General features: G+C 57.8%; 50 protein-coding genes and 1 riboswitch (1 of these 51 running past the window's edge). Of the genes, 21 read left to right on the top strand and 29 right to left on the bottom strand.

Translation table 11 applies throughout. The features are described 5' to 3' along the window. From lpxC to mraZ, 16 genes are all read right to left on the bottom strand, one after another. On the bottom strand, positions 1 to 29 hold the 5' end (the start) of the coding sequence (lpxC, locus tag Q7O77_RS00250; RefSeq protein ID WP_074728283.1) for a UDP-3-O-acyl-N-acetylglucosamine deacetylase. The gene continues 889 nt to the left of window position 1, outside the view; 29 of the gene's 918 nt are visible here — the first part of the coding sequence; its start codon is at positions 27 to 29; the stop codon falls past the left edge of the window. A 100-nt stretch (positions 30 to 129) separates the two neighbouring features. After that, positions 130 to 1,284: a cell division protein FtsZ gene (gene ftsZ / locus Q7O77_RS00245; protein ID WP_085652374.1), complete on the bottom strand. Its 1,155-nt coding sequence runs from the start codon at positions 1,282 to 1,284 to the stop codon at positions 130 to 132. Positions 1,285 to 1,356: 72 nt separating this feature from the next. Further along, complete coding sequence (ftsA, locus tag Q7O77_RS00240; RefSeq protein ID WP_085652373.1) at positions 1,357 to 2,613, bottom strand: cell division protein FtsA; 1,257 nt, start codon at positions 2,611 to 2,613, stop codon at positions 1,357 to 1,359. Next, a complete protein-coding gene (gene ftsQ, locus Q7O77_RS00235) occupies positions 2,610 to 3,467 on the bottom strand; it encodes a cell division protein FtsQ (RefSeq protein WP_304162117.1) in 858 nt (285 codons plus the stop codon). Before ftsQ ends, ftsA begins: the two co-directional genes overlap by 4 nt. A gap of 1 nt (position 3,468) precedes the next feature. Continuing rightward, on the bottom strand, positions 3,469 to 4,389 hold the full coding sequence (locus tag Q7O77_RS00230) for a D-alanine--D-alanine ligase (RefSeq protein ID WP_304162115.1): 921 nt from the start codon (positions 4,387 to 4,389) through the stop codon (positions 3,469 to 3,471). Between the two features lie 6 nt (positions 4,390 to 4,395). Further along, entirely contained in the window at positions 4,396 to 5,856 is a 1,461-nt protein-coding gene (murC, locus tag Q7O77_RS00225) for a UDP-N-acetylmuramate--L-alanine ligase (protein ID WP_304162113.1), read from the bottom strand. 52 nt (positions 5,857 to 5,908) lie between these two features. After that, on the bottom strand, positions 5,909 to 7,000 hold the full coding sequence (gene murG / locus Q7O77_RS00220; RefSeq protein ID WP_304162111.1) for an undecaprenyldiphospho-muramoylpentapeptide beta-N-acetylglucosaminyltransferase: 1,092 nt from the start codon (positions 6,998 to 7,000) through the stop codon (positions 5,909 to 5,911). Then, positions 6,997 to 8,196: a cell division protein FtsW gene (gene ftsW, locus Q7O77_RS00215; protein ID WP_304162109.1), complete on the bottom strand. Its 1,200-nt coding sequence runs from the start codon at positions 8,194 to 8,196 to the stop codon at positions 6,997 to 6,999. Before ftsW ends, murG begins: the two co-directional genes overlap by 4 nt. Next, positions 8,196 to 9,509, bottom strand: a complete 1,314-nt coding sequence (murD, locus tag Q7O77_RS00210; RefSeq protein WP_304162106.1) for a UDP-N-acetylmuramoyl-L-alanine--D-glutamate ligase — start codon at positions 9,507 to 9,509, stop codon at positions 8,196 to 8,198. The genes ftsW and murD overlap by 1 nt, the downstream gene beginning before the upstream one ends. A gap of 4 nt (positions 9,510 to 9,513) precedes the next feature. Continuing rightward, positions 9,514 to 10,596 (bottom strand): phospho-N-acetylmuramoyl-pentapeptide-transferase, encoded by a 1,083-nt coding sequence (gene mraY / locus Q7O77_RS00205; RefSeq protein WP_304162103.1) that lies wholly within the window; start codon positions 10,594 to 10,596, stop codon positions 9,514 to 9,516. After that, positions 10,590 to 11,951 carry a UDP-N-acetylmuramoyl-tripeptide--D-alanyl-D-alanine ligase gene (gene murF / locus Q7O77_RS00200; RefSeq protein ID WP_304162100.1) on the bottom strand — a complete coding sequence of 454 codons (1,362 nt, stop codon included), beginning with the start codon at positions 11,949 to 11,951 and terminating at the stop codon, positions 10,590 to 10,592. The genes mraY and murF overlap by 7 nt, the downstream gene beginning before the upstream one ends. Then, the gene (gene murE, locus Q7O77_RS00195) at positions 11,948 to 13,432 is read right to left on the bottom strand and encodes a UDP-N-acetylmuramoyl-L-alanyl-D-glutamate--2,6-diaminopimelate ligase (RefSeq protein ID WP_304162098.1); all 1,485 of its coding nucleotides are present in this window, start codon (positions 13,430 to 13,432) and stop codon (positions 11,948 to 11,950) included. Before murE ends, murF begins: the two co-directional genes overlap by 4 nt. Beyond that, on the bottom strand, positions 13,419 to 15,182 hold the full coding sequence (locus tag Q7O77_RS00190) for a peptidoglycan glycosyltransferase FtsI (RefSeq protein WP_304162095.1): 1,764 nt from the start codon (positions 15,180 to 15,182) through the stop codon (positions 13,419 to 13,421). The genes murE and Q7O77_RS00190 overlap by 14 nt, the downstream gene beginning before the upstream one ends. Positions 15,183 to 15,205: 23 nt before the next feature. Further along, positions 15,206 to 15,526, bottom strand: a complete 321-nt coding sequence (gene ftsL / locus Q7O77_RS00185; RefSeq protein ID WP_026739107.1) for a cell division protein FtsL — start codon at positions 15,524 to 15,526, stop codon at positions 15,206 to 15,208. Beyond that, positions 15,523 to 16,464, bottom strand: a complete 942-nt coding sequence (gene rsmH / locus Q7O77_RS00180) for a 16S rRNA (cytosine(1402)-N(4))-methyltransferase RsmH (RefSeq protein ID WP_085652362.1) — start codon at positions 16,462 to 16,464, stop codon at positions 15,523 to 15,525. Before rsmH ends, ftsL begins: the two co-directional genes overlap by 4 nt. A gap of 2 nt (positions 16,465 to 16,466) precedes the next feature. Then, the gene (gene mraZ, locus Q7O77_RS00175; protein ID WP_304162082.1) at positions 16,467 to 16,925 is read right to left on the bottom strand and encodes a division/cell wall cluster transcriptional repressor MraZ; all 459 of its coding nucleotides are present in this window, start codon (positions 16,923 to 16,925) and stop codon (positions 16,467 to 16,469) included. 873 nt (positions 16,926 to 17,798) lie between these two features. Here mraZ and Q7O77_RS00170 point away from each other — a divergent pair. After that, complete coding sequence (locus Q7O77_RS00170) at positions 17,799 to 18,260, top strand: L-alanine exporter AlaE (protein WP_304162079.1); 462 nt, start codon at positions 17,799 to 17,801, stop codon at positions 18,258 to 18,260. Between the two features lie 199 nt (positions 18,261 to 18,459). Here the strand turns inward: Q7O77_RS00170 and cra are convergent, their stop codons facing one another. Continuing rightward, positions 18,460 to 19,464, bottom strand: a complete 1,005-nt coding sequence (gene cra, locus Q7O77_RS00165; protein WP_304162076.1) for a catabolite repressor/activator — start codon at positions 19,462 to 19,464, stop codon at positions 18,460 to 18,462. 1,033 nt (positions 19,465 to 20,497) lie between these two features. On the opposite strand from cra, the gene leuA reads away from it, so the two are divergent. From leuA to leuD, 4 genes are read left to right on the top strand one after another with little or no spacing between them, the layout of a single operon-like run. Further along, positions 20,498 to 22,075, top strand: coding sequence for a 2-isopropylmalate synthase (gene leuA / locus Q7O77_RS00160; RefSeq protein ID WP_304162074.1), 1,578 nt, complete (start codon positions 20,498 to 20,500; stop codon positions 22,073 to 22,075). Beyond that, the gene (gene leuB / locus Q7O77_RS00155; RefSeq protein ID WP_304162070.1) at positions 22,075 to 23,166 is read left to right on the top strand and encodes a 3-isopropylmalate dehydrogenase; all 1,092 of its coding nucleotides are present in this window, start codon (positions 22,075 to 22,077) and stop codon (positions 23,164 to 23,166) included. Before leuA ends, leuB begins: the two co-directional genes overlap by 1 nt. Positions 23,167 to 23,168: 2 nt before the next feature. Further along, positions 23,169 to 24,569, top strand: a complete 1,401-nt coding sequence (leuC, locus tag Q7O77_RS00150; RefSeq protein WP_304162067.1) for a 3-isopropylmalate dehydratase large subunit — start codon at positions 23,169 to 23,171, stop codon at positions 24,567 to 24,569. 12 nt (positions 24,570 to 24,581) lie between these two features. After that, on the top strand, positions 24,582 to 25,184 hold the full coding sequence (leuD, locus tag Q7O77_RS00145) for a 3-isopropylmalate dehydratase small subunit (RefSeq protein WP_304162064.1): 603 nt from the start codon (positions 24,582 to 24,584) through the stop codon (positions 25,182 to 25,184). A 49-nt stretch (positions 25,185 to 25,233) separates the two neighbouring features. Here the strand turns inward: leuD and Q7O77_RS00140 are convergent, their stop codons facing one another. The 4 genes from Q7O77_RS00140 to sgrT all read right to left on the bottom strand — a co-directional run bounded on the left by Q7O77_RS00140 (position 25,234) and on the right by sgrT (position 28,954). Beyond that, a complete protein-coding gene (locus tag Q7O77_RS00140) occupies positions 25,234 to 26,139 on the bottom strand; it encodes a siderophore-interacting protein (RefSeq protein WP_304162062.1) in 906 nt (301 codons plus the stop codon). A gap of 219 nt (positions 26,140 to 26,358) precedes the next feature. Beyond that, positions 26,359 to 26,700, bottom strand: coding sequence for a ribonuclease G (locus tag Q7O77_RS00135; protein WP_085652354.1), 342 nt, complete (start codon positions 26,698 to 26,700; stop codon positions 26,359 to 26,361). Between the two features lie 292 nt (positions 26,701 to 26,992). Next, positions 26,993 to 28,498 carry a glycine betaine/L-proline transporter ProP gene (gene proP / locus Q7O77_RS00130; protein WP_304162055.1) on the bottom strand — a complete coding sequence of 502 codons (1,506 nt, stop codon included), beginning with the start codon at positions 28,496 to 28,498 and terminating at the stop codon, positions 26,993 to 26,995. A gap of 291 nt (positions 28,499 to 28,789) precedes the next feature. Continuing rightward, complete coding sequence (sgrT, locus tag Q7O77_RS00125) at positions 28,790 to 28,954, bottom strand: glucose uptake inhibitor SgrT (protein WP_304162052.1); 165 nt, start codon at positions 28,952 to 28,954, stop codon at positions 28,790 to 28,792. 106 nt (positions 28,955 to 29,060) lie between these two features. Here sgrT and sgrR point away from each other — a divergent pair, with 106 nt between their 5' ends. The 7 genes from sgrR (at position 29,061) to ilvN (ending at position 36,480) form a co-directional block, all read left to right on the top strand. Further along, on the top strand, positions 29,061 to 30,719 hold the full coding sequence (gene sgrR, locus Q7O77_RS00120) for an HTH-type transcriptional regulator SgrR (protein WP_304162049.1): 1,659 nt from the start codon (positions 29,061 to 29,063) through the stop codon (positions 30,717 to 30,719). 40 nt (positions 30,720 to 30,759) lie between these two features. After that, a riboswitch (TPP riboswitch) is annotated at positions 30,760 to 30,879 on the top strand. A 43-nt stretch (positions 30,880 to 30,922) separates the two neighbouring features. Continuing rightward, positions 30,923 to 31,906, top strand: coding sequence for a thiamine ABC transporter substrate binding subunit (gene thiB, locus Q7O77_RS00115; protein ID WP_304162046.1), 984 nt, complete (start codon positions 30,923 to 30,925; stop codon positions 31,904 to 31,906). Continuing rightward, positions 31,882 to 33,492, top strand: a complete 1,611-nt coding sequence (thiP, locus tag Q7O77_RS00110) for a thiamine/thiamine pyrophosphate ABC transporter permease ThiP (protein WP_304162044.1) — start codon at positions 31,882 to 31,884, stop codon at positions 33,490 to 33,492. The genes thiB and thiP overlap by 25 nt, the downstream gene beginning before the upstream one ends. Beyond that, a complete protein-coding gene (thiQ, locus tag Q7O77_RS00105) occupies positions 33,476 to 34,192 on the top strand; it encodes a thiamine ABC transporter ATP-binding protein ThiQ (protein WP_304162041.1) in 717 nt (238 codons plus the stop codon). The genes thiP and thiQ overlap by 17 nt, the downstream gene beginning before the upstream one ends. 97 nt (positions 34,193 to 34,289) lie before the next feature. After that, on the top strand, positions 34,290 to 34,409 hold the full coding sequence (locus tag Q7O77_RS00100) for an ilvB operon leader peptide IvbL (RefSeq protein ID WP_118894615.1): 120 nt from the start codon (positions 34,290 to 34,292) through the stop codon (positions 34,407 to 34,409). Positions 34,410 to 34,520: 111 nt separating this feature from the next. Beyond that, positions 34,521 to 36,182: an acetolactate synthase large subunit gene (gene ilvB / locus Q7O77_RS00095; RefSeq protein ID WP_304162036.1), complete on the top strand. Its 1,662-nt coding sequence runs from the start codon at positions 34,521 to 34,523 to the stop codon at positions 36,180 to 36,182. A gap of 4 nt (positions 36,183 to 36,186) precedes the next feature. After that, entirely contained in the window at positions 36,187 to 36,480 is a 294-nt protein-coding gene (gene ilvN, locus Q7O77_RS00090) for an acetolactate synthase small subunit (protein WP_304162033.1), read from the top strand. Here the strand turns inward: ilvN and Q7O77_RS00085 are convergent, their stop codons facing one another. The 6 genes from Q7O77_RS00085 to Q7O77_RS00060 form a co-directional block, all read right to left on the bottom strand. Further along, the gene (locus Q7O77_RS00085) at positions 36,481 to 37,239 is read right to left on the bottom strand and encodes a DedA family protein (RefSeq protein WP_304162030.1); all 759 of its coding nucleotides are present in this window, start codon (positions 37,237 to 37,239) and stop codon (positions 36,481 to 36,483) included. Positions 37,240 to 37,413: 174 nt separating this feature from the next. Further along, positions 37,414 to 38,109, bottom strand: a complete 696-nt coding sequence (locus tag Q7O77_RS00080; RefSeq protein ID WP_304162027.1) for an ABC transporter ATP-binding protein — start codon at positions 38,107 to 38,109, stop codon at positions 37,414 to 37,416. Beyond that, complete coding sequence (locus Q7O77_RS00075) at positions 38,102 to 38,881, bottom strand: ABC transporter ATP-binding protein (protein WP_094118097.1); 780 nt, start codon at positions 38,879 to 38,881, stop codon at positions 38,102 to 38,104. The genes Q7O77_RS00080 and Q7O77_RS00075 overlap by 8 nt, the downstream gene beginning before the upstream one ends. Continuing rightward, positions 38,871 to 39,914, bottom strand: coding sequence for a branched-chain amino acid ABC transporter permease (locus tag Q7O77_RS00070; protein ID WP_094118096.1), 1,044 nt, complete (start codon positions 39,912 to 39,914; stop codon positions 38,871 to 38,873). Before Q7O77_RS00070 ends, Q7O77_RS00075 begins: the two co-directional genes overlap by 11 nt. Next, positions 39,914 to 40,813, bottom strand: a complete 900-nt coding sequence (locus tag Q7O77_RS00065) for a branched-chain amino acid ABC transporter permease (protein WP_085651815.1) — start codon at positions 40,811 to 40,813, stop codon at positions 39,914 to 39,916. Before Q7O77_RS00065 ends, Q7O77_RS00070 begins: the two co-directional genes overlap by 1 nt. Positions 40,814 to 40,840: 27 nt before the next feature. Further along, positions 40,841 to 41,977 carry an ABC transporter substrate-binding protein gene (locus Q7O77_RS00060; protein WP_085651814.1) on the bottom strand — a complete coding sequence of 379 codons (1,137 nt, stop codon included), beginning with the start codon at positions 41,975 to 41,977 and terminating at the stop codon, positions 40,841 to 40,843. Positions 41,978 to 42,399: 422 nt separating this feature from the next. On the opposite strand from Q7O77_RS00060, the gene Q7O77_RS00055 reads away from it, so the two are divergent. The 3 genes from Q7O77_RS00055 (at position 42,400) to rluA (ending at position 48,825) form a co-directional block, all read left to right on the top strand. Continuing rightward, positions 42,400 to 44,775: a DNA polymerase II gene (locus Q7O77_RS00055; RefSeq protein WP_304162016.1), complete on the top strand. Its 2,376-nt coding sequence runs from the start codon at positions 42,400 to 42,402 to the stop codon at positions 44,773 to 44,775. A 421-nt stretch (positions 44,776 to 45,196) separates the two neighbouring features. Next, a complete protein-coding gene (gene rapA, locus Q7O77_RS00050; protein WP_304162013.1) occupies positions 45,197 to 48,103 on the top strand; it encodes an RNA polymerase-associated protein RapA in 2,907 nt (968 codons plus the stop codon). 68 nt (positions 48,104 to 48,171) lie between these two features. After that, a complete protein-coding gene (rluA, locus tag Q7O77_RS00045; RefSeq protein ID WP_304162010.1) occupies positions 48,172 to 48,825 on the top strand; it encodes a bifunctional tRNA pseudouridine(32) synthase/23S rRNA pseudouridine(746) synthase RluA in 654 nt (217 codons plus the stop codon). A 62-nt stretch (positions 48,826 to 48,887) separates the two neighbouring features. Here the strand turns inward: rluA and djlA are convergent, their stop codons facing one another. Continuing rightward, positions 48,888 to 49,775 (bottom strand): co-chaperone DjlA, encoded by an 888-nt coding sequence (gene djlA / locus Q7O77_RS00040; RefSeq protein ID WP_304162007.1) that lies wholly within the window; start codon positions 49,773 to 49,775, stop codon positions 48,888 to 48,890. Between the two features lie 150 nt (positions 49,776 to 49,925). Here djlA and lptD point away from each other — a divergent pair, with 150 nt between their 5' ends. The 6 genes from lptD (at position 49,926) to apaH (ending at position 56,768) form a co-directional block, all read left to right on the top strand. Beyond that, positions 49,926 to 52,319 carry an LPS assembly protein LptD gene (gene lptD / locus Q7O77_RS00035; protein ID WP_304162004.1) on the top strand — a complete coding sequence of 798 codons (2,394 nt, stop codon included), beginning with the start codon at positions 49,926 to 49,928 and terminating at the stop codon, positions 52,317 to 52,319. A 100-nt stretch (positions 52,320 to 52,419) separates the two neighbouring features. Further along, on the top strand, positions 52,420 to 53,715 hold the full coding sequence (gene surA, locus Q7O77_RS00030; RefSeq protein WP_304162001.1) for a peptidylprolyl isomerase SurA: 1,296 nt from the start codon (positions 52,420 to 52,422) through the stop codon (positions 53,713 to 53,715). Continuing rightward, positions 53,715 to 54,716, top strand: a complete 1,002-nt coding sequence (gene pdxA / locus Q7O77_RS00025; RefSeq protein WP_304161998.1) for a 4-hydroxythreonine-4-phosphate dehydrogenase PdxA — start codon at positions 53,715 to 53,717, stop codon at positions 54,714 to 54,716. Before surA ends, pdxA begins: the two co-directional genes overlap by 1 nt. Then, positions 54,709 to 55,527 (top strand): 16S rRNA (adenine(1518)-N(6)/adenine(1519)-N(6))-dimethyltransferase RsmA, encoded by an 819-nt coding sequence (rsmA, locus tag Q7O77_RS00020; protein WP_085651806.1) that lies wholly within the window; start codon positions 54,709 to 54,711, stop codon positions 55,525 to 55,527. The genes pdxA and rsmA overlap by 8 nt, the downstream gene beginning before the upstream one ends. 15 nt (positions 55,528 to 55,542) lie before the next feature. Further along, complete coding sequence (gene apaG, locus Q7O77_RS00015; RefSeq protein ID WP_304161986.1) at positions 55,543 to 55,920, top strand: Co2+/Mg2+ efflux protein ApaG; 378 nt, start codon at positions 55,543 to 55,545, stop codon at positions 55,918 to 55,920. A 2-nt stretch (positions 55,921 to 55,922) separates the two neighbouring features. Further along, positions 55,923 to 56,768 carry a bis(5'-nucleosyl)-tetraphosphatase (symmetrical) ApaH gene (apaH, locus tag Q7O77_RS00010; RefSeq protein ID WP_304161984.1) on the top strand — a complete coding sequence of 282 codons (846 nt, stop codon included), beginning with the start codon at positions 55,923 to 55,925 and terminating at the stop codon, positions 56,766 to 56,768. A 169-nt stretch (positions 56,769 to 56,937) separates the two neighbouring features. On the opposite strand, the gene Q7O77_RS00005 is transcribed toward apaH, so the two are convergent. Beyond that, positions 56,938 to 57,671 (bottom strand): PhoX family phosphatase (locus Q7O77_RS00005; RefSeq protein WP_304161981.1); only part of this gene is annotated, 734 nt, incomplete at its 5' end.

Genomic DNA, 57,671 nt, shown 5'->3' with positions numbered 1-57,671 from the left:
ATACGTTTTAATGTACGTTGTTTGATCATCGTATTATCTCGCATTTAATCCGAACCAACGGCCTTAGTCTATACCAAGGCCGGCGGCACAGTTTAGCACAAAGAGCGGAGATTCCAACCAAGCGGCCGGTTAATCGGCCTGCTTGCGCAGGAACGCCGGGATATCCAGGTAATCCGGCTCTTTATTAGGCTGCGTGTTCTGGTCGTTGACGACCTTGGCGGCAGCCGGTTTTTCCTGCGGCAGAGGCGACATGCCATGCTGCTGGTAACGGTGGTCCATTACCGGCTGACTGCTCTGCTTGTTGGTCACCAGCGTAATTTCCGGACGTTTGTCCATGCCGATGCCTGTCGCCACCACGGTAACGCGCAGTTCGTCGTTCATTTCCGGGTCCAGAGACGTACCGATAACCACGGTAGCGTTGTCGGACGCGAAAGCACGAATCGTGTTACCGACCGTTTCGAACTCATCCAGACGCAGGTCAAAGCCCGCCGTGATGTTGACCAGAACGCCGCGAGCGCCGGACAGGTCGATATCTTCCAGCAGCGGGCTGGAGATCGCCATTTCGGCCGCTTCTTCCGCACGGTCTTCGCCACGCGCTACGCCGGAACCCATCATGGCATAGCCCATTTCGGACATCACGGTGCGAACATCCGCGAAGTCGACGTTCATCAACCCCGGGCGGGTAATCAGTTCAGCGATACCCTGAACCGCACCTTTCAGCACGTCGTTGGCAGCGCCGAACGCATCCAGCAGGGAGATACCGCGTCCCAGAACTTTCAGCAATTTGTCGTTCGGGATGGTGATCAGGGAATCCACGTGCTTAGACAGCTCCGCGATACCTTGTTCCGCAAACGCCATGCGTTTTTTGCCTTCGAAGTTAAACGGCTTGGTCACGACGGCAACGGTCAGAATGCCCAGGTCTTTAGCCACTTCGGCTACAACCGGCGCAGCGCCCGTCCCCGTACCACCGCCCATACCCGCAGCGATAAACACCATATCGGCGCCTTCAAGAGACGCGCGCAATGCCTCGCGGTCTTCTTCAGCAGAGTTACGGCCGACTTCCGGGTTAGCCCCGGCGCCCAGACCTTTGGTGATACCGCTACCGATCTGGATAGTCTGCCCAACCGCCGTTTTGCGCAGTGCCTGAGCGTCAGTGTTGACCGCAAAGAACTCAACGCCTTCAATGCGTTCACGCACCATATGCTCGACCGCGTTACCGCCGCCGCCACCGACGCCGATGACTTTAATCACCGCGTCGTTGGTTAATTCCATAGGTTCAAACATAGTTTCTCTCCGTCTTGTGCCTGTGTTACTTCGAGATCAAAAAAGCTGTGCCAGGATCTCTTTTGATAACCGTTAAAATTCTTTTCTCAGCCAGCTGTTCAGGCGTTTAAACCAGTGGCTCACTGAGGCGCGTTTTTCCACTTCATGCTCACCGTTCAGGTGAGATTCTTTACCGTAGTGCAGCAACCCTACCGCCGTAGAGTAGTAAGGCTCCTGCGCATAATCCGTCAGGCCTGTGATGTTCAGCGGTTGCCCGATACGAACCTGCGTATGGAACACTCGCTGGGCGCATGCGGCCAGGCCATCAATCTGTGCGGCTCCACCCGTCAGCACGATACCGGCCGCCAGGTGATGCTTGACGCCCTGCTGACGCAACTGCTCCTGTAACTGCAATAGCTCGTCGTTCACCAGATTCAGCAGCTCGGTGTAACGCGGCTCGATAACCTCGGCCAATGTCTGACGCTGCAGACTGCGCGGCGGACGACCGCCCACGCTGGGAACTTCAACCGCTTCGTCTTTGCTCACGATAGAGCCCAGCGCGCAGCCGTAGCGAACTTTGATCGCCTCGGCGTCCGTAGGCGGAGTGCCGAAAGCGTAAGCGATATCGCTGGTGACCACGTTGCCTGCGTACGGGATCACCTTGGTGTGGCGCAGCGCGCCGCCGGTGTAAACCGCCATATCCATGGTGCCGCCGCCGATATCCACCACGCAAACGCCCAGCTCGCGTTCGTCTTCAGTCAGCACCGCATAGCTGGATGCCAGTCCGGCGAAAATCAGCTGATCGACTTTCAGACCGCAGCGTTCAACCGCTTTGACGATGTTCTTCGCCATATCGTTATGGCAGGTGATCAGATGCACCTTCGCCTGCATACGTACGCCGGACAGCCCTACCGGATTCTTGATGCCTTCCTGGTAGTCGATCGCGTACTCCTGCGGGATGACGTGCAGGATGCGATGCTCATCGCGTACGCGTACGGATTTCGCCGTGTGGACGACGCTTTCCACGTCGTCCAGCGTCACTTCTTCTTCAGAGATCGGCACCATGCCAATCTCGTTCTGGCAGCTGATATGTTTGCCGGACAGCGCCAGATAAACTGATGAAATCTGGCAGTCCGCCATCAGTTCAGCCTGGTCAATGGCGCGCTGTACGCACTTCACCACCGACTCCAGGTCGTTCACGCCGCCTTTATCCATACCCCGTGACGGGCAACTACCCACACCGATAATATTGACCATGCCATCGGGCAGAACTTCCCCTACCAGCGCAGCCACTTTTGCTGTACCGATTTCCAGCCCAACTACCAGTTTTCTGTCCGTCGACTTGATCATTGCTGTTTAGCCTGTGCCTGATTCTGTTGCTGATTACCGTTTTGGTGACGATCAATGTCTTGTTGCTGATCGATAAACGCCGGACCCCAACCTACCGCTGCGCCTGAGTCGTAACGCAGATCCACATAGTTAATCCGCTTGTTCCCGTCCTTCGCCTGCTGTTGAAGAAGCGGATACAACTCAATAAATCGCGCCAGACGGCGAGCCTGATCGTCGCGTCCCAACTGCAGGCGGATATCGTCTTCCAGACCCACCTGCCAGGAATGGCGCGCGGTCATCGCAACCATTTTCAGCTGAAACTTGCCGGCGCTTAGTATCTGGTTCATGTTCCGATACCCTTCCAGCACGTCGGCCTCGCTGCCTTCCGGCCCGTACAACATCGGCATCTTCTTATTACCGATGCGTTCCGCCGGTACGCTGAACGCGTTTCCATCGCTGTCCACCATCAGCTGGTCATTCCAACGTGCAAAGGGCACGTATTCAACCAGATGAATCTTTAATTCGTCAGGCCACTGCTTACGCACGCTGGCCTGTTTAATCCACGGCAGTCGTTCAATCTGCTGCTGGATGATATTGACGTCCTGCGTCATAAACGTTCCCGGCGCCCCGAGCGACAGTATCGCCTGACGAATATCGTCGTTGGTGGTGTAGGTTCTTTCTCCCGTCACCACCAGCCGAGACAGCGGCAGCCGGCTGGCGTCTTGCATCCATCCCACCACCATCCAACTGCCCCAGGCGATGGTGCCCACCACCATCAGCAGGAAAATCATGCCCGCCAGTTGGCCGCCGTTGCTGCGACGCGCGCCGTTCGATTCGGGCTCGCGTCCGCGTGTGTTAAGCGCCGCTTGCGACATATCAGCTCGCCAGATCCAAAATACGTGTCACCAATTGTGGAAACGTCAGGCCATGTTCTTTGGCAGCCATCGGCACCAGGCTGTGCTCGGTCATCCCCGGAGAGGTATTCACCTCTAACAGGTAAAATTTGCCGTCGTCGTCCATCATCACATCAACCCGTCCCCAGCCGCTGCAGTCCAGCGCGCGGTAGGCCGCCAGCGACAGAGAAGCCAGTTCGCTTTCCTGCTCCGCAGTCAGACCGCTGGGGCAAAAGTAACGGGTGTCTTCCGACTCGTACTTCGCCTGATAGTCGTAAAACGTGCCTGTCGCCTGAATGCGAATCGACGGCAAGGTTTCGTTACCGAGAATAGCCACCGTAAACTCCGGACCGCTCAACCACTTCTCCACCATCACGTTTTCGTCATGATGGAAAGCCGCTTCCAACGCCGCAGGTAAGGCTTCAGCCTGTTCGACTTTGCTCATTCCGACGCTGGAACCTTCCCGACTCGGCTTGACAATCAATGGCATACCAAGAGGTTCTACTAACTTTAGCAAACCAGATGGATTACTGCGCTGAAACTGATGCCGATTCAGCACGATATAAGGCGCTACCGGTAAATTTGACGCCTGCCAAATCTGCTTGGTGCGACACTTATCCATCGTCAGCGCCGACGCCATCACGCCGCTGCCGGTATATGGCAGCCCCAGCTGCTCCAGCGCGCCCTGCATGGAGCCGTCTTCGCCACCGCGCCCGTGCAGCGTGATGAATACCCGGGTAAAGCCTTGTTCTTTAAGGTAACTGACCGGGAAGTCACTGGGGTCTATCGCGCGCGCATCCACTCCCGCTTCACGCAGCCCGGCCAATACGGCCTGCCCCGAGAGCAAAGAGATTTCGCGTTCTGCGGATGAACCACCCAGCAATACAGCCACTTTCTCAGTCATTTACTTTTACCCTTTGACCTGCGGCTGTAAGCGAGAATCCGCCAGCCTGCGGGCCAGTTTGCCGATATTACCTGCGCCCTGAACCATGACGAGGTCACCATCTTGCAGTGCCGGTGCTAACAATTCAGGTAAAGTCTCTATATCCGGCACCAAAATCGGATCAATCCTACCTCTTCCGCGAATCGTACGGCATAAAGAGCGGCTATCGGCCCCAGGAATAGGTGTTTCTCCTGCTGAATAAACATCCAACATCAGCAAAACATCCACCTGAGACAGCACGTGCGCGAAGTCGTCATACAGATCGCGCGTACGCGTATAGCGGTGAGGCTGGAAAACCATTACCAGCCTTTTTTCGGGCCAGCCCGCTCGCGCCGCTTTAATCGTGGCGTCCACTTCGGTGGGATGATGGCCGTAATCATCGACCAGCATGACCGCGCCGCTTTTGCCGTTTACCGACTCCAGCGGATATTCGCCCAGGAAGTCGAAACGACGGCCGGTGCCTTCGAAACGTTCGAGCGCCCGCAGGATCGCGTCGTCTTCAATCCCTTCTTCTGAGGCGACCGCAACCGCCGCCGCCGCATTCAATGCATTGTGGCGGCCAGGCGCATTCAGGGTCACGTGCAGCAGAGGTTTCCCCTGACGCGCCAGCGTAAAGTGGCCCTGCGCACCGACCTGGCGATAACTGGCGATGCGCACATCCGCATCGTCGCAGAATCCGTATGTCGTCACATGACGCCCTACACGCGGCAGCAGCTCGCGGACCACCTGATCGTCCAGACACATCACCGCGTGTCCATAAAACGGCAGATTGTGCAGAAAGTTGATGAACGTCTGCTTCAGATTCTCGAAATCGCCCTGATATGTGTCCATATGGTCGGCTTCGATATTGGTCACGATCGCCGCCATCGGCTGCAAATGCAGGAAAGACGCGTCGCTTTCGTCCGCTTCTGCAATCAGGTAGCGACTGGATCCCAGTCGCGCGTGCGTACCTGCCGCTTTCACCAGCCCGCCGTTGACGAAGGTGGGGTCCAGACCGGCTTCCGCGTAAATACTGGTCACCATCGCCGTCGTCGTCGTTTTGCCGTGTGTTCCCGCCACAGCAATGCCGTGACGAAAGCGCATCAGTTCCGCCAGCATTTCCGCCCGGCGAATCACGGGGATACGCGCTTCCTTCGCGGCAATGATTTCCGGGTTGTCGCCGGAAATGGCGCTGGAAACGACCACCACGCTCGCGCCGTTCACATTTTCCGGACGGTGGTGGAAATAGATCTGCGCGCCTAAATCACTCAGCTGCTGCGTAACGGCATTCGGTGCCAAATCGGAACCGCTAATCTCATAGCCTTCATTAACCAGAACTTCGGCGATACCGCCCATGCCAGCACCACCGATGCCAACAAAGTGGATGTGCCGGACGCGATGCATCTCGGGCACGATTGAACGCAGTTTCGCCAGTTGTTGTGTATTCACTTTACCTATCGCTACCTTATTGATCGCCGTCCTGTGTCCGGCGATGTCATGATTAATGTTGAACCGCTGCCACGTCTTGTGTACGCGCCGCTGCGACGACTTCTGCCGCAACGCGCTCGGTCGCATCAGGAATGGCGACCGATTGGGCCTTCTCGGCCATGTCGCGCAGCGTAGCGCGGTCCCAGCTGGCCAATACATCGCTGACGGCGTCAACGCTGATCTGGGCCTGCTCGATAATTTTGGCCGCGCCCGCCTGTTCCAGCGGCAACGCGTTCCAGTACTGCTGCCGATCCTTATGCTGGAACGGCACGAAAAGCGCTGGCAAACCGGCGGCGGCGATCTCACTGACCGTCAGCGCCCCGGAACGACAGACAACGACATCGGCCCAGGCATAAGCCGCGGCCATATCATCAATAAATTCGACCACGTTATGCTGCGGCTGTCCGGCTTCCGCGTACGCCGCCTGAACATCAGCCTGCGCGCCTTTACCGGTTTGATGCCAAAGGGTGATTCTGTCGCCCAGCGTGGCGGCCACGCCCGGCAACGTCTGGTTCAGCACCCGGGCGCCCTGACTGCCGCCGATAACCAATACGCGGATAGGTCCGCTACGGTCCGCCAGGCGTTCCGCCGGTGACGGCAGCGCCAACACGTCAGTGCGCACAGGGTTTCCGACCACGGGCGCTTTAGGAAATGCGCCCGGAAACGCCTGCAGCACCGTTTTCGCAATACGCGACAGCCAGCGGTTGGTCAGCCCGGCGATGCCGTTCTGTTCATGCAATACGACCGGAATACCGCATAGCCACGCAGCTAAGCCGCCGGGACCGGACACATAGCCGCCCATGCCCAGCACGACGTCCGGCTGGTAATCGCGCATGATCGCCTGCGCCTGACGCACCGCGCGGAAAATACGCACCGGCGCGCTGATCAACGCTTTAAGCCCTTTGCCGCGCAGACCGGAAATGCGGATAAAATCAATCTCAATCCCGTGCTTCGGCACTAAATCGGCTTCCATACGGTCAGCGGTGCCCAACCAGCGCACCTGCCATCCCTGCGCCATCAGATGATGTGCCACGGCCAATCCGGGGAACACATGGCCCCCGGTTCCGCCTGCCATCACCATCAAACGCTTGCCTTCGCCACTCATCGGGCACTCCTCGTAAACGCCTGCGCTTTCGTCAGACGCGTCTCATAATCTATGCGTAACAGCAGTACGATGGCGGTCGACATAATCAACAGACTGGACCCCCCGTAACTGACCAGCGGCAGGGTCAACCCTTTGGTCGGCAACATGCCCGCCGCGGCTCCCACATTGACCAATGTTTGGAAACTGAACCAAATGCCGATGGAACACGCCAGGAACCCTGAAAAGCGCTGATCGATCTGCAGCGCGCGGCGTCCAATCGACATCGCCCGAAAGGCGACGAAGAATATCATTAACAACGCTAAAACCACACCGATATAGCCCAGTTCTTCGCCTAAAATGGAGAAAATAAAGTCAGTGTGCGCTTCCGGCAGATATTCCAGTTTCTGAATCGAATTACCCAGTCCCTGACCCCACACTTCGCCGCGTCCGAACGCCATCAGCGACTGCGTCAACTGATAGCCGCTGCCGAACGGATCATCCCAAGGGTTCCAGAACGATGTCACGCGGCGGATACGGTACGGTTCCGCAATAATCAGCAGACAGACCGCGAAGATGCCGCTGCCGATAATCGCCAGAAACTGCCAGAGTTTGGCACCCGCCAGAAACAGCATGGCCAGCGTCGTAATAAACAACACCACTACGGTGCCAAGGTCAGGCTGCGCCAGCAGCAGCACCGCCAGCACCACCATCACGCCCATCGGTTTGCAGAAGCCCCAGAAGTTGTTTCGCACCTCTTCCACTTTGCGCACCATGTAACTGGAGAGGTAGCAGAACAGCGCCAGCTTCGACAGCTCGGCAGGCTGTATGCGCAGCGGCCCCAATGAAATCCAGCGGGAGGCGCCGTTGACCGAGCTCCCGACGACCAAGACCACCAGCAGCAGAACGATGGCGACCAGCAGCAAAACCGGGCTGTAACGCTGCCAGACGGCCATCGGCACCCGCATGGTGATCAGCGACAAGCCGAACGCCAGCGCCAGATAGAGTCCGTCGCGCTTGGCGAACAAGAACGGGTCGCCAGCGAGGCGTTGCCCTACCGGCATGGAGGCGGAAGTCACCATCACGAAGCCAATCACCGCCAGTCCGAGCGTCAGCCACAGCAGCGTACGATCGTACAGCACGGCGCTGAGGTTATCGCTTTCGCGCGTCCCCATGACCCAGCGTCTCAATCGTTCCACGATCGCCCCTGCCATCTGCATCAGCCCAGTTCCTCCGCCAAACGTGCAAATTCATCGCCGCGATGCTCAAAGCTGCGGAACTGATCCAGACTCGCACAGGCCGGGGACAGCAACACTACGTCGCCCGGGCTGACCTGCTGAGCAATGAGCGTCATCGCCTGCGCCAGGGTCTCGGTACTCTGCGCGATATCGGGACGCAGCGCCGCCAGCAGATCGCCATCGCGACCAAAACAGTACAGCCGCACGTTATCGCCCTGAAGATAGGGCTTCAGCGGCGAGAAGTCGGCGGACTTGCCGTCTCCGCCCAGCAGCAGATGCAGCGTGCCGTCGATGTGCAAACCGCTCAGCGCCGCCTCGGTGCTGCCGACGTTGGTCGCTTTCGAGTCGTTGATCCAGCGCACCTCGTTGCGATCCAGCACCAGCTGGAAACGATGCGCCAGACCGGTAAAGCCGGTGAGCGCCGCCAGCGCGGATGCGCGGGGAATGCCCACCGTATCGGCCAGCGCCAACGCGGCAAGCGCGTTGGTATAGTTATGCTGTCCGACCAATTTGATTTCACGCGTATTGATCACGCGCTCCCCGTTCACCCGCAGCCAGGTTTCGCCCTGCTGCCGATTCAGGTGATAGTTGCCTACGTCCACGCCGAAGCTCAGACAGCGGTCGTCAGCGCCACGCACCGGCATGGTCAGCGCATCATCGGCGTTCACCACGCAGACCGCGGCGTTTTCGTAGATGCGCAGCTTCGCGGCGCGGTACTGCTGCAGACCTAACGGATAACGGTTGGAGTGATCTTCCGTCACGTTCAGGATGGTGGCCGCCGCGGCATGCAGGCTACAGGTTGTTTCCAGCTGGAAGCTGGACAGTTCCAGCACATACAGCTGGCACTCCTGCTTGAGCAGTTCCAACGCGGGCACGCCAATGTTGCCGCCAACCCCTACCGACCAACCGGCCGCACGCGCCATGTCTCCCACCAGCGTGGTGACGGTGCTTTTCCCGTTCGATCCCGTGATCGCGACGATTGGCGCCTGCGCCTCGCGGCAAAACAGCTCGATATCGCCGACGATCTCAATGCCTGCCTCCGCAGCGTCGCATAACGCGGGCGTGGCCAGAGCGATACCGGGGCTGGCGACGATCAAGTCGGCGTCCATTAGCCAGTCTTCCTGTAATCCGCCCACGTAGCGTTCGACCTGCTCGGGCAGTTTATCCAGACCAGGCGGACTGACACGGGTATCCACCACGCGGGGCGTCACCCCGCGCGTAAGGAAGAAATCAACACAGGAGAGCCCGGTCAGGCCCAACCCGATAATGACGACTTTTTTACCCTGATAGTCCATGTCGTTACCGTACCTTCAGTGTGACCAGTCCAATGAGCACCAGCATCAGAGAAATAATCCAGAACCGCACAATCACGCGCGGTTCCGGCCAACCTTTAAGCTCATAGTGGTGATGTATCGGCGCCATGCGGAAAATCCGCTGGCCGCGCAGCTTAAAGGAGCCAACCTGCAGGATCACCGACAGCGTTTCGACCACGAACACGCCCCCCATGATCACCAGTAAAAATTCCTGACGCAGCAGCACGGCGATCGTCCCGAGCGCGCCGCCCAGCGCCAGCGAACCGACGTCGCCCATAAAGACCTGCGCCGGATAGGTGTTGAACCATAGAAACCCGAGTCCCGCGCCGACGATTGCCGTACACACCACCACCAGTTCGCTGGCATGGCGGATGTACGGAATATGCAGGTAGTTGGCGAAGTTCATGTTCCCCGTCGCCCACGCCACCAGCCCGAAGCCCGCGGCGACAAACACCGTCGGCATAATCGCCAGACCGTCCAGACCGTCGGTCAGATTGACGGCGTTGCTGGTGCCGACAATCACGAAATAAGCCAGCACCACATACATCAATCCCAACTGCGGCATGATGTCTTTAAAGAACGGCACGACCAGCTGCGTCGCTGGCGTATCTTTGCCGATGGCATACATGGAAAAGGCGACGACGAGCGCCAACAGCGACTGCCAGAAATACTTCCAGCGCGCGATCAGCCCTTTAGTGTCTTTGCGTACAACCTTGCGGTAGTCGTCCACGAACCCGACGATGCCGTAACCCAGCAACACCAGCAGCACGCACCAGACGTAAGGGTTAGACAGGTTGACCCACAGCAGAACGGAGATCGTGATCGAAGCCAGTATCATCACGCCGCCCATCGTCGGCGTACCGCGCTTGCTGAAGTGCGACTCCGGCCCTTCGCTACGAACAACCTGACCAATCTGTAAACGCTGCAGCCAGGCAATCAAATGCGGCCCCATCCAGAGCGAGATCACCAACGCAGTCAGCAGGCTGACGATGGCTCGAAACGTCAGGTAGGAAAAGACGTTGAAGCCGGAATAAAATTTGACCAATTGTTCGGCCAGCCACACTAACATGTTGCCTTCTCCTGTAATGCGCGTACTACCTGCTCCATCGCAGCGCTGCGTGAGCCTTTTATTAAAATGGTAATCACTGTGTGTTCCGCCAACAGCGCCCGAAGACGGTCGACCACGGCGGCTTTATCCTGAAAATGTTCACCCTGCCCGCTGGCCTGGCTAATCCATTCGCTCAACGTACCGACGCTCAGCACCCGGTCGATACCGGCGATCCGGGCCGCCTCGCCAACCTGACGGTGACAAGCTTCTGCTTCCTGCCCTAACTCCGCCATGTCGCCGACGACCAGTACCCGATAGCCCGGCATGTCCGCCAGCACCTGCACCGCCGCCGTCAGAGAACCGACGTTGGCGTTGTAGCTGTCGTCGAGCACTCGTTGCTCACCGCCCAAAGAGAGCGGGAACAAACGTCCCGGCACCGCCTGAAGCTGCGCCAGCCCTGACTTCACAGCCTCCGTTGACGCCCCGACGGACATCGCCAACGCCGTGGCGGCTAGCGCGTTGGCGATATTGTGTTTACCCGGCAACGGTAACGTGACCCCAACCTCGCCGAACGGGCTGTGCAGGGTGAACGTCGTCCCCTGCGCTTGCACCACGACATCGCTGGCAAAGAAGTCCACATCCTCTGCGGCTTCCGGCGAAAAACGCCAGACGGTTTTCTGCGTCAGCGTCGTTTGCCAGTGCGGCCAGTCATTGCTGTCGGCGTTAAGAATCGCCACGCCGTCAGCGGGCAGACCGTTGAAGATCTCGCCCTTGGCCTGCGCAACACCGGCCAGCGACCCGAACCCTTCCAGATGCGCCGCCGCAATATTGTTGACCAGCGCCGTTTCCGGCCTCGTGAGATCGGCGGTGTAGGCAATCTCGCCGATGTGGTTCGCGCCCAGCTCAATGACGGCGAAATCGTGTTCTGGCGTCAGTCGCAGCAGCGTCAACGGTACGCCGATGTCGTTATTCAGATTCCCGGCGGTATACAGCACGTTGCCGCACTGCCGCAGAATCGCGGCGGTCATCTCTTTGACCGACGTTTTGCCGGACGAACCGGTCAGGGCGACAACGCGGGCCGACGATTGCTGCCGAACCCAGGCAGCCAGCGCGCCGAGCGCCAGCCGCGTATCTTTAACAATCAGCTGCGGCGCCGAAACAGGTAAGCGCTTACTCACCACCAGTGCTGCCGCGCCCTCGCTAATCGCATTCGCGGCGTAGTCGTGAGCATCGAATTTCTCGCCCTGTAGCGCGACAAACAGGCAGCCTTCCGTCAAATGACGGGTGTCCGTCGAGACGGCGTCGATCGCCAGATCGTCTCCTTCCAGACGGGCGTCTAATACGTTCGCCAATTGGCTCAGCGTTACGCGAATCATGCCACCACTCCCAACAGGCGTGCGACCGTCAGTCGGTCGGAGTAGTCCAACCGCTGATTGCCCACGATCTGATAATCTTCGTGACCTTTCCCGGCCACCAGCACCACATCATCCGGCCCGGCATGCATCACCGCGCTGCTGACCGCCGCCGCTCGGCCTTCAATCGTCTGCACTCGACCGGCGTCCATCAGGCCGCTCAGGATATCTTTGACGATAGCCTGCGGCGCTTCGCTGCGCGGATTGTCGTCCGTCACGATGACCCGGTCGGCCAGCTGTTCCGCTACTGCTCCCATAAGTGGGCGCTTACCTCTATCGCGATCGCCCCCGCAGCCAAACACGCACCAGAGCTGCCCCTGACAGTGCAGTCTTGCCGCCTCCAGCGCTTTTTCCAGCGCGTCGGGCGTGTGTGCGTAATCAACAACCACGGTGGGTTTGCCTTCGGCATGGAAGACTTCCATCCGGCCGCAGACCGGTTGTATTGCCGTCGCCGATTCAGCCAACTGCTCCAGCGGATAGCCCAGCGCCAGCAGCGTCGCCAGCGCCAGCATCATGTTGCTGACGTTGAACTCGCCCATCAGGCGGCTATGAATCACGGCCTGACCCCAGCTGGAGTCCACCTGCGCGGTGAAACCGCTGTCGTGATACTCAACGCGGGTCGCCTGCAGCCAGCGGCTCCGGCCCTCTGGCCGCTGTGAGCCCAGCGTCACCGCTACCGCATCAGGAAGCCGACTTAGCCAACGTCGACCCACGTCGTCGTCCGCGTTGATAATGGCTTCACCGACCTGATGTTCCGCGAAGAGCGCCCATTTGGCCCCTTCGTAATGCGCCATGTCGCCGTGATAGTCGAGATGGTCGCGGCTCAGGTTGGTAAATACCGCGGCGGCGAAAGGTAGCGCGGCAACGCGATGCTGCACCAGCCCGTGGGAAGAGACTTCCATCGCGGCAAATGTGGCACCCGCGTCAGCCAATTGGCTGAGCGTCTGCTGTACGCCGATGGCCGAACCCGTGGTGTTTTCCGCCGGGGTTTCTCGTCCCAGCAAACCGTTGCCGATGGTACCCATGACCGCGCTGGTTTCGCCCAGCGCCTGGCTCCACTGCGCCAGCAGCTGGCTGGTGGTCGTTTTACCGTTGGTGCCGGTTACGCCGACCAGACGGAGTCTCTCTGCGGGCTGGTGGTAGAAACGTCCCGCTAGCGCCGAAAGCCGCTGATTAAGCTCATCCAGATAAATCACCGGTACGCCGTGCTTTTCACACACGGTGCCTTCCGGATTTTCCTCATCCGCTTGGGCGATCACCGCAGCCACGCCTTGAGCAATGGCCTGCGCAATATAGCGTCGCCCGTCGGTTTGATGTCCGACAATAGCGACGAAAACGTCTCCCGCCGCAGCCATACGGCTGTCCAGCGTCATGTCCCGCAGCGCGCGCTCGGGAACGTTGGCAACCCACGGCGCCAGCAAATCGTGCAAATTACGATCTGTCACCTGAGCCCTCTTTTCGGTTAATAACGAATTCATTTTTCTCCCCCGTCGCCAGGGCATCCGGCTCGATGTTCATGGTGCGAAGCACGCCGCCCATGATGGCGCCGAAGACCGGCGCAGAGACCGCACCGCCGTAGTATTTCCCGGCCTGCGGGTCATTGATGACCACGACCAGCGCGAAGCGAGGATTACTGGCCGGGGCAACACCGGCGGTGTAAGCAATATATTTGTTGATGTACTTGCCGTCCGGCCCGACTTTCTTGGCCGTACCGGTCTTGATGGCGATGCGATAGCCTTTGATGGCGGCTTTCGAGCCACCGCCGCCCGGCAACGCGACGCTTTCCATCATATGCACCACGGTGCGTACGATGTTTTCAGGGAAAATACGTTCTCCCGGCACCGGCGGATCGACCTTGGTGATGGAAAGAGGCCGATAGACGCCGAAGCTGCCGATAGTGGCGTACATCCTGGCCAGCTGCAGCGGCGTAACCATCAGACCGTAGCCGAAGGAGAAGGTCGCGCGTTCGATATCAGCCCAGCGCTGACGGTGAGGAAACAGCCCTGAGCTTTCGCCGACCAGCCCGAGGTTGGTGGGTTTACCCAGACCAAAGCGAGAGTAAGTATCCACTAACACCGAAGAAGGCATCGCCAGCGACAGTCGAGATACGCCGACGTTACTCGATTTCTGCAGTACGCCCGTCAGCGTCAATTCGTTGTAGCGCGCTACGTCTTTGATTTCATGCCCGTTGATGTAATACGGCAGCGTATTCAGCACGCTGTTCTCTTTCACCACGTTGCGCTGTAACGCAGACATCACCACCATTGGCTTCACGGTGGAACCCGGCTCGAAGATATCGGTGATGGCGCGGTTACGGATGACGTCGTTGGTAGTGCCGGACAGGTTATTCGGGTTGTAAGACGGGCTATTGGCCATCGCCAGCACTTCGCCGGTGTTGACGTCGACCAGCACAGCGGTGCCGGACTCCGCTTTGTTGAAGGCGACGGCGTTATTCAGCTCACGGTAAACGAGCGCCTGCAGGCGTTCGTCGATGCTCAGCATCAGGTTGTGCGCGGCCTGACTGTCGACGGAGGAGATATCTTCAATCACGCGCCCAAATCGGTCTTTACGTACGGTACGTTCGCCCGGCTGGCCGGTCAGCCAGCGGTCGAAACTCTTCTCGACCCCTTCGATGCCCTGCCCGTCGATGTTGGTAAAGCCGATAAGATGAGAGGTCACCGGACCTGACGGGTAATAGCGACGGGACTCCTGACGCAGATTGATGCCCGGCAGCTTCAGTTTGTGGATGTATTCGCCGATGGCGGGGTTGATCTGACGCGCCAGATAAACGAAACGGCCGTTGGGGTTGGCGTTGACCTTGGTGGATATTTGGTCGAGCGGCATTTCCAGCGCGTCGGCCAGCGCTTTCCAGCGCGTATCGAGCGTGATGCCGCCGTGGTCGTTCACTTCCTTGGGATCGGCCCAAATGGCGTTGACCGGGACGCTCACCGCCAGCGGACGACCCGCACGATCGCTAATCATTCCGCGCGCGGTGGGCACTTCCTGCACGCGCAGAGAACGCATGTCGCCTTCGCGCACCAGCTTATCCGGCGCGATGACCTGGAGATAGGCGGTACGCAGCATCAGGCCGACCAGACAGATCAGAATCCCCCCGCAAAGCAACGCAAAACGCCAGCTGACGAAGCTGGCATGCTCTTCCTGACGTTTCAACCTTCCGGGGCGTGCGGGTTTCATTTATTGAGTAATAACCTGTCAGTTCATTGTTTAACCACAATATTTTCCTGCGAAGGATCGACGTGCCCCATGTAGAGTTTTTCTATCGCGTTCTGCTCGACACGGCTATGGTCGCCCAGCGCATTCTCTTCCAGAATCAGGTTGCGCCATTCAATATCCAGCGCATCCCGTTCCAGCAGCAGGCGCTCGCGTTCTGCGGTTAGCAGACGAGTACGATGCGCCGTCGTCACTACGAGTACGGCCGAGATCAGAACAGCGACCAGCAGCAGCAAGGGCAATTTGCCGTGCCGCAGCAAATCTTCTGCAATGACGCCAGCCAGCGAGTGACGTTCGTGCCCGATCATGAGGACAATCTCTCCGCGAAGCGCAGTACGGAACTGCGGGCGCGCGGGTTCTCCGCGACTTCAGCGTCGGACGGCTTCATTTTTCCTGCGATCTTCAGGGTTCTTCCCCCCTGTTCGCGGAGCTGTTCTTCCGTCAACGGCAGACCCGCAGGGACCTGCGGCCCACGGCTGTTGTGACGGATAAAGCGCTTCACAATGCGGTCTTCCAGCGAGTGGAAACTGATCACCGACAGTCGACCTTCGGGAGCGAGGACATCCAACGCGCCGTTGAGCGCGCGTTCAATCTCTTCGAGTTCACTGTTGATATAGATACGGATGGCCTGGAAAGAGCGCGTTGCCGGATGTTTATGCTTTTCACGAATCGGACTGGCGGCGGCAATCAGCTCAGCCAGCTCTTTCGTGCGCGTCATCGGTTCAGTCTGATTACGCTCAACGATGGCGCGAGCAATACGGCGAGCGAAACGTTCTTCGCCAAAGGTCTTAAGAACCCAGGCGATATCTTCCGCTTCCGCTTTCATCAACCATTCGGCGGCAGAAACGCCGCGAGTAGGATCCATACGCATGTCGAGCGGGCCGTCACGCATAAAGGAGAAACCGCGCTCCGGATCGTCGAGCTGAGGCGATGAAACGCCAAGATCCAGCAGTACGCCGTTGATTTTCCCCGTCAGTCCGCGTTCTTCAACGTATTCAGCGATTGATGAGAAAGGCCCGTGGATGATAGAAAAGCGTGCATCGTCAATATCGCTGGCAGCGGCGATAGCTTGAGGATCGCGATCGATTGCCAGCAGGCGACCCTCCGGCCCCAAATGGGACAGAATCAGACGGGAGTGACCGCCGCGGCCAAACGTACCGTCAATGTAAATACCGTCGCCGCGAATGTTCAGGCCGTTGACGGCCTCATCCAACAGCACGGTCGTGTGTTTAAAAGTTTCTGTCATGACTATAGAGATAAGTCCTGCAATCGATCAGATAGCGGTTCCTGAGTCGATTGTTCAGCTTCGATGTCTTCCTTGACTTGTCGATACCAGGTCTGTTCATCCCACAGTTCAAACTTGTTGAACTGCCCGACCAGCATCACTTCTTTTGTAAGCTTTGCATGTTGCCGCAGCGTGGACGCGATTAATAAACGCCCGGCACCATCCATTTGGCACTCACTGGCGTGTCCCAGCAGCAAACGCTGAACGCGACGTTCGGCGGGATTCATGCTCGACAGGCGAGAGAGCTTCTGTTCGATGATTTCCCACTCAGGCAAGAGATAAAGCAGCAGACATGGCTGGTGGAGGTCAATGGTGCAAACCATTTGCCCCTGCGCTTCCTCGTTCAGTACGTCCCGGTATCGGGTCGGAACGGCGAGCCGTCCTTTACTGTCGAGATTGACCAGACTTGCCCCACGAAACATGGTTGTATTTAGCCCTTCATGCCATTTTCTACCACTTTGTCCCACAAATTCCCACGATCCAGAGTTTACGGAGGGGAGGAAAACCTTGTCAAGCAAGTACGGAGGCGGGCAGGCATTATTTACGGTGACTTTTGGCGGGGGAAAAACAGTTAAAAAAACACCAGTAAAAAATAATGAGTATTAAGGCTGTGATTATTTAAGAGAAATTAACCGGGCCTCAACTAACGCGTGAAAGATATACGCTTTAACAGCCAATGCAATATTATTTTCACAGCCACATATCGTTACGTATTTTTTATTTTCGACAAAACCCGAGTTTCTCGTCAAACCCTGATTTGTCAGTATTTTTCGACAATCCATTTTGCCAAAAGAGAAGGGTCTTAAATCTTCGATGCGGTTTTGAATTGTAAAAATAAATTTTTTGATGAGAAAAACAGAATGTTTTCTATCAAGAATGATTTATCAACGAAGACGTCTACGCTCCAGCGTGGTTTATCAGATGCAGAAAGACTGTTTATATTTACAGTATAAATCTATCATGCCTGTCTAATAATAATCAGCCGCGTCTGAAGCAAAGCCGATCTATATAAAAGAGAGGTAGACGACCGTGCTCACATCACCCTCTTCACCCATAATCACAATCCATTGTTTTAAATAACTATTTCTATCGTTAGCACAATAATAAAATGCCAATGGTTTTTTACGCCGACAAAGTAGCACCAACCGCTAATAACAACGAAAAAATAAAAATTTATAGCTACTCTAAAAATTACATCCAGTGATGTAGACTGCGAAAAAGCAAAAAACCAAAACAAAACACCACTTAAATACCGTGTTTTTGTTTTTATCCTCGACGCACTGGAGCCTACCGGCATGTTCACCCCCTCCTTACGCTTGCGCAGCGCGCTGGCCGACACCGTTGCCATGGTGATTTACTGTTTCGTTACGGGCATGGCGATTGAGATACTGATTTCAGGCATGTCGTTCCAGCAGTCGCTCTCTTCACGCCTGCTTTCCATTCCGGTCAATATGGTGATTGCGTGGCCTTATGGCGTCTACCGCGATCGCATCGTGGGTTTCGCCCACAATTTGGCGCCCCGATCCTGCCGAAGCAAAAACGTCGCTGACCTTATTGCCTACGTAAGTTTTCAGTCACCGGTCTATATGGCTATTTTGCTAAGCATTGGCGCCAACGCCTCGCAAATTGCAACGGCCGTCGGGAGTAATGCCGTGATATCGATGGTCATGGGCGTGGTCTACGGTTATTTCCTGGAATATTGCCGTCAGCTGTTCCGCGTATCCAGCAAAAGCCAGGAACGGCTTGTGACGCATTAAATGACCCGCATGAGATGGCGTAAAGCGGTAAAAAGTTTTTTATAAAACGGGACTTTTCTTAGGCGAAAACTCAGAAATAACGCGCTCTGAGTAAAAATTCGGAGAGAGATATCCAGATGACGTGTAATAAATGACGATGATAACGGCGGGAATAATAGGAACTGCCGGAAAGATGTCGACCCGGCAATTCCCTTTCGGCTTAGCGGCGGCTTAACGAACCTCGCCGATAAAGGCTACGACGAATACGATACAGCCCCGCCTTCGGCCTGCGCGGTTCATCCAGGCTCGCCAGCACCAGCTCCAGTACCCGTTCGGCCACTTCCCGATGACGCTGGGCGACGGACAACACCTGGCATTCCAGAAAATCCAGCAGCTCATTGTCACCGAAGGTGGCGATAGCGAGATTGTTAGGCAAACGCCCGCTTTGCTTTAACGTCACGTCCATTACGCCCTGCAACAGAGGGAAAGAGGTCGTGAACAACGCCTCCGGCATCGGATTGTGCTGCAAATAGTCCGTGAATATCGCCGCCGCCGCGCTACGTTCGTAGCTGTTCGCATAGAGATAATTCACCTGACGGGGGTCGCTCTCCCAGGCCTGCCGAAAACCTTGTTCACGCAAGAAGCTGACCGATAGCTCTGGCAACGCCCCCAGATACAGCACCCGTTCAGCCGGAATGTTGCGCAGCTCTTGCGCCAGCATTTCCGCATCTTCCATGTCCGCTCCCACCACGCTGGTGAAGTGCTCGCGATCTAAGGCACGATCCAACGCGATAATAGGCAAAGGATCTTTCACCCAACGCTGATAAAAAGGATGCTCCGGGGGCAGTGACGTGGACACGATAATGGCATCGACCTGACGCTGCAGAAGATGTTCAATGCAGCGCATTTCGTTATCGGGCTGATCTTCCGAACAGGCAATCAGTAACTGATAGCCGCGCTGACGCGCCTGACGTTCCAGATAGTTGGCGATACGGGTATAGCTGGTATTTTCCAGATCGGGGATAACCAAGCCGATTGAGCGCGTTCGCCCAGCACGCAACCCGGCGGCCACGGCGTTTGGATGATAATTGTGTTCCCGGACCACAGCCATGACCTTTTCAACGGTCTTATCGCTCACGCGATACTGTTTCGCCTTTCCGTTGATGACATAACTGGCCGTCGTACGCGAAACCCCCGCAAGACGCGCAATTTCATCCAGTTTCACTGGTAACCCCTTAATAAGTCAGATAATGAAGAATTAATGGAATGATAGCCATAAACTAACCAGGGATATCTGCTCGATCTAACCGCATAACCTTCCGGTCAGCAACCGCTTTTATCACAGTATGATGACACGCATAGACTGTTTAGCATTGCACTAGCCCCGACGGGGCTGCACCGGGTTATAACGGTGACCCTACTCACGCTTTCGGGTGGACGCGTTAATCCTTGCTGACGTCTTGTTCGCGATATCCGTGGAAACAATCCATCCTGTGCATAGGTAAAAACAGCGTCGCCAGCCTGAAAAATCCGCCGAACGCATTTTTCTGACAAAATCCCCCTGCCGGTCGATTTTTTTATCCGCGTCAAAAGACGTTTTAAACGCGGATTTTTGAGGGATAACGTCCGGGCATTTTGGCCCCCCGCAATCGAGGACGCATTAACATAATGTCAGTTTGTGCGGCAGGCAAATCACGCCGACTTCACACGTTTGCGCGCGTTCGGGGAATTCTCTGCCAAAAGCACTTTTACTACGTTAAAACTCCAAAAGAATTGGCCTTGGTCTGAAAATATCCCACGACCTTTGAGTAGGTCAGCAAAAAATATTATCGGCACTTATCCCTTTTCCTGCTCGTAAATGCCCTATTTTTATCTTTATACGGCGATACCGCCTGCTCAGGCATTCGACATCTCAACCAATGGAGTCGTCTGTTTTAAGGACAATTCAGACCAATTTTATCGCCGAAATCAGGCCGAGAAATCCCACGTTGCCGCAAAAATCAAACGTTGACATACCCACAGTATTCAAGTACCAATAATAGAGAAGCAATTTACTAACAAACATTGGAAGACAATCAGCATGTCCCACTTCGCTAAACTACTAGGCCTACTACTAATCGCATCCAATATGCGCGGTATGCCGGTGGGCGAAATTCACAGCTGATTTTCACGCCACACCTTCAAAGAACCCGCGCCGTTGCGCGGGTTTTTTTTTACTCGCCGGGCGTCAGAATTAACAAGACAAAGGAACCAGAGCGATGAGCCAAGAAGTGATTATTTTCGATACCACATTGCGTGATGGTGAGCAGGCGCTGCAGGCCAGTCTGAGCGTTAAGGAAAAGATTCAGATCGCCATGGCGCTGGAACGCATGGGTGTCGATGTGATGGAAGTCGGCTTCCCGGTCTCTTCGCCTGGTGACTTTGATTCCGTTCAGTCCATCGCCCGGCAGATCAAAAACAGCCGCGTCTGCGCGCTGGCCCGATGTGTAGAGAAGGATATCGACGTCGCGGCGGAAGCCCTGAAAGTGGCTGACGCATTCCGTATTCATACTTTCATCGCGACCTCGCCGATGCATATCGCCACCAAGCTGCGCAGCACGCTGGACGACGTGATTGAGCGCGCGACCTATATGATCAAACGCGCGCGCAACTACACCGACGACGTCGAGTTCTCCTGCGAAGATGCCGGACGAACGCCGATTGACGATCTGAGCCGAGTGGTGGAAGCCGCGATCAACGCCGGCGCCCGCACCATCAACATTCCAGATACCGTCGGCTACACCCTGCCCCACGAATTCGGTAACATCATCGCTTCTCTGTACCAACGCGTTCCCAACATCGACAAAGCCATCATCTCCGTGCATACCCATGACGATCTGGGTCTGGCGGTCGGCAATGCCATGGCGGCGGTCAACGCGGGCGCCCGTCAGGTCGAAGGGACACTGAACGGCATCGGCGAACGCGCCGGTAACTGTGCGCTGGAAGAAGTCATCATGGCGATCAAAGTGCGTCAGAAGCTGATGAATCTGCACACCAACATCAACCATCAGGAAATTTACCGCACCAGCCAGATGGTCAGTAAGATCTGCAACATGCCGATCCCGGCTAACAAAGCCGTCGTGGGCGCTAACGCCTTCGCCCACTCTTCCGGTATCCATCAGGACGGCGTTCTGAAGAATCGTGAAAACTACGAAATCATGACCCCGGAATCCATCGGTCTGAAGGAAGTGCAGCTGAACCTGACGTCGCGCTCAGGCCGCGCCGCGGTGAAACATCGCATGGAAGAGATGGGCTATAAGGAATGCGATTACAACCTGGACGATCTGTACGCCGCCTTCCTGAAACTGGCGGACAAGAAAGGCCAGGTGTTTGACTACGATCTGGAAGCGCTGGCGTTCATCAACAACAAGCAAGAAGACGCCGCCCTCTACCGTCTGGATTATTTCAGCGTACAATCAGGCTCCAGCGTCATGGCCACCGCCTCGGTCAAACTGGCCTGCGGCGAAGAAATCAAATCAGAAGCCGCCACCGGCAACGGCCCGGTCGATGCCGTCTACAAAGCCATCAACCGTATCACCGGTTTCGATATCAATCTGGTTCAGTACCAGCTGTCCGCCAAAGGTCACGGTAAAGAAGCGCTGGGCCAGGTGGACATCGTCGTCGAATATCAGAACCGCCGCTTCCACGGCGTGGGTCTGGCGACGGATATCGTCGAATCCTCCGCGAACGCCATGGTGAACGTGTTGAACAATATTCAGCGTGCGCAGATGGTTGAAAAGGAATTACTGCGTTTGCAGCAGCAGAACAACAAACAAAATAGTCAGGAAACAGTGTGATGAACAAAAGCTACCATATCGCCGTACTGCCTGGTGACGGCATCGGCCCGGAAGTCATGGCTCAGGCATACAAAGTGCTGGAAGCCGTACGCCAACGTTTTGGTTTGAACATAACGACCAGCGAATATGACATCGGCGGCGCCGCTATTGACCGTCAGGGCACACCGCTGCCGAAAAACACCATTACCGGCTGCGAGCAGGCGAGCGCGATTCTGTTTGGCTCCGTCGGCGGTCCGAAATGGGAACATTTGCCACCGGCAGAACAGCCTGAGCGCGGCGCATTGCTGCCGCTGCGTAAACACTTCAGCCTGTTCAGCAACCTGCGCCCGGCGCGTTTGTACCAGGGACTGGAAGCGTTCTGTCCGCTGCGCGAAGATATCGCGGCGAAAGGCTTCGACATTCTGTGCGTACGCGAGCTGACCGGCGGGATCTATTTCGGCCAGCCGAAAGGCCGCGAAGGCAGCGGTAAGGATGAACGCGCTTTCGATACCGAGATCTATCACCGTTTCGAAATCGAACGCATCGCCCGTATCGCCTTCGAATCCGCACGTAAACGCCGCCATATCGTGACGTCCATCGACAAAGCCAACGTGTTGCAGAGCAGCATTTTATGGCGTGAAGTCGTCACCGAAATCGCCAAAGATTACCCGGATGTGAAGCTGAACCACATGTACATCGACAACGCCACGATGCAGATGATCAAAGATCCTGCGCAGTTCGACGTGGTACTGTGCTCCAACATCTTTGGTGACATTCTGTCCGACGAATGCGCCATGATTACCGGCTCCATGGGCATGCTGCCTTCCGCCAGCCTGAACGAATCTGGTTTCGGTCTGTACGAACCCGCTGGCGGTTCCGCACCGGATATCGCAGGCAAAGACATCGCTAACCCGATTGCACAAATCCTGTCCGCCGCTCTGCTGCTGCGTTACAGCCTGGGTGAAGATGCCGCCGCCTCCGCCATTGAGCAGGCGGTCAATCATGCGCTGGAAGCTGGCTACCGTACGGGCGATTTGGCTCGCGACGGCAAGGCCATCGGCACCAGTGAAATGGGTGACGTGATTGCCCGTTATGTCTCGGAAGGGGTGTAATCATGGGTAAAACGTTATATCAGAAATTATTCGATGCGCACGTCGTGTACGAAGCGGAAAACGAAACGCCGCTGCTGTATATCGACCGTCATCTGGTGCATGAAGTGACCTCGCCTCAGGCGTTTGACGGTCTGCGTGCGAAAGGACGTCAGCTGCGTCAGCCCGGCAAAACCTTCGCCACGATGGATCACAACGTCTCCACCCAGACTCGCGACATCAACGCGAGCGGCGAGATGGCCCGTATTCAGATGCAGGAGCTGATCAAAAACTGCCAGGCGTTCGGCGTTCAGCTGTACGACCTGAACCATCCTTATCAGGGCATCGTTCACGTGATCGGTCCTGAGCAGGGTATGACGCTGCCGGGCATGACCATCGTCTGCGGCGACTCCCACACGGCCACCCACGGCGCGTTCGGTTCGCTGGCATTCGGCATCGGGACGTCCGAAGTTGAACACGTCATGGCGACGCAGACCCTGAAACAATGCCGCGCGAAAACCATGAAGATCGAAGTGACCGGCGATGCGGCTCCGGGCATCACGGCCAAAGACATCGTATTGGCGATCATCGGCAAAACCGGCAGCGCTGGCGGCACCGGGCATGTGGTCGAGTTTTGCGGCAAGGCTATCCAAGCGCTGAGCATGGAAGGCCGTATGACCCTGTGCAACATGGCGATTGAGATGGGTGCGAAAGCCGGTCTGGTCGCCCCGGATGAAACGACGTTTGCCTACCTGAAAGGTCGTCAGTTCTCGCCGAAGGGCGAAGAATGGGAAAACGCCGTCGAATACTGGAAGACCATGAAGTCAGACGCGGATGCGCAGTTCGACAGCGTCGTCACGCTGAACGCCGCCGACATCGCGCCGCAGGTCACCTGGGGCACCAACCCCGGTCAGGTGATCGGCGTGAATCAGGCTATCCCGGCACCGGAATCCTTCAACGATCCGGTTGAGCGCGCCTCTGCCGAGAAAGCGCTGAATTACATGGGTCTGAAAGCGGGTATCAAACTGACCGACGTCGCCATCGACAAAGTCTTCATCGGCTCCTGCACCAACTCGCGGATTGAAGATCTGCGCGCTGCGGCCGCTATTGCCAAAGGCCGCAAAGTGGCTGCGGGCGTGCAGGCAATGGTCGTCCCCGGCTCTGGTCCGGTAAAAGCGCAGGCAGAAGAGGAAGGTCTGGACAAGATCTTTATCGAAGCGGGCTTCGAATGGCGCCTGCCTGGCTGCTCAATGTGTCTGGCGATGAACAACGACCGTCTGAATCCGGGCGAGCGTTGTGCTTCCACCAGCAACCGCAACTTCGAAGGTCGTCAGGGTCGTGCCGGACGGACTCATCTGGTCAGCCCCGCAATGGCCGCCGCGGCTGCGGTGACCGGGCGTTTCGCCGACATTCGTGAACTGAACTGAGAGGGATAACCCATGACTAAATTTACTCAACATACTGGTCTGGTCGTCCCGCTGGACAACGCCAACGTCGATACCGATGCCATCATTCCCAAGCAGTTTCTGCAGAAGGTCACCCGCACCGGTTTCGGTCAGCACCTGTTCAATGACTGGCGTTTTCTGGATGACGCAGGCCAGCAGCCTAATCCTGAATTTGTGCTGAACCAGCCTCGTTACAAAGGCGCCAGCATCTTGCTGACCCGTGAAAACTTCGGCTGCGGTTCATCCCGCGAACATGCGCCTTGGGCGCTGACCGACTACGGCTTCAGCGTGGTGATCGCGCCGAGCTTCGCCGATATTTTCTACGGCAACGCCTTGAATAACCAGCTGCTGCCGGTGCGGCTGAGCGACGCCGACGTCGACGAACTGTTTACCCTGGTGGAAAACAATGAAGGCATGACTTTCACCGTCGATCTGGAAGCTCAGATCGTGAAAGCAGGCGATAAAAGCTATTCGTTTGAAATCGATAGTTTCCGCCGCCACTGCATGATCAACGGTCTGGATAACATCGGCCTGACGCTGCAACACGAAGCGGCGATTGCCCGCTACGAGGAAACGCAGCCGACATTCCTGCGCTAAGCCTCACCGTGTCATGATGCTCAGGGCTCGCTTCGGCGGGCCCTTTTTTTTACCGCTCCCGACGCGGCCCCTGACACCAGTAAGCCATAAACGCCATCGACTCGCGCGCAACACCGCGCTCGCCCACCAGATATCGCCTCAAGGCTTTCACCACCGATGATTCAGCGGCCACCCAGCCGAAGAACTGTCCGTGCTGACTCTCCGCCCTTTCCCACAATAGCTCGTCTTCGGGGACGTCCGATAACTCGACGACGGGAGGCTCGCTTTGGGCCTGCGGCAGGAGAAGCTCATCGCGCACCGCATCCAGCAGCCGCTCGCCGTGGTTTGCTCCGCTTCCCTCGCGCGGCAACCAATGGATGTCGGCGAAGGTGAAATGGCTGAAATCCTGACAGTCGGCGCGCAGAGGCAGTTCGATAAAGGCCTGCACCTGTGGCGGCGACGCCAGCCCGGCCAACTGCTCCAGAATCCCCTTTACGGCGGGAAATGCGGTTTCATCGGCGATCAGCAGCGCCCGACGGGTCTGTTCCGTAGGCCGCCATTCATAACCGCTTTGGCTGCTCTCCGAGGCGGCGCAGGGCGCCACCACCTGAAGGCGATCTCCCGGCTCGGCGCTCATCGCCCACGATGACGCCGGGCCTTCGGTACCGTGGATGACGAACTCCACCTCCAGCTCCCCCGCTGCCGCATTAAGACGACGGAGGGTATAGGTTCGCGCAATGGGACGCTGGCGTTTTGGCAACGCCAGCAGTTCGGTATACCAGTTAGCGACATCCGGCAATTGAGACGGCGTACCGTCAATGGCAGGGAACAGGAGTTTAATACGCTGATCGGGCGCACCGGTGGTCATCTCGCGAACCGACTCACCGCTGAAAACACAGCGCATCATTGACGGGCTCAGCGTCTGTTTACGCGCTAATGCCACCTCGAAAATCTTGTACTCTTTCGCTCCCGCCATGCTCATTCCTCTGGTTTTTCACCGTGTCCGAACGAGGAATGTTAGCATTCAACTGATAATGAGAACAATTATTGATACAGGGATTTACAGAAGGTGGTCGCGACTTCGCAGAGTGAGGAGAAAGTGAGAAATACAGGCGATCAAGATGGTTAAAACGGGGAAGATGAATAAAGAAATGGCATTCATCACGCAGCGATCAATGCCATTGTTTTGATGGAATTAACGCAGCATTGCGCCCGCTAACGACGCCATCAATGCGGACATAACAAATATAGAGAAAAATACCGAGATCAGCGCCAGAACGAAGGCAAACAGACCAGCTCTGTTCCAGCTATTCTGTACGCGTTTAAACGTCTCAACATCATCATAATCGGCGTTCTGCCAGGCCCACTCGTTGCCCTTGAAGCCACACACAAATACCCAAACGATATTCAACAGAGGAACAAAACACAGCAGCGGCAGGTAAGTTTTGTTGCCCACGCCCCAGATGACGTTGAACATAAATGCGCCCCAGTTCCATCCTTTTACTTCTCTTGGTACTGCTTTTCCATATTCGGCCATGTGTGAGTTTTCCTTTCAAAATATGACAAAATAAATCGCAGCGGACAATACAACGGGCACCATTTAAGCTTCAACTATTTTGTGGCGATAATATGATCACCTAAATACTTAACTTAATTGATTATTATAAGGTGAATGTTTTAACGGCCAGCCCGGCTGGTAATCACCGTATTTGACAGAGAGAGAGTCGAAAAAAATTCCGGGGGAGAAAAAAAATCAGGCAGAGGCCCTGTGGGCTTCTGCCTGATTGAGTCTCAGGAAAGCAGAACACTTTCCTGAAAGCGCCTGACGATTACTCGTTAATGCGAGGATGCTGGTCGATCAGAGACTGGCGTTTCTTCTCCAACTCAGTGATCTGCTCGTTAATATCTTCGATTTTATGCTCGATATTATCGTGATGCTCGCGCAGCAACTCTTTAGCTTCACTCAGGTCGGAAGCGGCTGGCGTCGCGCCTTTCAGCGGCTTATTAGCCGTTTCCTTCATGAAGATACCCGTCACCAGACCAATAACGGCAATCACCATCAGGTAGTAGGCCGGCATGAACAGGTTGTTGCTGGCTTCAACCAGCCACGCTGTCGCCGTCGGCGTCAGACCGGCAACCAGGATCGAGATGTTAAAGGCGCTGGCCAGCGCACTGTAACGGATGTGCGTCGGGAACATCGCGGGCAGCGAAGACGCCATCACACCGGTAAAGGCGTTCAGAATGACAGCCAGTATCAGCAGACCCAGGAAAATCAGGCCGATGGCACCGCTGTTGATCATCATGAAGCAAGGGATTGCCAGCAGGAACATCGCCACGCTGCCGATAACGACAAACGGTTTACGTCCGAAGCGGTCGCTCAGCAGTCCCATCACCGGCTGTACGAACAGCATCCCGATCATGATGGCGATGATGATCAGCACACCGTGGTTCTCGGAGTAGTGCAGATTATGCGACAGGTAGCTCGGCATATACGTCAACAGCATGTAGTAGGTGACGTTGGTGGCAATCACCAGACCCGTACAGGACAGCAGACTTTTCCAGTGCTTAGTGGCGATCTCTTTGAAAGAGACACGCGGTCCGGTGTTCAGACCATCGCGATCGTCTTTTTCCATCTTCTCAACGTGCTGCTGGAACGCCGGCGTTTCTTCCAGCGCATGACGCAGGTAGAGGCCGATGATACCCAGCGGCAGCGCCAGGAAGAACGGAATACGCCAGCCCCATTCCAGGAACGCCGCTTCGCCGATGATGGCAGAGATCAGCACCACGACGCCCGCGCCCAGAACAAACCCGGCGATGGAGCCGAAGTCCAGCCAGCTTCCCATGAAGCCACGTTTCCGGTCCGGAGAATATTCGGCGACGAAGATCGACGCGCCGGTATATTCGCCGCCCACAGAGAAGCCCTGGGCCATTTTAGCCAGCAGCAACAGTATCGGCGCCCAGATCCCAATGGAGTTATAGGACGGTATCAACCCGATACAGAAGGTACTGACCGACATGATGATAATGGTGATGGCCAGTATTTTCTGACGGCCGTATTTGTCGCCCAACGAGCCGAAGAACAGCCCGCCCAGCGGACGAATCAGGAAGGGAACGGAGAATGTCGCCAGCGCGGCGATCATCTGGACGCTAGGGTTAGCGCCGGGGAAGAAGACCTGGCCCAGAGCGTAGGCAACAAAGCCATACACACCGAAATCGAACCATTCCATGGCATTGCCGAGCGCAGCTGCGGTAATGGCCTTACGTAAACGCGTGTCATCAATAATAGTGACATCGCCCAGAACGATGGGTCTTGCCTTTTTTCTGCGTAACTTCATAGTGAATTATTTTACCTGTTTTAATGTAATAGACTGAATTGAAACGTCTCACTGAAGGATGGTCACATCAAGATAGTTTTTTATTTCGCTATAACCGATTAACCCAGTTTCATTTACTAACATGTTACCATAGGTTGAATGTTTATATCGACATTGACGTCCCTTCACCCACTTTATAGCTCATATTAGCATAAGATGCCGTCACTTATTTCGGGCAAAAAAAAGCCGGCGGGGTAACCGCCGGCCGGTGAAAGCTTCACCATCACTCAGAAAACAGAAGTCTTGTTACCGTCAAATCCAGTGACGGTATTCCTCATCAGACATATGCTCCGTCTGCCATTGCGTCACCTGCATCAGCAGCGCCAGACGCTGAGATGACGACAACCAGCGCCCCCACGCCGAGTGTCCCAGGGACAAGATGTTGCGATAACTCCGATACAATCGTGATAGTGCCATCGTCATGCCCTCCGACCGTTCATTATTTGCGCTTTCGTTATGACAAAGTATCAACGTAAGATAGGGGAAAATATATTGATGACTTTAGGCTGCGGAGTTCCCCTTTATGTCCTCATCTCGACTGCAACAACAGTTCATTCGGCTCTGGCAACACTTGCAAGGACAGCCTACTGACACCACGCTGCAGGAGCTGACCGGCGTACTCAATTGCTCGCGACGGCATATTCGGTCGCTGCTGCGCGCCATGCAGGAAGAGGGATGGTTGACCTGGGAAGCCGAAGCGGGACGAGGAAAACGCTCGCGTCTCAGCTTCCTCTACACCGGCCTGACGCTCCAGCAACAGCGGGCGGAAGACCTGCTGGAGCAGGATCGGATTGACCAACTGGTGCAGTTGGTGGGGGATAAATCGCAGGTGCGGCAGATGCTGCTTTCCCACATCGGGCGCAGCTTCCGGCAGGGCAAACATCTGCTGCGCATCGCCTACTACCGGCCAATGCGCAATCTGCTGCCCGGCTCCGCGTTGCGACGATCGGAAACGCACCTGGCCCGCCAGATTTTTAGCGGGTTAACCACCATAAATGAGGAAAATGGGGAACTCCTGCCGGATTTAGCGCACCACTGGCAGCAGGTGACGCCCCTGCACTGGCGTTTTTATCTGCGCCCCGCCGTACGCTTTCATCATGGTCGGGAACTGACGATGGAAGATGTAATCGCCTCTCTGCAACGCATCACCGCCATGCCGCTGTTCTCTCATCTCTGCGCCATTGAATCGCCCATGCCTTCCGTGCTGGATGTGCGGCTGACGACGCCCGATATCTGGTTGCCCTGGCTGCTCGGCAGCGTGTCCGCGATGATTTTGCCGCAGGAGTGGAAAACGCTCCCTGATTTCACCCGCCACCCGGTGGGCACCGGCCCTTACGCCGTGCTGCGCAACAGCAATACACAGCTGAAAATCAACGCCTTCGACGACTACTTTGGCTACCGCGCGCTGATTGATGAAGTCAGCGTTTGGGTGTTGCCGGACGCGCTGGACGCGCCCTCCTGTTCGCTGCAACTGCAAAACGACAATTCGCCCAACAACGAGCTGGAAAATCGATTAGAGGAAGGCTGTTACTTTTTGCTGTTTGACCGGCGTTCGCCGTTGACCTCACGCCCGGAGGTCAGGGACTGGCTATGTCAGGCTCTGAGCCCGGTCGCCCTACTCGGACTCGCGGACGAAACTTACCAGTGCAACTGGTCCCCGGCCTACGGCCTGCTCCCGCGCTGGCACCACGCCCAGCCACGCCTGACGCAGGACAAACCCACCGACCTCACGCATCTGACGCTCACCTTTTATCATGAGCATGCCGAGTATCAGGACATCAGCGACATCATTCGTCGACTGCTATCGGCCCACGGCGTCACGCTGTCTGTCCGCCATATCGACTATGCTGAGTGGTATCAGGGCGCCGAGCCGAGCGACATCTGGCTCGGCAGCGCCAACTTCTATCTGCCGCTGGAGTTCTCTCTGTTCGCCCTGCTCTATGAACTGCCGCTGATGCAGCACTGCCTGGATCGGGATCTGGCTGAAGACGCCAGCCAGTGGCGTCAAGGCGGTTGGTCACTGGCGGACTGGAGCCAATCGCTCGTGACTCAGCAGCAGATCCACCCGCTATTCCACCACTGGCTGCAATTGCAAGGCCAGCGCAGCATGCGCGGCATTCGGATGAATACGCTGGGGTGGTTCGATTTCAAATCCGCCTGGTTCGCGCCGCCGGAAAACTGACGCGCGCTTTGACTCCGGGCATGAAGTCTCTACAATGCGTGAGTTCTCAACGGGGTGCGATAAAGTCCGGAGCCGTCATACCGTCCGCTTTACGCTGAGAAAATACCCGTCGAACCTGATCCGGTTAATACCGGCGAAGGGATTTGGGAGTGCTTTGCGGCTAGCTCAAAGACCTTTGCCACCCTTTTTCTCAGGAGTGCAAAGTGTTAAAAAAATTACTGTCCTGCCTGTTGATTCTCTCTGCTCCGGCGCTGGCGAAGCCTACGCTGACCGTCTACACCTACGACTCCTTCACCTCAGAATGGGGACCCGGTCCCAGCGTGAAAACCGCGTTCGAAAAAGAGTGCGACTGCGAACTGAAATTCGTGGCGCTGGCCGACGGCGTGGCGTTACTCAATCGCCTGAGGATGGAAGGAAAACGTACGCAGGCTGATATTGTGCTGGGTCTGGACAACAACCTGCTAGAAGCCGCGGAACACACCGGTCTGTTCAGCAAACGAACGGTAGACACCGATGCGCTCACGCTGCCGGGCGGCTGGCACAATGACACCTTCGTGCCCTATGACTACGGCTACTTCGCCTTCATCTACAATCGCGACACACTGAAAAACCCGCCGCGCAGTCTGCATGAGCTGGTCGACAGCCCGGAGCCGTGGAAAGTGATCTATCAGGATCCGCGCACCAGCACGCCGGGCCTCGGCCTGCTGCTCTGGATGCAAAAAGTCTATGGCGACGACGCCCCGCAAGCCTGGCAGAAGCTGGCCGCGAAGACGGTCACCGTGACTAAAGGCTGGAGCGAAGCCTATGGTCTGTTCCTGAAAGGCGAAGCCGATCTCGTGCTGAGTTACACCACCTCGCCCGCTTATCACATCATTGAAGAGAAGAAAGACAACTACGTCGCGGCGCCCTTCAGCGAGGGCCACTACCTGCAGGTGGAAGTCGCCGGTCGTCTGGCGAGTAGCCAACAACCCCAGCTGGCTGAGCGTTTTCTGAAGTTCATGATCAGCCCGGCCTTCCAGCAGCGCATTCCGACGACCAACTGGATGTACCCGGTCATCGACATGCCGCTGCCCGCCGGGTTCCAGAGTCTGGACAAACCGGCGACGACGCTAGCGTTTACGCCGGAGCAGGTCGCCAAGCAACGTAATGACTGGATTCAGGCATGGCAACGCGCCGTCAGCCGCTAATTCCCGGCTGGCTCTGGCCCGGCGCCGTTGCCGCCCTGCTGCTGGTCGCGGTCGCGGCGCTGGCCTTCGGTGCGCTGTGGCTTCAGGCGCCGCAGAATCCGTGGCGCGCGCTGTGGCAGGACGACTACCTGTGGCACGTCGTTCGCTTCACCTTTTGGCAGGCGTTGCTCTCGACGCTGCTGTCGACCCTACCGGCAATTTTTCTGGCGCGTGCGCTGTATCGCCGCCGTTTTCCGGGGCATCGCTGGCTGTTGAGGCTATACGCCATGACGCTGGTGCTGCCGGTGTTGGTGACCGTGTTCGGTCTGTTGAGCGTGTACGGGCGGCAAGGCTGGCTGTCGCAGCTGACATCCTCGTTCGGACTGGAGTATTCATTCTCCCCTTACGGACTCGGCGGGATACTGCTGGCGCATGTTTTCTTCAACCTGCCGCTGGCCACGCGCCTGATGCTACAGGCGCTGGAAGGTATCGCCACCGAACAGCGGCAGATGGCCGCCCAGCTTGGCATGGGGGAGTGGCAACACTTTCGCATCGTGGAGTGGCCGTGGCTGCGCCGACAGCTCCTGCCTGCGGCCGCGCTGATCTTTATGCTCTGTTTCGCCAGCTTCGCCGTTGTGCTTTCGCTGGGCGGCGGTCCTAAGGCCACCACCATCGAACTGGCGATCTATCAGGCGCTAAGCTTCGACTACGATCCGGCGCGCGCCTCGCTGTTGGCGCTGATACAGATGGGATGCTGCCTCGGTCTGGTTCTGCTCAGCCAACGACTGGCCAAACTGCTGCCGGTCGGCTACAGCCAGCAAGCGCAGTGGCGTAATCCACAGGACACGCTGTTCAACCGCATAACGGACGCGATGTTAATCGTTGCCGCGCTCCTACTTCTGCTGCCGCCATTGCTGGCCGTCGTGGCGGACGGACTGAACGCCTCCCTGCCCGCCGTGCTCCGTCAACCCGCGCTGTGGGATGCGCTGTGGACTTCGCTAAGGGTCGCGGTACTTTCCGGTCTGTTGTGTGTACTGCTGACGCTGATGCTGCTGTGGAGCAGCCGGGAACTGAAGCTGCGCCGCCGCCATCTTTCCGGCCAGCTGTTGGATCTCAGCGGCATGCTGATTCTGGCGATGCCCGGCATCGTACTGGCAAGCGGATTTTTCCTGCTGCTAAACAACACCGTCGGACTGCCGACATCGCCCTTGTGGCTGGTGGCAGCGACGAACGCGCTGATGGCGATCCCCTATGCGCTCAAAGTGCTGGAAAATCCCATGTATGACATCGCCGAGCGGTACAACCTGCTGTGTCAGTCGCTGGATATTCATGGCTGGCGGCGGTTGCAGACCATTGAGCTACGGGCGCTGCGGACGCCGATCGCACAGGCGCTAGCGTTCGCCTCTATTCTCTCGCTGGGCGATTTCGGCATCATCGCGCTGTTCGGCAACGAGCAGTTCCGGACGCTGCCGTTTTATCTGTATCAGCAAATCGGCGCTTACCGCAGCGCCGACGGCGCGGTGACCGCCCTGCTTTTGCTGCTGCTGTGTTTTGTTCTGTTCACTCTGATTGAAAAACGGGCGGGCGCTCATGATCGTTCTCGATAAACTGACCTATCTCTACCAGCACCAGCCGATGCAGTTCGATCTGCGCGTGGAAGCCGGTGAACGCGTGGCCGTGCTCGGCCCCAGCGGCGCGGGCAAAAGCTCGCTCCTCAGCCTGATCGCCGGTTTTCTCCCGGCGGAGAGCGGCCAGCTTATGCTAAACGGCGTCGACCACCGCCAGACGCCGCCGGCCAAAAGACCGGTATCTATCCTGTTTCAGGAAAATAATCTCTTTCCCCACCTGACGCTGTCACAGAATATCGCGCTGGGACTGCATCCCGGGCTCAAGCTGACGCCGCCTCAGCGCGAGGAGTTAGCCCGCATCGCGGAACGCGTCGGGTTGACCGCGCTGCTGGATCGCCTGCCGTCGCAGGTGTCCGGCGGCCAACGGCAGCGGGCGGCGCTGGCGCGTTGTCTGTTGCGTCAGCAGCCGATTTTGCTACTGGACGAACCGTTTTCCGCGCTCGACCCGGCGTTGCGCGCGGAGATGCTGACGCTGGTCGACAGCGTGTGTCGCGACCGCCAGCTGACGCTGCTCATGGTGTCGCACCATCTCGACGATGCCGCCCGTATCGCCGATCGCACGGCGCTGGTGGTCGATGGCCGCGTGGCTTACGACGGCTCAACACATGACCTGCAACAGGGTCGTGTCGCCGCCGCGGGTATCCTCGGAATTGCCCCCGTTGAACAGAATAAAAACTGATGGCGAACAGGTTTTGACCTTTTCTCGGTTGTGGGTTATTGTCTGCTACAGCCCATGTGGAAATGGCTTGTCCATACACATGGTTTAAAAAAAACCAATGACAGGATTCTCCGTGAAACACACGTCCTCCACGCTAGCACTATCCAACACCGCGCTTGTCGATGCGGTCGTCGTCGTGCGCCTAGTGGTCGTCGTCGTGGTCGGCAACGCGCCGTAACGGGTTCGAATCCAGAAGAGATTCTCAAACCCCGCCGGCGCCAGCCGAGCGGGGTTTGTTCTTTCTGCCCCCCGCTCCCAAACTGCACCGGCTCTGATAAAGGATATGACTATGCGTTATACCGGAGCTGAGCTGATCGTCCACATGCTGGAGCAGCAAGGCATCACGACCGTGACGGGTATTCCCGGCGGGGCCGCCCTGCCGCTGTACGATGCGCTGGGACAAAGCCGAACCATTCGCCACGTACTGGCGCGACACGAGCAAGGCGCGGGCTTCATCGCTCAGGGCATGGCGCGCGCCAGCGGCAAAGCGGCGGTCTGCATGGCCTCCAGCGGCCCCGGCGCGACCAACCTGCTGACCGCGATTGCGGATGCGAAACTCGACTCCATTCCGCTGGTCTGCATCACCGCTCAGGTCTCCTCCAGCATGATCGGCAGCGACGCCTTTCAGGAAGTGGACACCTACGGCATCTCCATCCCCGTCACCAAACACAACTATCTGGTGCGCGACATCAATGAGCTGGCCCATGTGATGAACGAGGCGTTCCGCATTGCGCAGTCAGGCCGTCCCGGCCCGGTGTGGATCGACGTGCCGAAAGATGTACAGACCGCTACTATTGAGCTGGACGCCCTGCCAGCGCCTACGCCGAACGACGCGCCGGTGGCTGCCGAACCGCAGGCCCTTGAGCAGGCGGCCGCGATGATCAATGCCGCCAGCCGTCCCGTGCTGTATCTCGGCGGCGGGATCGTCAGCGCTGGCGCGCATCAGCAGGCGATCCAGCTGGCGGAGTCCGCCGGTATTCCCACCACCATGACATTGATGGCGCTCGGCGCAATGCCTGCCGATCATCCGCTGTCGTTGGGCATGTTGGGCATGCACGGCGCACGATCCACCAACATGATCCTGCAACAGTCGGATCTGTTGATCGTTATGGGCGCACGTTTCGACGATCGCGCTATCGGCAAAGCCGAGCAGTTCTGCCCGAACGCCAGCATCATCCACATGGATATCGACGCCGCCGAACTGGGCAAAATCCGCCAGCCGCACGTCGCGCTGCATGCCGATGTGGCTAAAGGGCTGACGCAGCTGCTGCCGCTGATCGAGCCGCAGACGCGCGCCGAATGGCGCCAGCAGGTCAGTGCGTTGCAGCAGGAATATCCCGCCAATCTGCAACAGGACGATCCGTTGAGCCACTACGGACTGGTTCATGCCGTCGCCGAATCGCTGGACGACAGCGCCATTATCTCTACCGACGTTGGTCAGCATCAGATGTGGGTCGCCCAGTCGTACCCGCTCCGCCGCACGCGCCAATGGCTGACGTCTGGCGGTTTAGGGACGATGGGATTTGGCGTACCGGCCGCTATCGGCGCCGCGCTGGCGGAACCCGAACGCACGGTGGTGTGCTTCTCCGGTGACGGCAGCCTGATGATGAATATCCAGGAGCTGGCGACGCTGGCCGAACAGCGCCTTAACGTCAAAATCGTGCTGATGAACAATCAGGCGCTGGGCATGGTCCACCAGCAGCAGGATCTGTTCTACGAACAGCGTTACGTAGCGTCCGACTACAGCTATCAGGCCAATTTCCTGGCGATTGCCGCCGGTTTCGGACTGGCGACCTGTGATTTGAACGCGGCGGAAGATCCGCAGGCCGCGCTGCGCGACATCATGAAGCAGCCGGGTCCGGCGCTGATTCATGCGTTGATCGACGTGAACGAAAAAGTGTATCCGATGGTGCCGCCGGGCGCCGCCAACATTGAGATGATTGGAGATTAATTCTATGCAGACCGCATCCTCTTCAACCCAGGTCACGCTTGAGCTGTCCGTCCGCAACCATCCCGGCGTCATGTCTCATGTCTGCGGCCTGTTCGCGCGTCGTGCGTTCAACGTGGAAGGCATCATGTGTATGCCGCTGCCAGGCGGTGAACAAAGCCGCATCTGGCTGCTGGTGAACGACGACGACCGTCTGGTGCAGATGATCAGTCAGGTGGAAAAGCTGGAAGATGTGCTGCAGGTGCGCCGCCACGGCGACGACACCCGCATTTTCGAGCAGGTGGCGGAGTTCTACCGCTAATCAGCCGTAGAAGATCTGCAGCAGCAGGTGCAGGTAGACCGACATCAGCGGGTGCCGCCACAGCAGCACCAGACTGATCACCGCCACGACCGTCGCTATCGGCGCCAGCCAGCGTAACCGCGCTGGCGTCAGCCATCCCTCCGGCGATGTTCGACGCGTCCGCCATGCGCGCCACAGCAGCCAGCCAGCGGACCAAGTCAGCACCACGGCAATCAGCAGCAGCCAGCGGAAACTGCCGCTGTTCGCCGCCGCAGGGATATCGATCGCTACCCCCGCCAAAATACCCGGCATCAGATATACCGGCGGCCAGGTCAGGCAGCCGATGATATTGGGTAGCGCAAACCGCTTCGGCGGCAGTTCCAGCATACCGGCCACCATCGGGATCAGCGGCCGGGTCGGACCGATAAAGCGCCCGACCAGAATGGTCGCGAGATGGTGCTGATGCAGCATTTTTTCGATGCGATAGAGATAGGCGCTGTGCTTCTGGACAAACGACCAGCCGTGCAGCCGGTCTTTGAAGCGCCAGCCGATGTAATAGGAAATCCAATCCCCCAGCAGGCAGCCGATAATACCTACCCCCCAGGCCGGATATAGTCCCAGGTTCCCGCTGCCGATCAAGGTGCCCAGCGACGCCATCATTAAGGTGCCCGGTAGCAGCAGCCCCACCAACGCCAGCGACTCAAGAAAAGCCACCAGCAAAACGGCCAGCAGTGAATAGGCCAACGATTGAGTAACCAAGTGCTCAAGCCAGGCTTGCATAAATCCCTACTTATCTGCGCTAAAAATCAGGACTTCGGGATAATAGCAGAAAACCGCCGGACGACAGTGCTTCCCTCACCGACGGCCCAACGGCCTGCATCAGGCAGGGTTAACATTGAAAGGACCGACTTCGTCGAATGCAGCAGGCGACGGCAACGCCGCCGCCGCACTACGTCAGCCGCCGAGATACAAGGTCTTCACCTCGGGATTCGCCAGCACTTCCTGCGCGGGTCCATGCAGGACGATCTTACCGTTTTCCAACACGTAGGCCCGGTCGGCGATTTTCAGCGCCGCGGTCGCATTCTGCTCGACCAGCAGGATCGTAATCTTCTCCTCGCGCAGTTGACGGATGATGTTGAACAACTCGCCCACCACCTTCGGCGCAAGGCCCAGACTCGGCTCGTCCAGCATCAGCAACGCCGGTTCACTCATCAGCGCCCGGGCAATCGCCAGCATCTGCTGCTCGCCGCCGCTCATCGTGCCCGCCAACTGCGCACGCCGCTCTTTCAGGCGGGGAAACATCGCATACATCTTGTCGCGCAGATAGCTGAACCTTACCGGGTTGTTGTACGCCCCCATCCGCAGATTTTCTTCGATGGTCAGGTTGGTGAACACCTTGCGCCCTTCGGGCACGAGCGCCAATCCCTGACGCACGATCTGATGCGTCTGACGGTGGGAAATATCTTCGTTGAGAAAATTGACCACGCCGGTGGATTTCACCAGATTGATGATGCCATTCAGCGTCGACGTTTTCCCGGCGCCGTTACTGCCGATCAACGTCACGATCTCGCTGTTGTTGACCTCGATATCGATCCCCTTCAGTCCCTGAATCAGACCGTAGAAGACCCGTAGATCGGTCGCTTTAAGCATAATCAATGTCCCCCAGATACGCGGCGATGACGTCAGGATGGTTGATGGCTTCATTCGGCGTGCCGCTAAACAGCGCCTTGCCGTAGTCCAGCACCATCACCCGCTCGCACAGGGAGTTCACAAACGACATATCATGTTCAATCAACAACACCGTCAGTCCAAAGTCCTTTCGCATTTTGAAAATCAGCTGCGCCAGTTCCGCCGTCTCGCGGGGGTTCATCCCTGCGGCAGGCTCGTCCAGCAACAGCAGCTTGGGCGACGTCGCCAGCGCCCGCGCAATTTCCACCTTACGCTGATTGCCGTAACTCAGATTGGTCGCCAGCGAATGGGCGTGTTCGGCGATGCCGATATAGTCCAGCAGCTGCATCGCCTTTTCCCGCGCACGTTTCTCCGCCGTGAAGAAACGCCCGCAGCGCAGGGCGGCTTCGAGGAAAGAGTAATGAATAAAGCGATCGAGTCCGATCAACACGTTGTCGAGCACCGTCATGGACGGAAACAACCGGATGTTCTGGAACGTTCTGGCGATCCCCCGGTTCACCACCTGATTCGGTTTCAACCCGGTCAGCGCCTGAGACTCCAGTTCCACCGTGCCGCCGGTTGGCTTGTAGTTGGCCGTAATCACGTTGAATAGCGTGGTTTTGCCCGCGCCATTCGGCCCGATCAAACCGAAGATCTCCGCAGGCGCAATGTGAAAGCTAACGCCGTCAATGGCGCGCAGTCCGCCAAATTGCATGGTGACGTCCGCAACGCGAAGTAGTGCCTCATTTGCCATTCTGACGCCTCCCACGTATTTCCCAAATTTCCCGTTTGCCCAGCAGCCCTTCGCGTGCGAACAGCATGATGATCAACAGCACCAGCGAGAACACCACCATACGCAGGCCGGGATGCGATCCCAGATCCTGACCGAACAGCGTCAGCGGCTGATCGAGGAAGCGCAGCCACTCGCCGCTGCCCACCACGACGATCGTCCCGAGGATCGCGCCGGTGGTGCTGCCCAATCCGCCCAGCACAATGATGATCAACAGCTGGAAGGTCAGCATAAAGTCGAACAGATCCGGAGAGATGATGGTGAGCAGCGAGGCCAACAGGCCGCCGCCGATACCTTCAAAAAAGGCGCTGGTCGCAAAAGCGCAGGTTTTGATGCGGAAGGTATTGATGCCCATCGCAATCGCGGCATCTTCGTCATCGCGCACCGCCTTCATCGCCCTTCCATACTTGGAGTAGACCAGCTGCAGGACGAACAGCACGGCGACGATCGCAATGAACCCGCACCAGTACAGAATATGATCCGCCTGCGGGATCTCATTCAGTCCGATAGCGCCATTGGTGATTTGCGGGTTGTTGATCGCCAGGATCTTGATAATGAAACCAAAGCCCAGTGTGACGATCGCCAGATAATCGCCCCGTACGCGAAAGACCGGGAACGACAGACAGACGGCCACCACCGCGGCGCAGATGCCGCTGATGACCAGCGCAGGCAGAAACGTCGTGTGCAGGGCCAGAATGAACGGACTGGGCGACGCCATTTCGAACATGTCCGTTTTGTTGTCTGCGGTCAGCAACAATAGCGCCGTGACGTAAGCGCCGATGGCAACAAAACCGTTCGGCTCCAACGACAGCTGGCCGGTGACCCCGTTGATCAGGTTGTAGCTGACCGCCAGGATCATGAAGATAAAGATGTTGCAGATAATGCGAAGCACATAATCATTGAACGCGTTTTGCAGGGTAAAAAGCCCTAAAAAAGCCAGCGCGAACAAGACGATATAGCACAACAGCAGCGAAGAGGAGGTCTGCGGCATTCTCATCAGAAGCGGCTCCTTTCCAGTCGTTCATCACCCATGATGCCCACCGGTCTGAACAGCAGCACCAAAATAAGAAACATGAAGGCGAAAGCATCTTTGTACCCGCCCAACTCCGGGAAAACGGCGACCGCCACCACTTCGGTAAAGCCCAGAATAAAGCCGCCGATGACCGCCCCGGTCACGCTGCCAATTCCGCCCAATACCGCCGCGGCGAAAGCTTTCAGGCCGATCAAAACCCCCATCAGCGGATCGATGGTCGGGTAGCTGATGGCATAGAACACGCCGCCCAGCGACGCCAGCGCGCTCCCTAGCGCAAACACCAGCGAAATGATGTGGTTGGCATCAATGCCCATCAGGCGAACGGTATTCACATCAAATGCCACCGCGCGGATCGCCATCCCCTGTCGGGTGCGGTACAGAATGAACAGAATGATCGCCAACAGCACCAAGGTGATCAGCGGCACCATCCACGCCACCTGCGTGATCACGATGTGGCCGATCGTCACTGTTTTGTTGAAAAACGGCGGCGATTCAAAGAATCGCGGGCTGCCGCCGAATACGACGTTGAAGAGGTTCTCCAGAAAGAAGCTGACGCCGATTGCGGTGATCAGCATGGAAATTTTGGACGCCTGCCGCAGCGGGCGATAGGCGATGCGATCGATGGCGACCCCAAGCAGGGCCGAGACCAGCACCGAGAATAGAATCGCTGCCCCGAAAGGCAGCCCGAAGGAGGTAAAGGCGATCAGCGCCAGAAAGGCGCCGACCATCATGATATCCGCATGGGCGAAGTTGATCAGCCGTAGTACGCCATACACCATGGTGTAACCAATCGCGATCAGCGCATACATACTGCCAAGGCTCATGCCATTGACCACCTGCTGTAAAAAAACGGCAAAATCCATTGTGCGCTCCTTACTACATCCCACCGATTAAGGATTGACCACCGTTTTGAACGCCAGCTGCCCGTTCTTGACTTCGTTGATGACCGCAGGGCGGATAGCATCGCCGCCTTTCAGGGTCAGCGTCCCTGTAATGCCGGTAAAGTTGGTGGTCGCACGCAGGTTTTTGTTCACACAGACGCGGTCGTGCGGGTCGCTACACTTGTTCATCGCCGCAATAATCATCTTGTAGGCGTCTGCCGTCATCGCGCCCCAGGTGTGGGTCGGTTCTTTATATTTGGCGGTCCACGCCTGAATGAACTTCTCGCCGTCCGGCGTCTGCTCTTTCGCATTCGGCGAGTAGTAGTCGGTGGTCATGTAGCCTTCCACTGCATCCTGACCGAGTTTGAAGAAGATCGGATCGGCCGCCAGACCATCGCCGCCCACCACCGGCACTTTCAGTCCCAGCTGCTTGGCCTGTACCGCAATCAGCGCGCCTTCTGTGTAGTAAATCGGCATGTAGATCATATCGACGTTATGCGATTTCACGGTGGAAAGCTGCGCTTTGAAATCTTTGCTGCCGCCCGGCGCCTGCACTTCGACAGCGATAGTGCCGCCGTTTTTCACAAACTGATTGCGGAAGGCGCGCGCCAGACCGACCGAGTAGTCGTTGCTGCTGTCGAACATGATGGCCGCTTTCTTGGCCTTCAGATCGCGGCTGGCCAAGTTGGCGCCGACCACCCCCTGGAAGCTGTCGGAGAAGCACACCCGGCTGACGTACTCGCGATTGCGGGTGACGCGGTCGTTGGTCGCTGTCGGGGAAATCAGCGGCGTTTTGGTGTCTTCCGCCATCTTGGTCATCGCCAGCGTATTGGTCGACGTCACCTCGCCGATCACCGCATCCACTTTGTCGCTGGAGACCAGACGCTGCATGGCGTTGGCGGCTTCCACCTTGTCGCTCTTGTCATCGATGATAATCAGCTTGACGGTGTCGCCGTTCGCCAGCTTCGGCTCCATGGCATTAATCAGATCCACCCCTTTCTGAGAAGGCTGGCCATAACCGCTCAACGCGCCGCTCAAGGGCAGCACAACACCGATTTTGACTTCGTCCGCCATGACATTCGCGGCCGCCAGCGCAGAGGACACACAGACTGCCGCTATCGTTGTTTTGAAAACTCTTCTCTTCATGTTCCGCCTCGTCAATGAATAGTGGGTTACGTTCCCATCGTGAAATGAAGCTGTGTATAGGGCTATAGCCAGCAAAAATGCGCACGGGCACAACCCGCACCACAATGGGAAAATCAGCAATTACCATGCCAATAAGCCGGGGCGGATAAACACGTTATTAATCAATTAATAAATCAGACATAACAGGAAGTGATTGCCTTAAACGGCGGCGACGGGCGTCAGTTGCACCACAAGCACCCTGCGCTGCTTTCGCATGGTGCGCATATTGCCCCGGCATTCATAAGACAAATCAATCATTCGGACGCCGGACGCACCGCGATTGTCAGCGTTGCCTCACCAGGTGGCAGGCGAAAAAGGCTGGACAACCACTGTATAAATAACCACACTTAATGACGACTTTCTTCTTCATACGGCCTGAGGTTATGACTGCTTCCTCCCCGCGTCAGGGCTTTGTGCTCACCCGTCATTGGCAAGATACGCCGGCCGGCATTCAGGTCGAGTTCTGGCTCGCCACCGATGACGGCCCGCAGCGGGTGCGCCTTCCTCTGCAACAGGCCGTCGCGTTCGTTCCGGCCCGACACGAAGCGGACGTCCGCGCCGCGCTGAGCGGCGAGAGAAAGGCCGAACTGCATCCGCTGGGGATGAAGAGTTTCCACCACGAAGATCTGCTCGGCCTCTACTGCCCGCAATATCGCCAGCTACAGCGTATTGAGAAACGGCTGCAGGAGGTCGGCATACCGGTTTATGAAGCGGACATTCGCCCGCCAGAGCGTTTCCTGATGGAGCGTTTCATTACGGCGCCTGTCTGGTTCGATGGCGACGCCGGGCCGGAAGGACGTCTCATCAATGCCAGAATGAAACCCGAACCGCACTATCGTCCGCCGCTGCGCATGGTGTCGCTGGATATCGAAACTAACCGCCACGGCGAGCTGTACTGCATCGGTCTTGAAGGCTGCGGCCAGCGGCAGGTGTTTATGCTGGGTCCGCCCAACGGCAACCCGGCTGACGCGGGCGACCTCACGCTGACGTATGCGACCAGCCGCCCCCAGCTGCTAGAGCAGCTCAACCACTGGATCCAGCAGTACGATCCCGATCTGATCGTCGGCTGGAATCTGGTGCAGTTCGACCTGCGGGTGTTGCAAAAACACGCCGAACGCTACGGCATTCCCTTGCGGCTGGGCCGTCAGCAGGCGGAGCTGGAGTGGCGGGAACACGGCTACAAACAGGGGCACTTTTTCGCCAGCGCGCCCGGACGACTGATTGTCGACGGTATTGAAGCGCTCAAGTCCGCCACCTGGAACTTCGCCTCTTTCAGCCTGGAGTTCGTCTCGCAGACGCTGCTGGGCGAGGGTAAGGCGATGGATAACCCCTACCAGCGGATGGATGAGATCGACCGTCGCTTCGCCGAAGACAAACCCGCCCTCGCCCACTACAACCTGAAAGACTGCGAGCTGGTCACGCGCATCTTCGACAAGACCGAACTACTGCCGTTCCTGCTGGAACGCGCCAGCCTCACCGGTCTGGCGGCAGACCGCAGCGGCGGCTCCGTGGCGGCGTTCACCCATCTCTATCTGCCCCGGATGCACCGGGCAGGCTTCGTTGCCCCCAACCTTGGCGAGATCCCACCGGAAGCCAGTCCCGGCGGCTTCGTCATGAACTCCCGTCCGGGCTTGTACGACTCCGTGCTGGTACTGGATTATAAAAGCCTGTACCCCTCCATCATTCGCACCTTTCTGATCGACCCCGTCGGACTGACCGTCGGGATGCGGCACCCGGACGAACAGCATGCGGTTGAGGGCTACCGGGGCGCATGGTTTTCCCGCGAGCAGCACTGTCTGCCCGCGATTGTCGACAGCATCTGGCAGGAACGCGAGGCGGCGAAACGCAGCGGCAACAAGCCGTTGTCGCAGGCGCTCAAAATCATCATGAATGCCTTCTACGGCGTACTGGGCTCAAGCGGCTGCCGTTTCTTCGATCCCCGACTGGCCTCCTCCATCACCCTGCGCGGGCATGACATCATGCAGCAAACGCAGGCGCTGATTGAAGCGCGCGGCTATCAGGTGATTTACGGCGATACTGACTCGACGTTCGTCTGGCTCAATCACGCTCACAACGATCAGGAAGCGGACGCCATCGGCCGGGAACTGGTGCAGTATGTGAACGCATGGTGGCGCGAGCATCTGGCGCAGACTCAGGGTCTTGAGTGCGCACTGGAGTTGGAGTACGAAACCCATTATCAGCGTTTCCTGATGCCCACGATTCGCGGCGCGGAACAGGGCAGTAAAAAGCGCTACGCCGGACTTACGTTGAACGCCAGCGGCGAGCCGCAACTGGTGTTCAAAGGGCTGGAAACCGTGCGCAGCGACTGGACGCCTCTCGCGCAGCAGTTTCAGCAGCAGCTCTACGCGCGGATTTTCCGGCGCGAAGACTATCAGGAGTGGGTGCGCGAGTACGTGCGCAAAACGCAGGACGGCGAGTGGGATGACCAGCTGGTCTACCGCAAGCGGCTACGCCACAAACTCAGCGAATACCAGCGCAATGTTCCGCCTCAGGTACGCGCCGCCCGAATGGCCGACGAGTACAACCGTGAGCATGGGCGTCCGCTCCAGTATCAAAACGGCGGCTGGATCAGCTACGTCATGACCGTCAACGGGCCTGAACCGCTGGAAACTCGCCATTCGCCGCTGGATTACCCACACTACGTCGAGAAACAGCTACAGCCGGTGGCGGATGGGATTTTGCCCTTCCTGCACGACGATTTTACGATGCTGGTCACCGGACAAATGGGGCTATTTTGATGCACCGACGGCGGTTTGGCAGGTGACGAACGCGCGTCCATCCAGTACCATAACGCCCTTTCCGAATCCGGCGGTATTTTCGATAAGACCTTGCGCTGTCGTCAGCCCATGCATTCAGATTCGGGCCGTATCCGCGCAGGACGGCGCCTAGCGCAGGCCTTTCAGGCCAACGTCATCGAATGCGCGAGCGGCGCACACGTAGCGGGGCGACTTTCGCCTATCGCGCCGACAGGCCGTCAGCGCGCTCGCAAATGACGGCGGACATCGCTAACTCACACATAACAACACGGGTCATGCCGACCGGGCGCCTGCCATACCACGACGGGCAATGCAGCATTTACGCCTTTTTCCCGGCAGGGCGGCCGACAATGACTGTCATTCAGACAATTTTCGACAACGACGAGTATCGAGCTAAGCACATATGCCTTTTACACTTGGTCAGCGCTGGATCAGCGACACAGAAAGCGAATTAGGATTGGGAACGGTAGTGGCGGTTGATGCCAGAATGGTTACCCTGCTGTTCCCAGCCAGCGGCGAGAATCGCCTCTACTCCCGCAATGATGCCCCCATCACCCGGGTCATGTTCAATCCGGGCGATACCGTCACCAGCCATGAGGGCTGGCAGATGCAGGTCGACGAAATCATCGACGAAAACGGTCTGCGCACGTATATCGGCCTGCGGCTCGACGATGAAACGCCCGCCCTGCTGCGCGAAGTGTTTCTGGACAGCAAGCTGACCTTCAATAAGCCGCAGGATCGCCTGTTCGCCGGCCAGCTTGACCGGATGGACCGCTTTGCCCTGCGCTATCGCGCCCGTCAGCACCTGCACGCTCAGGCCCAGCAGCCGTGGAACGGTTTACGCGGGATGCGCGCCAGCCTGATCCCCCACCAGCTGTATGTCGCGCACGAAGTCGGCCAGCGCCATGCGCCGCGCGTTCTGCTGGCGGATGAAGTGGGTCTGGGAAAAACCATCGAAGCCGGGATGATCATCCATCAACAGCTGCTGTCAGGCCGTGCCGAACGCGTACTGATCGTGGTGCCGGAAACCCTACAGCACCAGTGGCTGGTGGAAATGCTGCGCCGCTTCAACCTGCTGTTCTCACTGTTCGACGACGAGCGCTACGCCGAAGCATTGCTGGATAGCAGCAACCCGTTTGAAACCGAGCAGCTGATCATCTGTTCGCTGAGCTTTGTCCAACGCAACCCGAAACGTTTTGAACAGCTGGCCAACGCCAACTGGGACCTGCTGGTGGTCGACGAAGCGCATCACCTCACCTGGAGCGAAGCCGAGCCGAGCCCGCAGTATCAGGCCATCGAGCGACTGGCGAGCGTCACCCCGGCGGTTCTGCTGTTGACCGCGACGCCGGAACAGCTCGGTCAGGAAAGTCACTTCGCCCGTCTGCGTCTGCTGGACCCGAACCGCTTCCACGACTACGCCGAATTTGTGGCTGAGCAGCAGCGCTATCAGCCGGTGGCCGATGCGGTGACCCAGCTGCTGACCGGTGACGAGGCCAGCCCGGAGGATCTTCAGGCGCTGACGTCGCTGCTGGGCGGACAGGACATCAGCGAACTGCTGCAAGCCATCAACGCCTCGGACGAGGATGCAGCGCGTTCAGCGCGCGAAGAGCTCATCACCCTGCTGATGGACCGCCACGGCACCAGCCGCGTGCTGTTCCGTAATACCCGTCAGGGCGTACAAGGCTTCCCGGAACGTCAGCTACAGACTATCCCGCTGCCGCTGCCTTCTCAGTATCAGACGGCGATCAAGGTTTCCGGCATCATGTCCGGCGCCAAAACCTCCGAGAAGCGCGCTCAGGACATGCTGTACCCCGAGCAAATTTATCAGCAGTTCGAAGATGAAAACGCCACCTGGTGGAGCTTCGACCCGCGCGTAGAGTGGCTGCTCGACTACCTGACCAGCCATCGCGATGAGAAAGTGCTGGTGATCTGCGCCAAAGCCGCCTCGGCGCTGCAGTTGGAACAGGCGCTGCGGACGCGTGAAGCCATCCGTGCCGCGGTATTCCATGAAGGCCTATCGATTCTGGAACGCGACCGCGCTGCCGCCTACTTTGCCTCGGAAGAGGAAGGCGCTCAGGTGCTGATCTGCTCCGAAATCGGCTCCGAAGGCCGCAACTTCCAGTTCGCCAGCCATCTGGTGATGTTCGATCTGCCGTTCAACCCTGACCTGCTGGAGCAGCGCATCGGCCGTCTGGATCGTATCGGTCAGGAAAATGACATCCAAATCCTGGTGCCTTATTTGGAACAGACCGCGCAGGCGCTGCTGGTCCGTTGGTATCACGAAGGTCTGGACGCATTCGAACATACCTGCCCGACCGGCCGCTCGATTTACGACAGCCATTACGATCGTCTGATCGGCCTGCTCGCTCATCCGGAAGAGCAGGACGGCGTCGACGACTTTATTCGCGAATGCCGTGAGCAGCACGATGCGCTGAAAGCCCAGCTGGAACAGGGTCGCGACCGCCTGCTGGAAATGCATTCCAACGGCGGCGAACAGGCGAAAAAACTGTCCACCGATATCGCCGCGCAGGACGACGACGTCACGCTGGTCAACTTCGCGCTTAACCTGTTCGACATCATCGGTATCCATCAGGAAGATCGCAGCGACAACCTGATCGTATTGCGTCCGTCGGAACACATGCTGGTGCCGGACTTCCCCGGTTTGTCTCAGGACGGCTGCACGATCACCTTTGATCGCGAGCAGGCGTTGTCCCGCGAGGACGCCCAGTTCATCAGTTGGGAGCACCCGCTCATCCGCAACGGACTGGATCTGATCCTGTCCGGCGATACCGGCAGCTGCGCCGTATCACTGCTGAAAAACAAAGCGCTGCCGGTCGGCACGCTGCTGGCGGAACTGGTGTATGTGGTAGAGGCGCAGGCGCCGAAAAAACTGCAGCTCACCCGTTTCCTGCCGCCGACGCCGGTACGCATCCTGCTGGATCGCAAAGGCACCGATCTGGCCGCACAGGTGGAGTTCGAAAGCTTCAACCGCCAGCTGGCCGCGGTCAACCGCCACACCGCCAGCAAACTGGTGAACGCCGTCCAACCTGACGTGCATGACATGCTGCAAAAAGCGGAGCCGCTGGTCGCCGAACAGGCCCAGAAGGTGATTGCGACGGCCACCCAGTTCGCCGATAAAGCGCTGCGGCACGAGCTGGAACGCCTCACGGCGCTCAAAGCGGTCAACCCCAACATCCGCGAAGACGAGTTACAGGCGCTGGAAACCCAGCGGGAACAGGTGCTGCTGAATCTCGAACAGGCAAACTGGCGTCTGGACGCCATCCGTCTGGTCGTGGTTTCACACCAATAACAGCGGCATGATGGCGCTTATCACTCACGCGGCAGGGGAACCCCCTTGCCGCCCGCTCGGAGCCAGTCATGGAACCCTATAACCCGCCGCAAGAACCCTGGCTACAGGTGCTGTATCAGGATGACCATCTGATGGTGGTCAACAAACCCAGCGGCCTGTTGTCCGTTCCCGGTCGCGCGCCGGAAAACCGCGATAGCATCATGAGTCGGATTCAGGCTGAACATCCGTCGGCTGAATCCGTTCATCGCCTGGATATGGCGACCAGCGGAGTCATTGCCGTTGCCCTGACCAAAGCCGCCGAGCGCGAGCTCAAACGCCAGTTCCGCGAACGTGAGCCGAAAAAGACCTATATCGCCCGAGTTTGGGGACATATGGCGCAGGACGAGGGGTTGGTCGATTTACCGCTGATTTGCGACTGGCCCAATCGTCCCAAGCAAAAAGTCTGTTTCACTGAGGGCAAGTCCGCGCAAACCCTGTGGGAGGTGCTGTCTCGCGATGACGACGGCACGACCCGGGTGAAACTGATGCCGATCACCGGCCGCTCCCATCAGCTGAGGGTGCATATGCTGGCTATCGAACACCCGATTCTGGGGGATGGTTTCTACGCGCCGCCCGCCGCACGGGCAATGGCGTCGCGTTTGCAGTTACACGCGCAGGAACTGTTTATCACCCACCCGGCATCGCATGAGCCGATGCATTTTCGCTGCGAACCGGATTTTTGACGAAACGTTAGGTAACAACAGGAAGAGAGGTCGTCGAGAAAGACGGGGGAAGCGAGGAAACGTTAACGCGAGAACTTGTGGGCCTTGAGGAATTCGTAGGCCGCCTGAATATCCTGCGCTTTGCGCTTGGACAGTTCGATCATCCGGGGCGACAGCCCCTTCCCCACCACCTTGTCCGGATGATGTTCGCTCATCAGCTTGCGATAAGCCCGCTTCACCGTCGCCGCATCATCATGAGAGCGCACGCCCAACGTCCGGCAGGCGCTCTCCACGGTCGGTCCACGCGGCGGTACCGGCGGCCGCTGATGCTGGGAATGCCCGTTGTATGACTGTCCCCGACGCTGATGCGCGTTGCCGTTCTGCTGTGACCATCCGCTATTGCCGCGCTGCGACTGAGCATGCGATTGTTGCGTCGCGCGTTCCATCGTTCGCAGAAAAAGTTCGAACTGCGCCCGCGTCACGCCCAGCTCATCGGCGAAAACATACAGCAGCCGACGCTCATTGGGATGCAGCGCGCCGTCGATGAAGGCGACCTGCAGCTGAATTTCCAGAAACAGGCGAACCATATCGAAACGGCCGATGCAGACATCGCGCAGTTTACGCAGCTTGCCGCGCACCGGGAACTGACGGGATTTTCCTTCGCGGAATGCCTGTTGAGCCGCGTTACGCGCTTCACCACGCAGCTCCAGCCGATCCATCACATGGGTCGCGGCGAGAATATCCGCCTCCGTCACCCGGCCTTTCGACTTGGTGAGATGGCCCATCGCCTGAAACGTGGTGATGTAAAATAACGCCTGCCGAGAGGAGTGCGCGGAAAAAGCGGTGCGTCGACGCGACGAGCGGGCTTTGTCAAATAAATGACCCACCAGCAGCCCGATAATCACCGCACTGACGCCACCGCTGGACGCTGCGCCCATAGCTAGCCCCAGCAACTTTCCCCAATAGCGCATATACTCCTCAAATCCTCATGCCGTCGGCTAAAAATTGCTTTATCATACCCGTCATTTATCTTTGCTCCTAACGGCAGCGCGTAGAAAACGGCGGGGATTTAGCACTGGCACTGCGCCAGCGCGTGATATAGTCTCTGACGGTTTGCCGGCATGATGCCCCTGATGACGGAACACCTGATACCGCGTATGAAAAAAAGTTTCCCAACTCTGCTGGCCTCGTTAGTGTGGTCAGCGCTCTACAGCCAGCAAGCCATGGCGGACCTCGCCTCTCAGTGTATGCTCGGCGTACCGACGTATAACCGTCCGCTAGTGACCGGCGATACCGGCCAGCTGCCCGTTCACATCCAGGCAGATCACTCCCAGGCGAACTACCCCGACAACGCCGTATTCACAGGCAATGTGAATATTGAGCAAGGCAACCGGGTGATGACCGCCAAGGAAGTCGAGCTGAATCAGTTACAGCAGGCGGGCAAAACTGACCCGACCCGCACGGTAACCGCCACCGGCGATGTTCATTACGATGACAACCAGGTGATCCTGAAAGGGCCTAAAGCCTGGTCGAACCTGAACACCAAAGACACCGATGTCTACGAAGGCGACTACCAGATGGTCGGACGTCAAGGCCGCGGCGATGCCAACAAGATGAAGCTGCGTGACGACAATCGTTACACCATTCTGGAAAACGGTACCTTCACGTCATGCCTGCCGGGTGACGACAGCTGGAGCGTCGTGGGTTCAGAAGTCATCCATGACCGGCAAGAAGAAGTGGCCGAAATCTGGAACGCACGATTCCGCATCGCTGGCGTACCGGTTTTTTACAGTCCGTATCTTCAGCTCCCCGTAGGCGATCGCCGCCGCTCCGGTTTCCTGATCCCTAGCGCCAAGTATGGCAAAAACAACGGCTTTGAGCTGATTACGCCGTACTACTGGAACATCGCTCCGAACTTCGACGCCACCATTACGCCGCACCTGCAGACCAAGCGTGGGCTGCAATGGGAAAACGAATTCCGTTACCTGACCCGCGCAGGCGCTGGCGTGTTCGAGCTGGACTGGCTGCCGAACGATAAACAGTACGACAAAGAGATCAAAGCGGGCACCTATGAGGCAGACAGCAACACCACCCGTTGGCTGACGTACTGGCAACACAGTGGTGTATTCAATCAGGTGTGGCGTTTCAACATTGACTACACCAAGGTCAGCGACCCGTATTACTTTACCGATCTGGAGTCCAAATACGGCTCCACCACCGATGGCTATGCCACCCAGAAGTTCAGCGCTGGCTATGCCGACCGCAACTTCGACGCCACGCTGTCGACGCGCAGCTACCAGATATTCAGCAGAACCCCGGATGTCTACCGCGCGCAGCCGCAGCTCGACATGAACTACTACCTTAATGATCTGGGCCCCATCGACATGCACCTGTACGGGCAGGCGGTGAAATTCACCAACGCCAACCCGGACATGCCGACGGCGACCCGACTGCACGCCGAGCCGACCTTTAATCTGCCGCTGTCCAACGGCTGGGCGAGCCTGAATACCGAAGCCAAGCTGATGGCGACCCACTATCAGCAAAGCAACCTATCCAGCTACAATAGCAACCCTAAGAACAGCACACTGGATGACTCAGTTAACCGCGTGATACCGCAGTACAAAATGGACGGTAAGCTGGTCTTTGAACGGGATATGGACTGGGCGAAGGGCTACACCCAGACGCTGGAACCGCGGGCGATGTACCTCTACGTGCCGTACCGCGACCAAAGCCGCATAAAGAGCTATGACTCGACCCTGCTGCAGAGCGACTATGCCGGTTTGTTCCGCGACCGCACCTATGGCGGCCTGGACCGTATCGCCTCCGCCAACCAGGTGGCGAGCGGGGTCACCACCCGCCTGTACGACGACGCGCTGGTGGAACGCTTCAACGCCTCGCTCGGTCAGATTTACTACTTCGAGCGTCCGCGTACCGGCAACACCAACTCGTCGCTCGACAACAACTATCACAACGGCAGCCTGACCTGGGCGGGCGATACCTATTGGAAGATCGCCGATAGCTGGGCCATCCGCGGCGGCGCGCAGTACGACGCGCGCGTGGATAACTTCACGGTCGGCGACGCCGTGCTGGAATACCGCGGCGGCGGCGAACGGATGCTGCAGTTGAACTACCGCTACGCCAGCGCGGAGTACATCCAGTCCATGCTAAACAGCAGCAGCGACCTTCCGGCCTACCAGCAGGGGATCTCTCAGGTGGGGATGACCGGCAGCTGGCCGCTGTCCGAACGCTGGGCCGTCGTCGGCGCGTACTACTACGACACCAAGATGAACCAGCCGGCCGATCAGCTGATTGGTCTGCAGTATTCCACCTGTTGCTGGGCGGTGAATGTCGGCTACGAAAGAAAGATCACCACCTGGAACACTGCCTCCAACAGCAGCGTCTACGACAACAAAGTGGGCGTGTCGTTTGAACTGCGCGGTCTGAGCAGTAACTACAGTTTGGGCACGGACAAAATGCTCGCTAACGGTATTTTGCCGTATCAACGCTCTTTCTAATGGTGTACCGCCGGGAACTCTGGCCGCAATAAGCGTCTAATACCGGTAGCAAATCAACATTTAACCCGCCTTCGGGCGGATGACATTTAATGGGAAAGGTATGAACAACTGGAAAGCACTGATTCTGGGACTGACGCTGAGCGTCTCGACAGCGTTTGCCGCGCCGCAGGTCGTTGATAAAGTTGCCGCGGTGGTGGATAACGGCGTCGTGCTGGAAAGTGATGTCAATGGCTTACTGCAGTCGGTCAAACTGAACGCACAAGGCGCCGGCCAGCAGTTGCCCGATGACGCCACCCTGCGCCATCAGATCCTTGATCGCCTGATCGTCGACAGCATCGTGCTGCAAATGGCCCAGAAAATGGGCGTTCAGATCACCGACGAGCAGCTGGATCGCGCCATCAGCGGCATCGCGGCGCAGAACCGCATGACGGTCGCTCAGATGCGCGGCCGACTGGCGCAGGAAGGCATCAGCTACGACACCTACCGCAGTCAGATCCGCAAAGACATGACCATCGCCGAAGTGCGCAATAACGAAGTGCGTCGTCGCATCACCATCCTCCCGCAGGAAGTCGATGCGCTGGCCAAGCAGGTTTCCAGTCAGAATACCGGCGATACCGAAGTCAATCTGAGCCACATTTTGCTGCCGCTGTCGGAAAACCCGACGCAGCAGGAAGTCGATCAGGCCGAAGATCTGGCGAAACGTCTGGTGAAAGAAGCAAATCAAGGCGCGGACTTCGGCAAGCTCGCCATCACCTACTCCGCCGATCAACAGGCGTTGAAAGGCGGTCAGATGGGCTGGGGCAAACTGCAGGAGCTGCCAACGCTGTTCGCAGAAAGCCTGGTGCAGGCACAGAAAGGCCAGATCGTCGGCCCGATCCGTTCCGGCGTCGGCTTCCACATTCTGCGCGTCAATGACATCCGTGGCGAAGACAAAACGGTATCCGTCACGGAAATGCACGCCCGCCACATCCTGCTGAGACCGTCGGTCATGATGACGGACGATCAGGCCCGCGCCAAACTGCTGGACGTCGCTCAGCAGATCAAGAGCGGTAGCACCAGCTTTGCCGCGCAGGCGCGTCAGCTGTCGCAGGATCCGGGTTCCGCCAATCAGGGCGGCGATCTGGGTTGGTCATCACCGGACGTCTACGATCCGGTATTCCGCGATGCGCTGCTGAAACTGCATAAAGGCGAAATGAGCCCGCCGGTTCACTCCTCCTTTGGCTGGCATCTAATCCAGCTGATGGACACTCGTCAGGTCGATAAAACCGACGCGGCGCAAAAAGAGCGCGCTTACCGTATGCTGTTTAACCGTAAGTTCGCGGAAGAAGCGCAGACCTGGATGCAGGAAAAACGCGCTGCCGCCTACGTTAAAGTCATGGATGGACAAAGTAACTAATGTCGAGTGAACTCAGCATTCCACGCATCGTGATCACGCCCGGCGACCCCGCCGGGATTGGTCCCGATCTGATCGTCTCGCTGGCCCAACAGGCATGGCCGGTCGAGCTGGTGGTCTGCGCCGATCCCGCGCTGCTCGAGAGCCGGGCGCGGACGCTGAATATCCCGCTGACGGTGCGGGAGTATCTTCCTGCTCAGCCCGCGCAACCTCAACAGGCCGGTACGCTGACCGTCCTCCCGGTCAAACTTGCGGCGACCGTCGTCCCCGGCCAGTTAAACGTTGAGAACAGTCGTTACGTTGTCGAGACGCTGGCACAGGCCTGCGACGGCTGCCTGCGGGGCGAATTTGCCGCGCTGGTCACCGGTCCGGTCCACAAAGGCATCATCAACGAAGCGGGCGTGCCGTTCACCGGGCATACCGAATTCTTTGCCGAACGCAGCCATTGCGAACGGGTCGTCATGATGCTGGCGACCGAGGAGCTGCGCGTCGCGCTGGCGACGACGCATCTGCCGCTGAGAGACGTGGCCGACGCCGTTGACCGCCAATGTCTGCACGAAGTCATCACTATTCTCGATCACGATTTGCGGACCAAGTTCGGTATTGCGAACCCGTCGATCTACGTTTGCGGCCTGAACCCCCACGCGGGCGAAGGCGGCCACATGGGTCGGGAAGAGCTGGACGTTATCATTCCGGCGCTCGATGAGCTGCGGGCGAAAGGCATTCAGCTGGTCGGCCCGCTGCCGGCAGATACCTTGTTCCAACCCAAATATTTACAGCCGGCGGATGCCGTGCTGGCGATGTATCACGACCAGGGATTGCCGGTTCTGAAGTATCAGGGCTTCGGCCGGGCAGTCAACATCACGCTGGGTCTACCGTTTATCCGTACCTCGGTCGACCACGGCACGGCGCTGGAGCTGGCCGCCACTGGCCAGGCCGATCCCGGCAGCTTCAGCACCGCCCTAACTCTTGCTATTAAAATGATTGCTAATCGTAATGAATAATCGAGTACACCAAGGCCACTTCGCCCGTAAGCGTTTCGGGCAAAACTTTTTACACGATCACTTTGTGATCGACAGCATTGTCTCTGCCATTCACCCGCTGCCGGATCAGGCGCTGGTGGAAATCGGCCCTGGCCTGGGTGCTCTGACCGCGCCGGTGGGAGAACGACTGAATCACTTTACCGTCGTTGAGCTGGACCGCGATCTGGCCGCACGGCTAGAGGTTCACCCCACGCTGAAAGATAAGCTCACCATCATCCAGCAGGATGCCATGAAAGTGGACTTCGCCGAGCTGGCACAGCAAATCGGCCAGCCGCTGCGGGTTTTCGGCAACCTGCCGTATAATATTTCTACACCGCTGATGTTCCATCTGTTCAGCTATACTCAGGCTATTCGCGACATGCACTTTATGTTGCAGAAAGAGGTGGTCAACCGGTTGGTCGCCGGGCCGAACAGTAAAGCCTACGGCCGTCTGAGCGTGATGGCGCAATATTACTGTCAGGTTATCCCGGTACTCGAAGTTCCCCCCACCGCGTTCAGACCTGCGCCAAAAGTCGAGTCGGCGGTCGTCCGGCTGGTGCCGCACACGACGTCGCCTTATCCTCAGGTCGATACCCGCGTGCTGAGCAGGATCACCACGGAAGCCTTCAATCAGCGCCGTAAAACGCTGCGCAACAGCCTGGGCAACCTGTTTACGCAAGAGCAACTGGCGGAACAGGGCATTAACGCCAACGATCGCGCAGAAAACGTGACCGTTGAGCAGTATTGCAAGCTCGCTAACTGGCTCAGCAGCCATCCTACGGCGCAGGAATAAACTGGAGTTGTCGTCATGATTAACGCGCCCCGAGTTTGCATACAGGTTCAGAGTTTTTACGTAGAAGCACAGTCTGCGCCGGAAGAAGATCGCTACGTCTTTGCTTACACCATCACGATCCGCAATCTGGGGCGCCACGACGTCAAACTGATGAGCCGTTACTGGCTCATTACCAACAGCAACGGACGCCAGACCGAGGTTCAGGGCGAAGGCGTGATCGGCGTTCAGCCCGTCATTCATCCCGGCAGTGAATTCCAGTACACCAGCGGCGCCATTCTCGAAACGCCGCTGGGCACGATGGAAGGCCACTACCAGATGCTTGACCATCAGGGTGAGACTTTCGAGGAATCTATCCCGGTATTCCGTCTGGCAATCCCTTCACTGATACACTAATTATGGCTACCTATCTTGTTGGCGACGTTCACGGCTGTTTCGTTGAACTGGAAGCGCTATTGGCGCAAGTTTCTTTCGACCCCGAGCGGGATACGCTGTGGCTGACCGGCGACCTCGTCGCCCGTGGCCCCGACTCATTGCGGGTGCTGCGCTTCGTACGCTCGCTGGGTTCTTCGGTGCGCATGGTCTTAGGCAATCACGATCTGCATCTGCTGGCGGTTTACGCAGGCATCAGCCGCCATAAAACCAAAGACCGGCTGGAGGCGCTGCTCGCCGCGCCGGATATCGACGATCTCATCAACTGGCTGCGTCGCCAGCCGGTGCTGCAGGTCGATGAAGATCTCAAGCTGGTGATGGCCCACGCCGGGATCACGCCGCAGTGGGATCTGGACACGGCGCAGATGTGCGCCCGCGAAGTCGAGTCCATCCTGAGCAGCGACAGCTATCCGCTGTTTCTGGATGCGATGTACGGCGACATGCCGAACAACTGGCTGCCGGAGCTTAGCGGGCTGCCGCGCCTGCGCTTCAGCACCAATGTCTTCACCCGTATGCGCTACTGCTTTAACGGCGGCCAGCTGGATATGATGTGCAAGACGCCACCGGCACAGGCACCTTCCCTGCTTAAACCGTGGTTCAATTTGCCGGGACCGGTGCCGAGCGAATACGCCATCGCCTTCGGGCACTGGGCATCGCTGGAAGGCAAAGGCACGCCGGAAGGCATTTTCGCGCTGGATACCGGCTGCTGCTGGGGCGGCGCGCTAACGCTGCTTCACTGGGAAGAACAACGTTATTACCGCCAGCCGTCTCAGTTCGTTCGGCGGGATGACAACGCGCCCAACGCCGAGTAACGTGCCAAAATCCAGGCGGCTCTTATCGTCCCAATAGCAAGCGAGACCGCTGAAAAGTAAAAAGAGATGCCGAATGGCATCTCTTTTTTTGCTCACGTGAAAGCGTTTCTCAATGCTCCCAGGTCATCACTAAGCAGGTTATGTTAACCTCAACGTTTGAATCACTGGCTTACGCACCGATCACGCCGCCGTCCTGCCGCGTCACCATCACCACCGAGGAACGAGGCCGCACGCTGTTGTGAGGAAAGTGCGAATCGCCCTCTTCGCCCGGATGCTGCACGTTGACGAACATCGTTCGATAGTCCTGAGTGAAGGTGATACCGGTCAATTCACAGGATTTCGGTCCTACCATGAAACGTTTGATTTCGCCGCTGAGAGGATCGCCCGCCAGCATCTGGTTATTGCCCTGCCCGGCGAAATTACCGGTATTACTGTAATTGCCGTCCGTTAAAATCCACAGCCGCCCCTCTCTGTCGAACCCCAGACCGTCCGGGCTATTAAAGGTATTCTCCGCCGTGATATTGGGCGTACCACGATTGACGCCCTCCGGGTGCGCGATCGGGTTGCCGCACAGCGCGTACATATCCCACTCGAATGCTCTGGCCGTGGCGTCGCCGTGTTCGTCCCAGCGAATAATCTGTCCATAGATGTTCTTTGGACGCGGGTTGGCGGGGTTCACCGGCATACCCGTCTCACCACGCTTGCTGTTGTTGGTCAGCGTGCAGTAAGCGCGACCGTCGTGCGGATTCACAGCGATCCACTCGGGACGATCCATGCGGGTGGCGCCCACCTGCGACGCTGCTTTACGAGCGAAAGTCACAACTTCCGCCTGACTGTGAAAACCATTTTCCGGCGTCAGTCCGTTCTCTCCGAACGTCAGCGCAATCCAGCGCCCTTTGCCTT

Source organism: Lonsdalea britannica (genome assembly GCF_946477055.1).
Classification (GTDB): domain Bacteria; phylum Pseudomonadota; class Gammaproteobacteria; order Enterobacterales; family Enterobacteriaceae; genus Lonsdalea; species Lonsdalea britannica_A.
The sequence above is the reverse complement of the archived record's forward strand: the minus strand, read 5'-3'. Positions and strand labels throughout refer to the sequence as shown.

What these genes read in the sequence shown, in the direction of transcription:
- ftsZ (WP_085652374.1), bottom strand. Translation starts at nt 1,284, where the DNA reads ATGTTTGAACCTATGGAATTAACCAACGACGCGGTGATTAAAGTCATC.
- ftsA (WP_085652373.1), bottom strand. Translation starts at nt 2,613, where the DNA reads ATGATCAAGTCGACGGACAGAAAACTGGTAGTTGGGCTGGAAATCGGT.
- ftsQ (WP_304162117.1), bottom strand. Translation starts at nt 3,467, where the DNA reads ATGTCGCAAGCGGCGCTTAACACACGCGGACGCGAGCCCGAATCGAAC.
- Q7O77_RS00230 (WP_304162115.1), bottom strand. Translation starts at nt 4,389, where the DNA reads ATGACTGAGAAAGTGGCTGTATTGCTGGGTGGTTCATCCGCAGAACGC.
- murG (WP_304162111.1), bottom strand. Translation starts at nt 7,000, where the DNA reads ATGAGTGGCGAAGGCAAGCGTTTGATGGTGATGGCAGGCGGAACCGGG.
- ftsW (WP_304162109.1), bottom strand. Translation starts at nt 8,196, where the DNA reads ATGCAGATGGCAGGGGCGATCGTGGAACGATTGAGACGCTGGGTCATG.
- murD (WP_304162106.1), bottom strand. Translation starts at nt 9,509, where the DNA reads ATGGACTATCAGGGTAAAAAAGTCGTCATTATCGGGTTGGGCCTGACC.
- mraY (WP_304162103.1), bottom strand. Translation starts at nt 10,596, where the DNA reads ATGTTAGTGTGGCTGGCCGAACAATTGGTCAAATTTTATTCCGGCTTC.
- murF (WP_304162100.1), bottom strand. Translation starts at nt 11,951, where the DNA reads ATGATTCGCGTAACGCTGAGCCAATTGGCGAACGTATTAGACGCCCGT.
- Q7O77_RS00190 (WP_304162095.1), bottom strand. Translation starts at nt 15,182, where the DNA reads ATGAAACCCGCACGCCCCGGAAGGTTGAAACGTCAGGAAGAGCATGCC.
- ftsL (WP_026739107.1), bottom strand. Translation starts at nt 15,526, where the DNA reads ATGATCGGGCACGAACGTCACTCGCTGGCTGGCGTCATTGCAGAAGAT.
- rsmH (WP_085652362.1), bottom strand. Translation starts at nt 16,464, where the DNA reads ATGACAGAAACTTTTAAACACACGACCGTGCTGTTGGATGAGGCCGTC.
- mraZ (WP_304162082.1), bottom strand. Translation starts at nt 16,925, where the DNA reads ATGTTTCGTGGGGCAAGTCTGGTCAATCTCGACAGTAAAGGACGGCTC.
- Q7O77_RS00170 (WP_304162079.1), top strand. Translation starts at nt 17,799, where the DNA reads ATGTTCACCCCCTCCTTACGCTTGCGCAGCGCGCTGGCCGACACCGTT.
- leuA (WP_304162074.1), top strand. Translation starts at nt 20,498, where the DNA reads ATGAGCCAAGAAGTGATTATTTTCGATACCACATTGCGTGATGGTGAG.
- leuB (WP_304162070.1), top strand. Translation starts at nt 22,075, where the DNA reads ATGAACAAAAGCTACCATATCGCCGTACTGCCTGGTGACGGCATCGGC.
- leuC (WP_304162067.1), top strand. Translation starts at nt 23,169, where the DNA reads ATGGGTAAAACGTTATATCAGAAATTATTCGATGCGCACGTCGTGTAC.
- leuD (WP_304162064.1), top strand. Translation starts at nt 24,582, where the DNA reads ATGACTAAATTTACTCAACATACTGGTCTGGTCGTCCCGCTGGACAAC.
- Q7O77_RS00140 (WP_304162062.1), bottom strand. Translation starts at nt 26,139, where the DNA reads ATGGCGGGAGCGAAAGAGTACAAGATTTTCGAGGTGGCATTAGCGCGT.
- Q7O77_RS00135 (WP_085652354.1), bottom strand. Translation starts at nt 26,700, where the DNA reads ATGGCCGAATATGGAAAAGCAGTACCAAGAGAAGTAAAAGGATGGAAC.
- proP (WP_304162055.1), bottom strand. Translation starts at nt 28,498, where the DNA reads ATGAAGTTACGCAGAAAAAAGGCAAGACCCATCGTTCTGGGCGATGTC.
- sgrT (WP_304162052.1), bottom strand. Translation starts at nt 28,954, where the DNA reads ATGGCACTATCACGATTGTATCGGAGTTATCGCAACATCTTGTCCCTG.
- sgrR (WP_304162049.1), top strand. Translation starts at nt 29,061, where the DNA reads ATGTCCTCATCTCGACTGCAACAACAGTTCATTCGGCTCTGGCAACAC.
- thiP (WP_304162044.1), top strand. Translation starts at nt 31,882, where the DNA reads ATGGCAACGCGCCGTCAGCCGCTAATTCCCGGCTGGCTCTGGCCCGGC.
- thiQ (WP_304162041.1), top strand. Translation starts at nt 33,476, where the DNA reads ATGATCGTTCTCGATAAACTGACCTATCTCTACCAGCACCAGCCGATG.
- Q7O77_RS00100 (WP_118894615.1), top strand. Translation starts at nt 34,290, where the DNA reads ATGACAGGATTCTCCGTGAAACACACGTCCTCCACGCTAGCACTATCC.
- ilvB (WP_304162036.1), top strand. Translation starts at nt 34,521, where the DNA reads ATGCGTTATACCGGAGCTGAGCTGATCGTCCACATGCTGGAGCAGCAA.
- ilvN (WP_304162033.1), top strand. Translation starts at nt 36,187, where the DNA reads ATGCAGACCGCATCCTCTTCAACCCAGGTCACGCTTGAGCTGTCCGTC.
- Q7O77_RS00085 (WP_304162030.1), bottom strand. Translation starts at nt 37,239, where the DNA reads ATGCAAGCCTGGCTTGAGCACTTGGTTACTCAATCGTTGGCCTATTCA.
- Q7O77_RS00080 (WP_304162027.1), bottom strand. Translation starts at nt 38,109, where the DNA reads ATGCTTAAAGCGACCGATCTACGGGTCTTCTACGGTCTGATTCAGGGA.
- Q7O77_RS00075 (WP_094118097.1), bottom strand. Translation starts at nt 38,881, where the DNA reads ATGGCAAATGAGGCACTACTTCGCGTTGCGGACGTCACCATGCAATTT.
- Q7O77_RS00070 (WP_094118096.1), bottom strand. Translation starts at nt 39,914, where the DNA reads ATGAGAATGCCGCAGACCTCCTCTTCGCTGCTGTTGTGCTATATCGTC.
- Q7O77_RS00065 (WP_085651815.1), bottom strand. Translation starts at nt 40,813, where the DNA reads ATGGATTTTGCCGTTTTTTTACAGCAGGTGGTCAATGGCATGAGCCTT.
- Q7O77_RS00060 (WP_085651814.1), bottom strand. Translation starts at nt 41,977, where the DNA reads ATGAAGAGAAGAGTTTTCAAAACAACGATAGCGGCAGTCTGTGTGTCC.
- Q7O77_RS00055 (WP_304162016.1), top strand. Translation starts at nt 42,400, where the DNA reads ATGACTGCTTCCTCCCCGCGTCAGGGCTTTGTGCTCACCCGTCATTGG.
- rapA (WP_304162013.1), top strand. Translation starts at nt 45,197, where the DNA reads ATGCCTTTTACACTTGGTCAGCGCTGGATCAGCGACACAGAAAGCGAA.
- rluA (WP_304162010.1), top strand. Translation starts at nt 48,172, where the DNA reads ATGGAACCCTATAACCCGCCGCAAGAACCCTGGCTACAGGTGCTGTAT.
- djlA (WP_304162007.1), bottom strand. Translation starts at nt 49,775, where the DNA reads ATGCGCTATTGGGGAAAGTTGCTGGGGCTAGCTATGGGCGCAGCGTCC.
- lptD (WP_304162004.1), top strand. Translation starts at nt 49,926, where the DNA reads ATGATGCCCCTGATGACGGAACACCTGATACCGCGTATGAAAAAAAGT.
- surA (WP_304162001.1), top strand. Translation starts at nt 52,420, where the DNA reads ATGAACAACTGGAAAGCACTGATTCTGGGACTGACGCTGAGCGTCTCG.
- pdxA (WP_304161998.1), top strand. Translation starts at nt 53,715, where the DNA reads ATGTCGAGTGAACTCAGCATTCCACGCATCGTGATCACGCCCGGCGAC.
- rsmA (WP_085651806.1), top strand. Translation starts at nt 54,709, where the DNA reads ATGAATAATCGAGTACACCAAGGCCACTTCGCCCGTAAGCGTTTCGGG.
- apaG (WP_304161986.1), top strand. Translation starts at nt 55,543, where the DNA reads ATGATTAACGCGCCCCGAGTTTGCATACAGGTTCAGAGTTTTTACGTA.
- apaH (WP_304161984.1), top strand. Translation starts at nt 55,923, where the DNA reads ATGGCTACCTATCTTGTTGGCGACGTTCACGGCTGTTTCGTTGAACTG.